Source organism: Janthinobacterium sp. Mn2066 (assembly GCF_049319705.1).
Taxonomy (GTDB): Bacteria; Pseudomonadota; Gammaproteobacteria; order Burkholderiales; family Burkholderiaceae_D; genus Janthinobacterium.
In genome coordinates, this window is sequence record NZ_JBMOUF010000017.1 from 57672 (window position 1) to 101126 (window position 43455).

At 59.4% G+C, this 43455-nt stretch carries 43 protein-coding genes and 1 pseudogene (1 of these 44 cut by a window edge); 17 read left to right on the forward strand and 27 right to left on the reverse strand.

Annotated features, from left to right (window positions below):
- A protein-coding gene (locus tag ACL9RI_RS25735; RefSeq protein WP_422729315.1) for an MFS transporter crosses the window boundary here: on the forward strand, window positions 1–176 show its end. 1009 nt of this gene lie to the left of the window's left edge; the window shows 176 of its 1185 coding nt (coding positions 1010–1185); its start codon lies off the left edge, out of view; it ends in the stop codon at window positions 174–176.
- On the opposite strand, the gene ACL9RI_RS25740 is transcribed toward ACL9RI_RS25735, so the two are convergent.
- From ACL9RI_RS25740 to ACL9RI_RS25750, 3 genes are all read right to left on the reverse strand, one after another.
- On the reverse strand, window positions 150–683 hold the full coding sequence (locus ACL9RI_RS25740; RefSeq protein ID WP_422729316.1) for a DinB family protein: 534 nt from the start codon (window positions 681–683) through the stop codon (window positions 150–152). The two genes, ACL9RI_RS25735 and ACL9RI_RS25740, sit on opposite strands and share 27 nt — an antisense overlap.
- A 21-nt stretch (window positions 684–704) precedes the next feature.
- Window positions 705–1304 (reverse strand): MarC family protein, encoded by a 600-nt coding sequence (locus tag ACL9RI_RS25745; RefSeq protein WP_422729317.1) that lies wholly within the window; start codon window positions 1302–1304, stop codon window positions 705–707.
- Between the two features lie 91 nt (window positions 1305–1395).
- A complete protein-coding gene (locus ACL9RI_RS25750) occupies window positions 1396–2202 on the reverse strand; it encodes an AraC family transcriptional regulator (RefSeq protein ID WP_422729318.1) in 807 nt (268 codons plus the stop codon).
- A 96-nt stretch (window positions 2203–2298) separates the two neighbouring features.
- Here ACL9RI_RS25750 and ACL9RI_RS25755 point away from each other — a divergent pair, with 96 nt between their 5' ends.
- Window positions 2299–3213, forward strand: coding sequence for a DMT family transporter (locus ACL9RI_RS25755; protein WP_422729319.1), 915 nt, complete (start codon window positions 2299–2301; stop codon window positions 3211–3213).
- Between the two features lie 380 nt (window positions 3214–3593).
- The gene (locus ACL9RI_RS25760) at window positions 3594–5297 is read left to right on the forward strand and encodes a methyl-accepting chemotaxis protein (protein ID WP_422729320.1); all 1704 of its coding nucleotides are present in this window, start codon (window positions 3594–3596) and stop codon (window positions 5295–5297) included.
- Between the two features lie 9 nt (window positions 5298–5306).
- On the opposite strand, the gene ACL9RI_RS25765 is transcribed toward ACL9RI_RS25760, so the two are convergent.
- Window positions 5307–6467 carry an AI-2E family transporter gene (locus ACL9RI_RS25765; RefSeq protein WP_422729321.1) on the reverse strand — a complete coding sequence of 387 codons (1161 nt, stop codon included), beginning with the start codon at window positions 6465–6467 and terminating at the stop codon, window positions 5307–5309.
- A 146-nt stretch (window positions 6468–6613) separates the two neighbouring features.
- Window positions 6614–7501: an AraC family transcriptional regulator N-terminal domain-containing protein gene (locus tag ACL9RI_RS25770; protein WP_422729322.1), complete on the reverse strand. Its 888-nt coding sequence runs from the start codon at window positions 7499–7501 to the stop codon at window positions 6614–6616.
- 172 nt (window positions 7502–7673) lie between these two features.
- On the opposite strand from ACL9RI_RS25770, the gene ACL9RI_RS25775 reads away from it, so the two are divergent.
- Window positions 7674–8435 (forward strand): SDR family NAD(P)-dependent oxidoreductase, encoded by a 762-nt coding sequence (locus ACL9RI_RS25775; protein WP_422729323.1) that lies wholly within the window; start codon window positions 7674–7676, stop codon window positions 8433–8435.
- 4 nt (window positions 8436–8439) lie between these two features.
- On the opposite strand, the gene ACL9RI_RS25780 is transcribed toward ACL9RI_RS25775, so the two are convergent.
- Window positions 8440–9018 carry a DUF1993 domain-containing protein gene (locus ACL9RI_RS25780; protein WP_422729324.1) on the reverse strand — a complete coding sequence of 193 codons (579 nt, stop codon included), beginning with the start codon at window positions 9016–9018 and terminating at the stop codon, window positions 8440–8442.
- Window positions 9019–9099: 81 nt separating this feature from the next.
- A complete protein-coding gene (locus ACL9RI_RS25785; RefSeq protein WP_422729325.1) occupies window positions 9100–9849 on the reverse strand; it encodes an SDR family NAD(P)-dependent oxidoreductase in 750 nt (249 codons plus the stop codon).
- Between the two features lie 211 nt (window positions 9850–10060).
- Here ACL9RI_RS25785 and ACL9RI_RS25790 point away from each other — a divergent pair, with 211 nt between their 5' ends.
- From ACL9RI_RS25790 to ACL9RI_RS25805, 4 genes are all read left to right on the forward strand, one after another.
- Window positions 10061–10984, forward strand: a complete 924-nt coding sequence (locus ACL9RI_RS25790; protein ID WP_422729326.1) for a LysR family transcriptional regulator — start codon at window positions 10061–10063, stop codon at window positions 10982–10984.
- 183 nt (window positions 10985–11167) lie between these two features.
- The gene (locus tag ACL9RI_RS25795; RefSeq protein WP_422729327.1) at window positions 11168–12625 is read left to right on the forward strand and encodes an aldehyde dehydrogenase family protein; all 1458 of its coding nucleotides are present in this window, start codon (window positions 11168–11170) and stop codon (window positions 12623–12625) included.
- Window positions 12625–13089 carry a nuclear transport factor 2 family protein gene (locus ACL9RI_RS25800; RefSeq protein ID WP_422729328.1) on the forward strand — a complete coding sequence of 155 codons (465 nt, stop codon included), beginning with the start codon at window positions 12625–12627 and terminating at the stop codon, window positions 13087–13089. The genes ACL9RI_RS25795 and ACL9RI_RS25800 overlap by 1 nt, the downstream gene beginning before the upstream one ends.
- A 72-nt stretch (window positions 13090–13161) precedes the next feature.
- Complete coding sequence (locus tag ACL9RI_RS25805) at window positions 13162–14157, forward strand: AraC family transcriptional regulator ligand-binding domain-containing protein (RefSeq protein ID WP_422729329.1); 996 nt, start codon at window positions 13162–13164, stop codon at window positions 14155–14157.
- 7 nt (window positions 14158–14164) lie between these two features.
- On the opposite strand, the gene ACL9RI_RS25810 is transcribed toward ACL9RI_RS25805, so the two are convergent.
- The 7 genes and pseudogenes from ACL9RI_RS25810 to dnaA form a co-directional block, all read right to left on the reverse strand.
- Complete coding sequence (locus tag ACL9RI_RS25810; RefSeq protein ID WP_422729330.1) at window positions 14165–14809, reverse strand: NADPH-dependent F420 reductase; 645 nt, start codon at window positions 14807–14809, stop codon at window positions 14165–14167.
- Window positions 14810–14941: 132 nt separating this feature from the next.
- Window positions 14942–15388 (reverse strand): Rrf2 family transcriptional regulator, encoded by a 447-nt coding sequence (locus tag ACL9RI_RS25815; protein WP_422729331.1) that lies wholly within the window; start codon window positions 15386–15388, stop codon window positions 14942–14944.
- A 288-nt stretch (window positions 15389–15676) separates the two neighbouring features.
- Window positions 15677–16381: pseudogene (locus ACL9RI_RS25820) on the reverse strand (IS481 family transposase); the annotation flags it as partial.
- Window positions 16382–16550: 169 nt separating this feature from the next.
- The gene (locus ACL9RI_RS25825) at window positions 16551–17411 is read right to left on the reverse strand and encodes a DUF6216 family protein (RefSeq protein WP_422729332.1); all 861 of its coding nucleotides are present in this window, start codon (window positions 17409–17411) and stop codon (window positions 16551–16553) included.
- A gap of 122 nt (window positions 17412–17533) precedes the next feature.
- Window positions 17534–20032 (reverse strand): DNA topoisomerase (ATP-hydrolyzing) subunit B, encoded by a 2499-nt coding sequence (gene gyrB / locus ACL9RI_RS25830; protein WP_422729333.1) that lies wholly within the window; start codon window positions 20030–20032, stop codon window positions 17534–17536.
- A 163-nt stretch (window positions 20033–20195) separates the two neighbouring features.
- Window positions 20196–21302 carry a DNA polymerase III subunit beta gene (gene dnaN, locus ACL9RI_RS25835; protein ID WP_131378250.1) on the reverse strand — a complete coding sequence of 369 codons (1107 nt, stop codon included), beginning with the start codon at window positions 21300–21302 and terminating at the stop codon, window positions 20196–20198.
- A 161-nt stretch (window positions 21303–21463) separates the two neighbouring features.
- Window positions 21464–22861, reverse strand: a complete 1398-nt coding sequence (gene dnaA, locus ACL9RI_RS25840; protein ID WP_422729334.1) for a chromosomal replication initiator protein DnaA — start codon at window positions 22859–22861, stop codon at window positions 21464–21466.
- Between the two features lie 530 nt (window positions 22862–23391).
- On the opposite strand from dnaA, the gene rpmH reads away from it, so the two are divergent.
- The 5 genes from rpmH to mnmE all read left to right on the forward strand — a co-directional run bounded on the left by rpmH (window position 23392) and on the right by mnmE (window position 27454).
- Window positions 23392–23526, forward strand: coding sequence for a 50S ribosomal protein L34 (gene rpmH / locus ACL9RI_RS25845; protein ID WP_010401996.1), 135 nt, complete (start codon window positions 23392–23394; stop codon window positions 23524–23526).
- Window positions 23527–23549: 23 nt separating this feature from the next.
- On the forward strand, window positions 23550–23990 hold the full coding sequence (gene rnpA / locus ACL9RI_RS25850; protein ID WP_300751877.1) for a ribonuclease P protein component: 441 nt from the start codon (window positions 23550–23552) through the stop codon (window positions 23988–23990).
- A complete protein-coding gene (gene yidD / locus ACL9RI_RS25855) occupies window positions 23987–24247 on the forward strand; it encodes a membrane protein insertion efficiency factor YidD (protein WP_183741380.1) in 261 nt (86 codons plus the stop codon). Before rnpA ends, yidD begins: the two co-directional genes overlap by 4 nt.
- An 11-nt stretch (window positions 24248–24258) precedes the next feature.
- Window positions 24259–25992, forward strand: coding sequence for a membrane protein insertase YidC (yidC, locus tag ACL9RI_RS25860; protein WP_422729335.1), 1734 nt, complete (start codon window positions 24259–24261; stop codon window positions 25990–25992).
- Window positions 25993–26074: 82 nt separating this feature from the next.
- A complete protein-coding gene (gene mnmE / locus ACL9RI_RS25865) occupies window positions 26075–27454 on the forward strand; it encodes a tRNA uridine-5-carboxymethylaminomethyl(34) synthesis GTPase MnmE (protein WP_422729336.1) in 1380 nt (459 codons plus the stop codon).
- Window positions 27455–27472: 18 nt separating this feature from the next.
- Here the strand turns inward: mnmE and ACL9RI_RS25870 are convergent, their stop codons facing one another.
- On the reverse strand, window positions 27473–28423 hold the full coding sequence (locus ACL9RI_RS25870) for an AraC family transcriptional regulator (protein WP_422729337.1): 951 nt from the start codon (window positions 28421–28423) through the stop codon (window positions 27473–27475).
- 76 nt (window positions 28424–28499) lie between these two features.
- Between ACL9RI_RS25870 and ACL9RI_RS25875 the strand changes: the two genes are divergently transcribed.
- The 3 genes from ACL9RI_RS25875 (at window position 28500) to ACL9RI_RS25885 (ending at window position 30591) form a co-directional block, all read left to right on the forward strand.
- On the forward strand, window positions 28500–29318 hold the full coding sequence (locus tag ACL9RI_RS25875; RefSeq protein ID WP_422729338.1) for an SDR family oxidoreductase: 819 nt from the start codon (window positions 28500–28502) through the stop codon (window positions 29316–29318).
- Between the two features lie 5 nt (window positions 29319–29323).
- Window positions 29324–30301, forward strand: a complete 978-nt coding sequence (locus ACL9RI_RS25880) for a patatin-like phospholipase family protein (RefSeq protein ID WP_422729339.1) — start codon at window positions 29324–29326, stop codon at window positions 30299–30301.
- 77 nt (window positions 30302–30378) lie between these two features.
- Window positions 30379–30591 carry a hypothetical protein gene (locus ACL9RI_RS25885; RefSeq protein ID WP_422729340.1) on the forward strand — a complete coding sequence of 71 codons (213 nt, stop codon included), beginning with the start codon at window positions 30379–30381 and terminating at the stop codon, window positions 30589–30591.
- Here the strand turns inward: ACL9RI_RS25885 and ACL9RI_RS25890 are convergent.
- On the reverse strand, window positions 30588–31208 hold the full coding sequence (locus ACL9RI_RS25890) for an Hpt domain-containing protein (protein ID WP_422729341.1): 621 nt from the start codon (window positions 31206–31208) through the stop codon (window positions 30588–30590). The genes ACL9RI_RS25885 and ACL9RI_RS25890 overlap by 4 nt on opposite strands.
- A gap of 107 nt (window positions 31209–31315) precedes the next feature.
- Complete coding sequence (locus ACL9RI_RS25895) at window positions 31316–32284, reverse strand: CAP domain-containing protein (protein ID WP_422729342.1); 969 nt, start codon at window positions 32282–32284, stop codon at window positions 31316–31318.
- A 301-nt stretch (window positions 32285–32585) separates the two neighbouring features.
- Between ACL9RI_RS25895 and pssA the strand changes: the two genes are divergently transcribed.
- Window positions 32586–33326, forward strand: a complete 741-nt coding sequence (pssA, locus tag ACL9RI_RS25900) for a CDP-diacylglycerol--serine O-phosphatidyltransferase (protein ID WP_422729355.1) — start codon at window positions 32586–32588, stop codon at window positions 33324–33326.
- Window positions 33327–33451: 125 nt separating this feature from the next.
- On the opposite strand, the gene ACL9RI_RS25905 is transcribed toward pssA, so the two are convergent.
- The 10 genes from ACL9RI_RS25905 to ACL9RI_RS25950 form a co-directional block, all read right to left on the reverse strand.
- A complete protein-coding gene (locus ACL9RI_RS25905; RefSeq protein ID WP_422729343.1) occupies window positions 33452–34378 on the reverse strand; it encodes an aldo/keto reductase in 927 nt (308 codons plus the stop codon).
- Window positions 34379–34542: 164 nt separating this feature from the next.
- Window positions 34543–35688: a D-alanyl-D-alanine carboxypeptidase family protein gene (locus ACL9RI_RS25910; RefSeq protein WP_422729344.1), complete on the reverse strand. Its 1146-nt coding sequence runs from the start codon at window positions 35686–35688 to the stop codon at window positions 34543–34545.
- Between the two features lie 113 nt (window positions 35689–35801).
- A complete protein-coding gene (locus ACL9RI_RS25915; RefSeq protein ID WP_422729345.1) occupies window positions 35802–36455 on the reverse strand; it encodes an alpha/beta hydrolase in 654 nt (217 codons plus the stop codon).
- Between the two features lie 73 nt (window positions 36456–36528).
- A complete protein-coding gene (locus ACL9RI_RS25920) occupies window positions 36529–36846 on the reverse strand; it encodes a (2Fe-2S) ferredoxin domain-containing protein (protein ID WP_422729346.1) in 318 nt (105 codons plus the stop codon).
- Between the two features lie 40 nt (window positions 36847–36886).
- The gene (locus tag ACL9RI_RS25925; protein ID WP_422729347.1) at window positions 36887–38074 is read right to left on the reverse strand and encodes a VanZ family protein; all 1188 of its coding nucleotides are present in this window, start codon (window positions 38072–38074) and stop codon (window positions 36887–36889) included.
- The gene (locus ACL9RI_RS25930; RefSeq protein ID WP_422729348.1) at window positions 38071–38688 is read right to left on the reverse strand and encodes an ABC-type transport auxiliary lipoprotein family protein; all 618 of its coding nucleotides are present in this window, start codon (window positions 38686–38688) and stop codon (window positions 38071–38073) included. The genes ACL9RI_RS25925 and ACL9RI_RS25930 overlap by 4 nt, the downstream gene beginning before the upstream one ends.
- Window positions 38689–38698: 10 nt before the next feature.
- Complete coding sequence (locus ACL9RI_RS25935; protein WP_422729349.1) at window positions 38699–39658, reverse strand: MlaD family protein; 960 nt, start codon at window positions 39656–39658, stop codon at window positions 38699–38701.
- A complete protein-coding gene (locus tag ACL9RI_RS25940; RefSeq protein ID WP_422729350.1) occupies window positions 39658–40548 on the reverse strand; it encodes an ABC transporter ATP-binding protein in 891 nt (296 codons plus the stop codon). Before ACL9RI_RS25940 ends, ACL9RI_RS25935 begins: the two co-directional genes overlap by 1 nt.
- The gene (locus ACL9RI_RS25945) at window positions 40545–41681 is read right to left on the reverse strand and encodes an MlaE family ABC transporter permease (RefSeq protein WP_422729351.1); all 1137 of its coding nucleotides are present in this window, start codon (window positions 41679–41681) and stop codon (window positions 40545–40547) included. Before ACL9RI_RS25945 ends, ACL9RI_RS25940 begins: the two co-directional genes overlap by 4 nt.
- A 69-nt stretch (window positions 41682–41750) precedes the next feature.
- Window positions 41751–43250 (reverse strand): DUF4080 domain-containing protein, encoded by a 1500-nt coding sequence (locus tag ACL9RI_RS25950; RefSeq protein ID WP_422729352.1) that lies wholly within the window; start codon window positions 43248–43250, stop codon window positions 41751–41753.
- Window positions 43251–43455 lie beyond the last annotated feature (205 nt).

The window sequence follows — 43455 nt, forward strand, 5'->3', positions numbered from 1 at the left end:
TCAACCTGGGCGTGACGGTGGGCGCGCTAGCCGGCGGCCTGGCGATTGCCCGCTATGGCATGCAGGGGGCGATCGCCAGCGGCGTGCTGTTTGCCGCGCTGGCGCTGGGGGTGATCGTGTTCAAGGCCTGGCGCTACCGCGTGCCAAGCTTACAGATGGTTGGGAATGCGGAATAGCAGGTCGGTGTCGCCCAGGTCCATGCCCGCTTGCGACAGCAGGGTACTGGCCTGGCCCCGGTGATGGGTCTGGTGATTAAAGAAATGCATCAGCAGGCCAAAGAACTGGCGCCGGTTCGGTCCCTTGCTGTTGCGGTAGTCCAGCAAATGATCCAGGTCCACTTCCGTGATGGAGGCGGTCCAGTCGACGATCTGCTGGTCCAGCCAGTGCCGGTGGGCTTGCATGGCGGCAAAGTCATCGAACAGGGGCTGGGTCAGCGAGGTGGGTGGGGTGAGGGCGCGGATGGGGTCCAGCAGCGGGAAACCGGCCGGGTGGGCGGCGAAGCGTTGCAGCCATAGCGTGTCGCCCGCCATCACATGGTTCAGGGTGCCCAGCAGGGAACCAAAGAAGGCGCCCCGCTCGCGCTGCAATTCGCCGGGCGGCAAGCTGGCCGCCGCCGCGTAGACCTTGGCGTTCATCCACTGGTTGTAATCGGCCATCAGGCAGAGGTGGGCGCAACGGCTCATGGTCTGGCTCCCTGGACCAGGCTAGACGGATTTCAGGAAGGCGCGTATGCCGGCCAACAACATTTCGATGGCCATCGCCGTCAGGATCAAGCCCATCAGGCGTTCGAAGGCCGTCATCACGCGTGGCCCCAATGCCCGCTGCAGGCGTTCGGCGCACAGGAAGACGGCCAGCCAGACCAGGGCTACGGCCGTCAAGCCTGCTACGTGGGCGACCACTTCGCTCACTTCATGCGAGGAAAACAGCAGCACGGTAGCCAGCGCGGACGGGCCCGCCAGCGCGGGAATGGCCAGCGGCACGATGAACGGTTCGCCCGCCATGTCGTGGTCGCTATTGCCATTGCTCGGTTGCGGGAACACCATGCGCATGGCGATCAGGAACAGGATCACGCCGCCGCCGATGCGCAGCGCGATTTCCGACAATTGCATGGCTTTCAGGAAGTGGCGGCCGAAGAACATAAACAGCAGCAAGATGCCGAAGGCGATCATGCATTCGCGCACCACGACTTTCCAGCGGCGTTCGACAGGAACACGTTTCAGGGCGTTGACGAAAAGGGAAACGTTGCCAAAGGGATCAGTAACGAGCAAAAGCAAAATAAAGGTCTGGAAGAAATTCTGTGTCATGTTGGTGCCGAAAGAAGGGGGAAACCGTCACCGGATGGGTGCGGTTCGTCAGGCTTGCGATGATATCAAGCGCGTCGGCAATCGCCCATGTTTATTGATGCATAGCAGCATTTTTTTTGGCGATGGAGGCGGTCGGCTGGTAAAACGCCGTCGGCGTGGTGCCAAAATGTTTTTTGAACATGGCGGCAAACGCGCTCTGGCTGGTGTAGCCATTGTCCAGCGCCACGTCGATCACCTTGCCGCCGCGCGCCAGCTGCTCCAGCGCCCGCAGCAGCCTGGCTTGCTGGCGCCAGTGGCCGAAGCGCATGCCCGTTTGTTTCTGGAATAAGCGGTGCAGGCTGCGCGTGGTGATGCCCAGCTGGCTGGCCCAGTCCTCTACCGTCGCATGTTCGCCCGGCTTGTCCAGCAACTGGCTGCACACGCTGCGCAGGCGCGGATCGGCGGGCACCGGCAAATACAGGGGCAGCACGGGCAGGCTGTCGAGTTCATGCAACAGCAGTTGCAGCAGATGCCAGTCGCGGCCCCCTTCGGCAAAGTCCGGCGCGATATCGATGGCCGCCAGGATCAGCTGGCGCAGCAGGGGGCTGACCTCCAGCACGCAGCTATGGCGCGGCAACAGCGGCGAATGGGCGCAATCGACGAACACCGTGCGCATCCTGACCTCGCCGCTCATGCGGATCTGGTGTTCCACGCCCGCCTGCAGCCATACGCCGCGCGTGGGCGGCACCACCCAGCGCCCATCCTGCGTCTCGATGGTCATCACGCCATCGGTGGCGTAGATCAATTGCGCATGCGTATGCCGGTGCACGGAAATCACGTGACCGTGCGGGTAATCAACAGCCAGCGCCATGGCGCGCGTGTTGACGGGGATCAGGACTTGATAATCAGCAATTTGCACGATATGTCACTTTTGCGATAGATGCAGACATCTTAGCGCGAGAAGGCGGACCACGGTTGCGGCATGATGGTTTTCCATTATTCCTGGAGCCTGACAATGCCTGTCCGTGCATATATATACCCCTTTCTTGCCATGTTGCTGTGGGCCGGCAACGTGATCGTCTCCAAGCTGGCCGCTTCCAGCATCGCCCCCACCGCCATCACCTTTTACCGGCTGGTGCTGGTGCTACTGATAATGACGCCGTTTATCGTCCGCCCGCTATGGCGCAATCGCACCGTGCTGCGGCGCCACTGGTGGCAGCTGGCCGTGTGCGGCCTGATGTCGATGGCGCTGTTCCAGAGCTTGTCCTACCGGGCGGCCGACAGCACCACCGCCACCAATATGGCCATCGTCACGGCGCTGGCGCCGTTGATGACGGCTATCCTCAGCGTGCTGCTGCTGGGCGAGCGCCTGACAGTCGGCATGGCGGCCGGCGGCGTATTGTCGTTTGGCGGCTTGCTGTACCTGGTCGGACGCGGCGATGTGCTGGCGCTGCTGCACCAGGGCGTGCATGCGGGCGATGCACTGATGCTGCTGGCGACCCTGATCTTTGCCCTGTACGGCGTCTTGCTGCGCCGCTGGCGTTTATCCGTGCCGCCCTGGCAAATGATTTATTGCCAGGCGCTGGCCGCCCTGCTGTGCATGCTGCCGTTTTTCCTGCTGCTGCCAGCGGGCCGGGCTGCGCTCGACGCCACCACCTTGCCGCTGATCGGCTACGCGGGCATCGGCTCGTCCATCGTGTTATCGTTTTTGTGGATACAGGGGGTGAAATGGCTGGGACCCAACCGTTGCAGCATCTACGTCAATCTGTTGCCCATCCTGACGGCATTGCTGGCGATCGTCTGGCTACATGAAAGCATGCACGGCTATCACCTGGTCGGCGGCGGCATCTCCCTGCTGGGCGTGCTGCTGGCGCAAACGGTGCAGCGGCCCCTGTTTGCGCGGCGTGCGGACGTGTCGGGAATTGCTTGAGTGTCCGGCCATGTAGCTGAGGAAAGCCTGTTTTGATTTCAATAGCATAAATGGCGTTCCGCTACGACCCCGGAACGTCATTCTGCTTAAAAAACATCAGCTTCCGGTGACAAAGTGTGAAAATTGATTGTGGATATTGCTACTGATAATTTTTCCCTGTATCTTGAAATCAGGAAATAAAAACCGGGTCAACCTCTACCCCGTTACCCTGAATTTTTTCTCCTTATCGATCTGAGCGGGCCGCCTTCCCCCCTGCTGCCGCAGACGCTCCATCGACCGAATTTGTCCTGAACAAGTCATTCACATCCTCGTCTATTGGACGTTTCTTTGTTGCCGGAGAAACGCGGGGATGGTTGCGCCCTTACACTAGGAAAAATTGCATGTTCTCCAGAATCACAATAAAGATGCGCCTGATCGTCACCATGACCGTGCTGGGGCTGTTGATCGCTGTCCTGGGCGCCATGAGCATCATCAGCCTGAAGTCGGCCAATGCCAGCTTGAACGAGGTGTACACCAACCAGCTTGCTTCCACCCAAGCGATCGGCGAATCGCAAATTGCGCTGGGCCGTGCCCGCTTCACGATAGACCGGGTGGTATTGCACCCGGATGGCAGCGACGTCAAGGATACCCTGGGCCGCGCAACGCAATTCATCGCAGACTCGAACAAGGCATGGAAAGTGTATCTTGCCTTGCCGCAAAGCCCGGCAGAAAAGCGCTTGTCCGACGATATGGACAAAAAACGTCTCGATTACCTCAACAATGGCTTGCTGGTGCTGGACAAGGCTTTGCGTGAAGGCAAGGCCGAAGAGGCAGACCGCATGATGATGACCGGCCTCTCGTCGCTCTACCGTACACTGAACGACGCGGCCGAAGCCTTGACCCAGTTCCAGGTCACATCAACCGCCCAGATGTATGCGGACAGCCAGTCCCGCTACCGTACCCAGGTGGGCCTGGCGATTGCCGGCATCGTGGCGGGCCTGTTGATCATCGTGATTTCCAGCGTGCTCTTGCTGCGCGCCATTTTCGGCCCGCTGGAGCAAGCCCTGCGCCATTTCGGCGCGATTGCCGAAGGCAACCTGGCCAATACCATCGTCATCACGCGCCGCGATGAAATGGGACAATTACTGGACGGTTTGCACCAGATGCAGGACCGTTTGTCGAACACGGTGCGCGGCGTGCGCGATGGCAGCGGCGCGATTGCCACCGCCAGCAATGAAATTGCCTCGGGCAACCTCGATTTGTCCAGCCGCACGGAACAGCAAGCGTCTAGCCTGGAAGAAACAGCCTCGTCGCTGGAAGAGCTGACCTCGACCGTCAAGCAGAATTCCGACAATGCGCGCCAGGCCAATCAGCTGGCCGTGTCGGCGTCGGATGTGGCCGTCAAGGGCGGCGCACTGGTGGCGCAGGTGGTCACCACCATGGGCAGCATCAGCGCCTCGTCGAAAAAGATTGCCGACATTATCGGCGTGATCGATGGCATCGCCTTCCAGACGAATATCCTGGCCTTGAACGCGGCGGTGGAAGCGGCGCGCGCCGGCGAGCAGGGGCGCGGCTTTGCCGTAGTGGCCACCGAAGTGCGCAACCTGGCGCACCGCTCGGCCAGCGCAGCCAAGGATATCAAGCTGCTCATCGAAGCGTCGGTGCAGAACGTGGATGCCGGTAGCGAGCTGGTCACTCAGACGGGCAGCACGATGGAAGAAATCGTCGCCAGCATCCGCCGCGTGACGGACATCATGGCCGAGATCAGCGCTGCGGGCCGCGAGCAGGAAATGGGCATCGGCCAGATCAACCAGGCCGTGGCGGAAATGGATACCGTGACGCAGCAGAATGCGGCGCTGGTGGAAGAAGCGGCCGCTGCGTCCGCCGCGATGCAGGAACAGGCGGCGGCGCTGTCGGCCATGGTCAGCATCTTTAAAGTTGATGCTGGACATGGCGGGCGGCCTGCGGTGCGCACATCGCCCGCGCCGTCAGCGCCGCCAGCGGCCAGGCGCGCGCCGCTGCCAAGTCCGGCCAGGAAACTGGCCGTCAGGCCGCGTGCTGCCAAACAGGTGGCCGACAGCAGCGGCGAGTGGGAAGAGTTTTAATGCATTAAATTAAAGATCCAGCGTGGCGGCGCCAGGCGCATCCTGCAGCGCCGCCGCTTTTTCCGCTGCTTTTTCCGCTTCCCTGGCGCGTTTTTCTGCCGCCGCCTGTTCTGCTTTCTCCATCGCATCATGACGCAGTTGCAAGGCCGCCCGGGCGCGCACGAAGACAATCTTGATCGCTGCCATTACCGGCACCGACAGGAAGATGCCGACCACGCCGCCGAGCTGGTCGCCGGCCAGCAAGCCGACGATCACCATCAGCGGACTCACTTCCACGCCTTCGCTCATCAAATACGGATTGACCACATAATCCTGGAACAGACGGTAGGCGGCGATAAAGCCGATCAGCCAGAACACATGGTCGAAACCGCTGAAGCCGGCCACGACCACGGCCAGGATGGCGGCCGCCAGCGGACCGGCAAACGGGATGAATTCCAGCAAGGCGGCGGCGCCGGCCAGCAGCAGGCTGTACGGTACGCCCATCAGCGAAAACGCCACGCTGTAGGAAATGAAGGTGGCGATCGACAGCAGCAGCAAGGCGCGCACATAGCGCGACAGCAAGATGTCGAGGTCTTCGATGATGGCGCCCCATAATTTCTTGTTGGGGCGGTTCAGCAACGACAGCAGGCCGTCGCGCATGTCCGGGCCTTCCTTGATCAGCAAAAAGCTCAGCACGGGCACCAGCACCAGATAGATCAGGTTGCTGGCCGCATGCATCACCGTCAAGCCCAGCTCCTTGGCCAGGGGCATGGCTTGTCCCGTGCCACTGCTCAATTGTTCCTGGATAAACGCCAGCAAACGGGCGCGCAAAGGTTCCATGAATTCCGGCAGGGGGATACGCTCGGCAAAATTGCTGCCTTTGAGCAAGGTCGGCAGCTGTGCGCTGAGTTTGCTTGCTTCTTCCTCGATACGCGTGCCGAAAATGGAACCCAGTATCGCCACCAGCAAGATAACGACCAGAAACACGATCCCGATGGCCGCCGTGCGCGGCAAGCGCTTCGGTCCATACCGTTCCAGCAGCTCGACCAGCGGATACACGAGATAGCTGAAGAAAATCGCAAACACCACCACGATCAGGGTTGATGCAACACGGTAAGTCAGGTACAGCAGCAGGGCGACCAGGAAAGCCGTCCATACCATCTTGGCGACACGCAAGTTAAAACCGAACATAAAAGTTCCTTAGGCAGAATGGCTACGCAAGCGTGGCTGAGCTTGAAGTGAGGGGCGGGCAGGGCAGGGATCGGGCACCGCCGCACGATCGGAAATCATACCGCAGAATAATAAAATGCCATGCTCTTATGCGGTATGGAAATTATTTACCTGGATACCTGTGCCGGTTCGCGGCTCGGTGGCGTGCCAAACATGCGTGTGTATTCACGGCTGAATTGCGACGGGCTTTCATAACCGACCTGGTAGGCGGCCTGCGAGGCGTTGGCCGCGCGCGTGACGAGCAGCCGCCGCGCCTGCAGCAGGCGCAGCTGTTTTTGATATTGCAGCGGCGTCACCGAGGTGATGGTCTTGAAATGCGCGTGGAACGAGGAGGGACTCATGCCGGCCAGCGCCGCCAGCCGCTCGATGCCGATCGGCTGGTCAAATTCCTTGCGCATGACGTGGATGGCTTCGGCGATGCGCAGGGTGTTGCTGTTGGGCGCCACCAGCCGGCGCAATTGTTCGCCTTGCGGCCCGCACAGCAGCCAGTAATACAGTTCGCGCAGCAGCGACGAAGCCAGCACGGGAATGGCGCGCGGCTGTTCCAGCAGCTGCATCAGCCGCAAGGCGCAATCGGCCGCTTGACCAGAAAAATTGCCGATAAAGATACCCAGGCTGCTGGGCGCATGGACTGGCGGCGCTTGATCGAGTTGCCGCACGACATCTTGCAGCAGCGCCACGTCGATATCGAGTATCAAGGCCAGGAAGGGTCTATCGGCACTGCCTTGCGTCACCCTGCCGATAATAGGCAAGTCCACGCTGACCACCAGGTATTCCATGGGGCCGTAATCGAAGACGGTATCGCCGAGCATCACCTGCTTGGCGCCTTGCACCGTCATGCACAAGTTCGGCGTGTAGAGCGTATAGCTGGGCAAGGTATGCTGGCCGATGCGCATCAGTTTCAAGGACGCGATAGCGGTTTCATGGAAGCCGCCCGTCTCCGCATGGGTATCGGTATAGCGGGTGATGGCGGCGGCGAGCGGGGAGGAAGACATGGCGGCTGTGCGTGAACAGTTGACTGTTTTTTGAGCACCCATCGTAACGTGCTGCAGCGCCAGCCCGCAAGCGGTTTGGAGTTTCAGGCAAGTTATTCAGAGTTTTGCAGATTCCTGCCCGCGGCGATAAAACGCACACTGGTTTCCTCGATTTCTCTTTCAGGAAACTATCATGTCACACACTGCCAACATTGCCCTGATTACCGGCGCCAGCCGTGGCCTGGGCCGCAATACTGCGATGCACCTCGCCAAAAAAGGCGTCGATATCATCCTGACCTACCATGCAAACCGTGGCGAGGCCGACGCCGCAGCCGCTGAAATCAGCGCACTGGGCCGCCGCGCCGCCGTGTTGCAGCTCGATAGCGGCGACGTTGCCAGCTTCGCCCGCTTTGCCGCAGAAACCCGGGCCGTCTTGGCCGGCTGGGGCTGCGACCGCTTCGATTACCTGGTCAACAACGCCGGCACGGGCGTATGGGCGCCATTTGCCGAGACCAGCGAGGCCGATTTCGACCACCTGATGAACATCCATTTCAAGGGCGTCTATTTCCTGACGCAAAAATTATTGCCATTGATCAGCGATGGCGGGCGCATCGTCAATGTATCGAGCGGCCTGGCCCGTTTCACCTTGCCCGGTTTTTCCGCTTACGCGGCGATGAAGGGCGCGGTCGAAGTGCTGACGCGCTACCAGGCCAAGGAGCTGGGTGCGCGCGGCATCCGCGTCAACACCGTGGCGCCAGGCGCGATCGAAACCGATTTTGCCGGCGGCAGCGTGCGCGACAATCCCGAAGTCAACCGCCACACGGCCTCGCAAACAGCCCTGGGCCGCGCCGGCTTGCCCGACGACATAGGCCCGATGATCGCCTCGCTGCTGTCGGACGATAACCGCTGGATCAATGGCCAGCGCATCGAGGTGTCGGGTGGGGCTTATCTGTAAGCATTTATTTTAAGGTGGCCGTGCCGGCGGGTTGCCAGCCAAAGAAGCTGGTCACTGGCGGGCTGACGTAGGACAGGCTATCGGAGCCGATATAGTCGCGTTTATTGAGCTGGCAGCCGTTGTGGCGCAGGATGTTGTGTGCCGTCGTGATGTGGAAAAAGAAGTTCGGCAGCAAGAATGTCAGCAGATAGACATCGCCGCGCATGACGCCGTTGATGCTGCGAAAGCGCAGTTCGTTGGTGCGGCTGGCGCTGCCTTCCAGTTGTGCTGGCGTGATGGTTTCCAGGAAAGCGACGGTCCTGGCCACGCGTTCCTGTAATTCTTCGAGCGTGGTTTCGGTATCGGCGAAGTTGGGGCCGGCGATCCCGGCCAGGCGGGCCGCGCCCCCCTTGGCATTGTCGCTGGCGCGTTGTACCTGGCCCGCCAGCGGCAGCATGTCCGGCGCCAGGCGCGCCTGCAGCAGCACCGAGACGGGAATATTCTTTTCAGCCGCATAGGCTGCCGCCTTGTCGAGGTAGCGGGACATGATGCCCAGGCCGCGGATCAAGACCGGGATGGAGGCATCGTACATGGAGAGGGACATGATGGTTCCTGTTATCTTGCTTGTTGAGAAAGTGCCGGCGGTCGAGCACCTGCACCGTCAGGCGCAAGTGCTTGATGACACTTAGACTTGGGCCATGCCGCCGTCCACCGGCAGGTCGATACCGGCGATGAAGCTGCTTTCATCGGACGCCAGGAACAGGGCGGCCGCCGCGATTTCCTGCGCTTGGCCCATGCGGCCCAGTGGCACCTGGGTAGCGAAGAAGGCGCGCACCTGGTCGGCGCCTTCCTTGGTCTCCGCCTGGCTGTCGATCATCGGCGTGTCGACCGGCCCTGGGCTCAGGGTGTTGACGCGGATGCCGCGCTCTTTCAGTTCCATGGTCCAGGTGCGCACGAAGGAACGTACGGCCGCCTTGGTGGCGCTGTAGGTGGCGTAGCCAGGGAAACCCTTGCTCGATACGATAGACGAGACCACGATGATGGCGCCGCCCTTGCCCATCAGTGGCAAGGCTTTTTGCACGGTGTAGAACACGCCCTTGGCATTGATGTTGAAGGTCTTGTCGAAGTGCGTTTCGTTCGCGTCAAGGGTGGACTTGGGTTCCACGATGCCGGAGTTCGCCACCACGATGTCCAGCTGGCCTTTTTCGGCCTGGATGGTAGCGTACAGGCGGTCCAGGTCGGGCAGGCTGGTGACGTCGCCTTGCACGGCGGTCACGTTGCTGCCGATCAGTGCGACTGCCTTGTCCAGCTCCGACTGGCGGCGGCCCGTGATGTAGACGTAGGCGCCTTCCTGGACGAAACGTTGCGCCGTTGCCAGGCCGATGCCGCTGCTGCCGCCCGTGATGACGGCGACTTTACCTTGAAGATTACTCATGTCGATACTCCCTTAATGGTCAGGTGAAGGGCTTGCTTGCGAGGGCCAGGTTTGCCTTGCATCCAAGCTAGCCATGAAGCAAGTATCGGGGCGGGGCCAGCCGCCGATAAGACCATCCAGCCGTATAATGCCTATGCATCAGAGGCATGAATGCATATGGTAGTGGCAGTAGCTATAGCTAAAGGAGCATCAATTGGATCGTCTGTTACTCATGCAATGTTTTGTACGGGCGGTGGAAACGGGCAGCTTTTCGGCCGTGGCGCGCGAGCTGGGCACGGGGCAACCGAATGTGAGCCGCAACATTGCGGCGCTGGAACAGCATCTCGGTACGCGGCTGCTGCACCGTTCCACCCGCAAGCTGACGATGACGGCGGAAGGCGAGCGCTACTATGCGGAAGTGCGGCAGGTGCTCGATGCGATCGCCGAAGCCGAGTCCAATGCCAGGGGGGAAGACAAACCGGGCGGCTTGCTGAGAGTGAGTTGCCCCACTTCCCTGGGCCGCACCCAGCTGCTGCCGTGGGTGGTAACATTTCTGGAACAGCATCCCGGGATGGAAGTCGACGTGCAGATCAGCGACCGCTTCATCGATATGGTGGAAGACGGTATCGACCTGGCCATCCGCATCGGCACCTTGAAGGACAGCAACCTGCGCGCCCGGCGTATCGGCGCGTCCGAGCGCGTGTGTGTCGCCAGCATTGCTTACCTGCAAAAAAATCCGGCGCCGAAGTTGCCGGCAGACCTGGCGCAGCATAACTGCATCGCGTATACCCTGTTTTCCGCCGGCGCCTCCTGGCTGTTCAGCGATGGCGAGGTGCCGATCAAGGGCAGCCTGAAGTCCAACACGCTCGATGGCGTGTACCAGGCCGTGATCGATGGCCTGGGCATCGGTTATGGTCCCCTGTGGATGTTCGAGGACGCCGTGCGCCGTGGTGACGTGCAGCTGCTGCTGACGGACTTCAGTCCGCCGCCGGTGCCGATCCAGATCGTCTATTCTGCCGCCAGGCTGCTGCCGCGCAGGGCCAGCCTTTTCATGGATTTTTTTTCTGAAGCATTCAAAAACCAGCCATCGCTGAATGAGGGCGCCTTGCAGAAGTTGCTGGCTAGCCAGGGGGACGCCGACAGCTTTACCGCTTGATGTGGGGAGATAAAAAGCAGCAATGCAGTTTGGCACTATGCGATGTAACTTTGGCGCGATCCGATTGGCGCGTGGCGTAAAGCAGCTTTACTCTTGACCTGTCCACCGTCAGTGGGCCGCAAGAAGGGTTCACTTTACGGGGCTATCGTCCCTTTGCTGCCCCTCATTCCATAAAGGTTAGCCATGAACACATCTGTTGCAAAAGATACGATCCAGACCATCACCACCCATTATATCGACGGCGCTTTCGTCGAGTCGCACGGCCGTGAAGTCGTCGACATCATCCGCCCCACCGACCGCGCCGTCATCGGCCGCGCCACCCTGGCCGACGAGGAAGATACGCGGCGCGCCATCGCCGCCGCCCGGCGCGCCTTCCCCGGCTACAGCCAGTCCAGCAAGGAAGAGCGCGTGCGCATCCTGCGCCGCCTGCATGCCGCCACCTCGGCGCGCGTGGACGACCTGACCGCCGCCATGGTGGAAGAATATGGCGGCGTGGTGCAGTTTTCCCGCTTGATCGTGGAAGCCGGCATCAACGCTTTCCAGGCAGCCGAAATCGCCCTGCAAGACATGCCGCTGGAAAGCAGCTGGGGCACCACCAAAGTCACCCAGGAAGCGGTCGGCGTCGCCGGTTTGATTACCGCCTGGAATGCCAACGCCCTGTTCATTTGCCTGAAACTGGCCTCGGCCGTGGCCGCCGGTTGTACCGTCGTCGTCAAGCCCAGCGAATTGTGCTCGCTGCAAACCCGCGTCTTGCTCGAAGCGCTGCACGCAGCCGATTTGCCCAGGGGCTTGCTCAACGTGGTAATCGGCCGGGGCGACGTGGTCGGTGCGGAACTGGTGCGCCACCCGGACGTGGACAAGATCTCGTTTACGGGGTCGGTGGCAGTTGGCCAGCACATCATGCGCGAAGGCGCGGCCACCATGAAGCGCGTCACCCTGGAACTGGGCGGCAAGTCGCCTACCATCGTGCTGGACGACGCCGAGCTGGGCCAGGCGATCCCGTCGGCCCTGATCATGGCTTTCCTGAACAGCGGCCAGGCGTGCGCCGCCGGCACGCGTTTGCTGGTGCCGCGCCGCCGCCTGGAAGAAGTCAGACAAGTCACGAAAGAAGTGATGCGCGCGTTTGCCGTCGGCAACCCGGCCGACCCGAAGACGGCGATCGGGCCGATGGTGTCGCTCAACCAGTATGAGCGCGTGCAGTCATATATCCGCAAGGGTATCGAAGAAGGCGCCGAAGTGCTGGTCGGCGGCCTTGGCCATCCGCAAGGTTTTGAAGCCGGTTATTTCGTGAAACCGACCGTCTTCGTCAACGTACAAAACGAGATGACGATCGCCCAGGAAGAAATCTTCGGCCCCGTGCTGGCCATCATTGCCTACGACACGGACGAAGACGCGATCCGGATCGCCAACGATTCCAATTACGGCTTGCATGCCGCCGTGATCGGCACCGACTTGCCGCGCGCACGCCGCGCGGCCACACAATTGCGCGCCGGCCGCGTTGTCATCAATAATATGGCGGACGATCCGCAAGCGCCCTGGGGCGGATTCAAACACTCCGGTGTCGGCCGCGAATATGGCCGCTACGGCATTGAAGCTTACCTTGAACCACGCGCCATCCTCGAAGCCAAAGGAGCATTCTAATGAGCAAACATATCACCATATCCCCCGCAGAAGCGGCAGATCGCCTGGCCATCCGTGAACTGGTCGAAGCCTACGCCTATTGCGCCGACCGCCGCGATGCCGAAGGCCAGATGGCCCTGTTCACGGAAGACACCCATTTCGTGGTGTTCATGAACGCCAAGGACCCGACGCCATCGATGGACTTGCACACGCGCCAGGACCTGGCCCCCGTGTTTGCGGCATTGAACCAGTACGACGCCACCACCCACTTCATCGGCCAGAGCACGATCTTGACCTTGACGGGCGACAAGGCCACCGGCGTGGCCTATTGCCTGGCGCACCATGTGACGGTGGCCGACGGCAAGCGCCGCCTGATGATCGCCTCGATCCGCTACCACGACAGCTTCGTGAAAGCGGATGGCGTCTGGCTGTTCTCGGAGCGCCAGTTATTAGTTGACTGGGTGGATGAGCGCCCCCTCGCCTAATCCGGATGGTCAGCAGCATCATGTTACTGTAGCTGCTGCTGGCCTTTTTCTACTATTTTTTTGATCCCTGCGATGGCTGACCGCGTCCCCATCCCCATGGTGCTGTTCGAGCATCTTGCGCACACCGGCCTTGATGTCGATGCCGTCCTGCGCCTGGCAAAACTGCCGCGCTCGCGCTTTAATGTTGCCAGGCCGGAAGGCACGACGGCCGAATTTTTCGCCTTGTGGCGTGCCGTCGAACAAACCGCCGCCGACCCCGGCCTGGGCTTGCAGCTGGGGCATGCTGCGCTGACCGATGAAGAAAACGTGGCCTCGCTGGCCGCCCTGCATTCGAATACCCTGGGTGAAGGCTTGGAGCGCCTGGCCCGCTACAAGCGCCTGGTGTGTCCGGAAAAAGTCTGGCTTGATATTGCGCAAGGCGAAGCACGTTTGCGCTTTCAATGGCTGCTGGCCCATGAAGAGCCGCCAGCGCTGTTGACTGACCTGATCTTTGCCGGCATCGTCAAAGTCGCCCAGCAAGGCACGAATACCGCCGTCAAGCCGCGCCGCATCGAACTGACCCGTGCGCCCGCGCACGAAGCCATGCTGCAGCAGCATTTCGGCTGCGAAATCTGCTTCGACGCCCCGCACGACGTGATGGTCTTCGACGAAGCCGCGCTGGCGCTGCCCATGGTCAAGCGCAATGCCCAATTCCTGGCGATTTTATTGCCGGGGCTCGATCTTGCGTTATCGAACAATGACGCCAGCCGCACCCTGGTCGATGACGTGCGCGACGCGCTGGTCGAAGCGATGGCTGGCGAACGTCCTGCCATCTCAAAAATCGCCAAGGCGCTCGGCATGAGCGTGCGCACCCTGCAGCGCCGCCTGGGCGAACTGGGCACCACCCACCAGGACTTGCTCGACCAAGTGCGTCACCAATCGGCCCGCCGCTTGCTGAAAGCCACCAGCCTGGGCATAGGCGAAGTAGCCTTTTTGCTGGGCTACGAGGAAGTCAACTCGTTCACCCGGGCGTTTCACCTGTGGGAAGGCGTGACGCCGGCGGGGTGGCGAGCGAACGCCGCAGCGTGAGCTGCCCTTAAATCCAGATGAAATTATGCGCGGACAAGGCGCCAAACGGCAGCGATGCCAATCGGCCTCCCGCGTCCAAGGTGCCCAGGTCCACCGGGAAGAAACCCGTACTTTCGATCAATTGCCGCACTGCCGACTTGGCCGCTGCGTCATCGCCGCAATAAAACAGCACGCGCTGGCCGCCGTTCGCTTCCGCTTCTGCGTAGGCATTCGCGTCGAGATGGTTGTATGCCTTGACCACGCGCGCGCCAGGCAGCAATTGGCTGATCAACTCACTGGAATGCTGCGCTCCAAGATCGATCGCCTTGATGCCATAAGCGGCCAGCGGATTGGCCGGGTCTTTGGCGTCCGGCGAATCGGGGTCCAGGAACTCGACTGGATTGATGCCATCGATCACGATACGTCCATTCCAGGCCGGCAAGTGCGCCAAAGCCTGCCTGGCATCGGCCCAGCGCACGGCGAGAAAGACGATATCCGCACTGGCCGCTTCTTCGACCGTCCCCGCCGTGATGGAAGGCCCCAGTTCCTGGACCAGCGAGACCAGCGATTGCGGACCGCGGCGGTTGGCGATGGTAGCGGCAATACCGTTTTTGGCGAGAAGACGGGCAATGCTGGAACCCAGGGCGCCTGCGCCAATGATACCTATACTCATGATGTACTCCTGTGGATGTAAGGGGCTGGAAAGAAGAGCCGCCAGCGCCCCTGCAGGCTGGCGGTTCTTTGCATGTGTCGTTCGCATATTAATAGTGTGTTTGCGACACATCGACATTTATAAATAAAAAAATCACCAAATCAATGGGATGGAAAATTTCCCCAGGCGCGACACTTCCAGCGCAATATCCGCGACGGTGGTTTTTGCCAATTCATCCTCCAGCGCGCCACGCGCACGAGCCAGTGCAGGCTGCAGCGCATCGAGAATATTGCCGCCGACAGCGCAGCTTTCACACGGAGGCGTGCGGTGCACGGAAAACAGCTCCGTATCCTCGACAGCCGCATACACGTCCAGCAACCTGATCTCTGCCGCTGGCTTCGCCAGCATGGCGCCACCCCCAGCCCCCAGCTGCGAGCGCGTCAACCCTGCATCGTTCAGGCGCGACAGCAAGCCACGGATAACCACGGCACCCGTGTTCGCGGAATACGCAAGGTCTTCCGAGCGCATTGGCTTGTCGCCACTCACGGCTAGCGCAGCGAGGACATGGACGGCAACGGCGAAGCGGGTACTGGTAGGCATGGTGAGATGATTGGTTTGTGTGTCGGTGACTTTATTACAGATTAATCGTCATGTCAATTCTTGTTGGGTCTGTGTGTTAGCTGTGATACTGGTTGATCCATCAATGGCCCTTGGGTATGCTCAAGAACCTGTTTAGCATTTTTAAGTCCAACTATGCGACAGCTGCTCCACGCCACGTGACTGTCCAATCGGCGACTAACCAGACGGAATCGGCGGATTCGGACTGAAAACGGACTCGTCATAAAACAGCAGTTCGCAACACCCCCGCATACGCCAGTTGATTCAACTCACCCCATTGCGTAGCGTCGATTCAAGCTCATCCTGGACGTGAACGGGTCTGGTTGACAATCTATTTAATGCGGCCATTGAAGCGTTCAACCATGCCGTTGGTCTGCGGATGGCGTGGCGGGATCAAGCGATGCTCGATCGCCAGGCGCTTGCACAGTACGTCAAATGCGTGCTTGCCGGTGGAAATCCGGTCGCCCGTTTCCGGATCTTTTTGCTTGCTGGTAAAGCGGTCGGTGAGCAGCTTGACGATGGCGACGAACAGATAACGGCGTTCGGTTTCGTCTGGCATCTGAGGCAAGTACTTGATATCCATATGTAAAAAGCCGGGCTCGTAGTCCTTGAAAGACTTCTTGGTGACCGGCTTGTCGCCTTCCTGCGCGGCCAGTGCGAGCAGGCTGGAGACGTCATGGCGGCGCAGGCCAAGCAGAATTGATGAACTCGCGGGGGACGCTCAACAAGTCAACAATGGGAAATAACAGCGTGCGGCGCAACTCCATGACGACCAACTCTTGCTCTTGTGTCAGCGTGGTGTGTATCGTATTGGGAAGATGTGAAGCATCAGCCGCTGTCCCGGTCCTGCCTCTTGCGAATGGTCTGGTGGCTGACGTTGTATATCCTGGCCAATTTGGCTTGGGACAGCGTGGAGTTCTTGATTCCTTCCCGAATCAGGTGGGGGCGGGCGCGGCTATGCAATGCTTGGGTCATGTGAGGGCGGCTGCTTGAGGTTGTCCAACAGTTTACGTAGATGTATCTGGTTTTGAAGAGCGGCCAGCTACAAGAGGGGACATAATCATACGACTCTAAACACGTAGCGTTATTGTCTCAGGTCGGCCCACAGCAGGGAACTACACCCGATGAATAAATCTTTGGTTCCCTAGATTGAAAAATCTTCGGTTGGGGTATTTGTTATTTTTTTCAATCTGCTTTCCATGGCCAGGGATCTGAAAAAATTTAATATGAATTTGGCTGTAATTACAGTGAAGATAAGAAAAATCAAGGCAAAAATAGGAAAAAATATTTTTTGTTCTTCCACGGTCTGGTTGAGAAAGTCAATGTCAATCTTATTTTGTTCTTTTAGAAGTTTACAAATTATTTTTATATCTTTTTCCCCAAGAGAAGTTTTTAATTTTTCTTCTTCAGTTATGTTCTCGCAATCATCTTTATTGATTGTTTTATAATTTACAAGGTAAAAATAATCTATCCTTCTTGCGATATCTTTATTTATTAAAATCCATCTCCCACTTTCCTTCATATTTACTAATGCCTGATCAGTAAGGGCGGTAGCGGTTGAAAATATAAACATTATAAATAAGGAAAAAGATAAGATAGGTGGAATGATGAAAAGAAGTACTTTTTCAATTCCCGTTTTTCTTTCTAGATCAGGTTTTTCCAAGTTAAAAAAAGTTCCACATCTGGCAATGTCATCAATATCTTCATGATTTTTATTTGCCCATTGGATTAACGGTTTTATTTGTGAATGCAGGCGAATACGGATTCCTGTCGTGAATCGGAACTGCATTAAGGCGGAGCGGCCATCTAAGATTTCTTTTATTTCTGTATCCGTACACTCAGATTTGCCATGAGAAATTTTCCAGAGTCTTGACATTAGTGTATGAGTTGATCTTGTACGTAGCCAAACAAGTCCAAACAAGAAAATAAAAAGTAGAATAGCATAAAAGATGCCAACGTAATTTTTGAATTCTATCGTGCTAATAAAATTAATAAAGGATTCCATAATTTTTTTATTTGTTGTTTAAAATAAAATTCTATAGCTTTTTCATAAAATAAGAAATGTATTATGGCAATAAAAAAGCCAATCTTGAAAGATTGGCTTTTGATATAAATCAAGAACTATAGTTAAACGTCAATATTCCCCGCCCGCAGCGCATTGGTTTCAATAAAGTTACGCCGTGGCTCAACATCATCGCCCATCAAGGTGGTGAAGATCTGATCCGCAGCAATCGCATCCTCGATCTGCACTTTCAGCAAGCGGCGCACTGTCGGGTCCATGGTGGTTTCCCACAGTTGGTCCGGGTTCATTTCGCCCAGTCCTTTGTAGCGCTGTTTGGTGACGGTGCGTTCGGCTTCGTCGCGCAGCCATTGGATGGCCTGGTGGAAGTCGGTGACGGCGATTTCCTTGATGCGCTCGCCTTCGCCGCGGCGCACGAATGCGCCTGGGCCGATCAGGCCCTGGAAGGTGGAGGCGCCGCTGGCCAGGACGGCGTAGTCGGGGCCTTGTACGAAGTCGGCGTCGATGGAGCTGACTTTGACGTTGCCGTGATGCATGCGTTCGATGCGCAGCACGTGTTTTTCCGACAGCTCGTCGGAGCGTACGTGCACTGTCACGGCCGTGTCGTTGATGGCCGCTTGCAGGGCTTGCGCCGAGGTGTCGGCCAGTTCCAGCGTGGACAGGTCCAGCTGCACGCCGGTCATGATGGCGGTCAGGGCGGCGCGGTCGATCACGCGGGTCAGGCGCGTCATGATGCTGTTCGACAAGTTGAACTTGCGTACCAGTTCGGCCAGGGTGTCGCCGGACAGGCCGTCAGCGCCTTCTTTTGGCACCAGCACGGCCGTGTTCAGGGCCACCGTCATCATGTAGGTGGCTTCTTCGGCGTCATCTTTCAGATAGCGCTCGTCGCGGCCGGCCTTGACCTTGTACAGCGGCGGTTGCGCGATGTAGATGTGGCCGCGCTCGACCAGTTGCGGCATCTGGCGGTAGAACAGGGTCAGCAGCAGGGTGCGGATGTGGGCGCCGTCGACGTCCGCATCGGTCATGATGATGATGCGGTGGTAACGCAGTTTTTCGACGTTGAATTCGTCCGGCCCGATCGAGGTGCCCAGGGTGGCGATCAGGGTGGTGATCTGCTCCGAGGACAGCATTTTTTCGAAACGGGCTTTTTCCACGTTCAGCACCTTGCCGCGCAGCGGCAGAATCGCCTGGAACTTGCGGTCGCGCCCCTGTTTTGCCGAGCCACCTGCCGAGTCACCCTCGACGATGTACAGTTCGCACAGGGCGGGGTCTTTTTCCTGGCAATCGGCCAGCTTTGCCGACAGGCCCAGGCCGTCCATGATGCCTTTGCGGCGGGTCAGGTCGCGCGCCTTGCGGGCCGCTTCGCGCGCGCGCGCCGCTTCGACGATCTTGCCGCAAATGATTTTGGCGTCGTTCGGTTTTTCTTGCAGGTAATCTGCCAGGGTCTTGGCGACGATCTCTTCGACCGGGCCGCGCACTTCGGACGAGACCAGCTTGTCTTTCGTCTGCGACGAGAATTTCGGTTCCGGCACTTTCACCGACAAGACGCAGGTCAAGCCTTCGCGCATGTCGTCGCCGTTGATTTCCACTTTCGCCTTCTTGGCAAATTCGTGTTCGTCGATGTATTTGTTGATCACGCGCGTCATCGCTGCGCGCAGGCCCGTCAAGTGGGTGCCGCCGTCGCGTTGCGGGATGTTATTGGTGAAGCACAAGACTTGTTCATTGTAGGCATCGTTCCACTGCATCGACACGTCGACCGTGATATTGGTGCCCTGGTCCGACTGGCGCTCGCCGGTGGCCTGGAAAATGGTCGGGTGCAAGACCGATTTGGCCTTGTTGATGTATTCCACGAAACCACGGGTGCCGCCTTCGAAGGCGAATACTTCTTCCTTGCCCGTGCGCTGGTCGGACAACTTGATGTTCACGCCATTGTTCAGGAAGGACAGTTCGCGGATGCGCTTGGCCAGGATTTCGTAGTGGAATTCCACGTGGGTAAAAATTTCTTCGTCGGCCCAGAAGTGCACGTCGGTGCCGCGCTTGTCGGTGTCGCCGATGACCTGGATAGGCGAAACGGCCACGCCATCGCGCATTTCGACGATGCGGTTTTGCGGCACGCCACGCACGAATTCCATGTAATGGACTTTGCCGTCGCGGCGGATGGTCAGTTTCAGCAGTTTCGACAGGCCGTTGACGCATGATACGCCCACGCCGTGCAAGCCGCCCGATACTTTATACGAGTTCTGGTCGAACTTGCCGCCTGCGTGCAGTTCGGTCATGACGATCTCGGCAGCGCTGCGTTTCGGCTCGTGCTTGTCGTCCATTTTCAGGCCGGTCGGCACGCCGCGGCCATTGTCGGTAATCGAGATCGAATTATCCGCGTGGATGGTGACGTGGATTTCCGTGCAGTGGCCGGCCAGCGATTCATCGATCGAGTTGTCCAGCACCTCGAACACCAGATGGTGCAAGCCGGTGCCGTCCGAGGTGTCGCCAATATACATGCCGGGGCGTTTGCGTACGGCTTCCAGGCCTTCCAGGATCTGGATGGAGGAGGCGCCGTATTCTTCCGTTTTGGCCTGGATCGGGGTGTCTTGTGGATTCTCGGACATGGACTGCTTTCTCAATTAACTGGTACTGTTCCGGGGTCAGAGCCTTCGGGTCTGACCCCAGCTTTTCATTGGGTTTCTTGATTGCGTGATATTGCATTTAAGCCAACGGCAACTGCTGAGGTCAGACGGGGACGCCGAGTCCCGGCGGGTCTGACCCCTTTGATTAAATGCGCATCGGCATGACGACATATTTAAAGTCGGCATTGTCCGGGATGGAAATCAAGGCGGACGAATTCGAGTCGCCCAGCGCGATGTTGACATATTCGCACTTCAGGTTGTTCAGCACGTCCAGCAAATAGGTCACGTTGAAGCCGATGTCGACGGCATCGCCGCCGTAGTCGATTTCCAGTTCCTCGACCGCTTCTTCCTGGTCGGCGTTGGTCGAGCTGATCTTCATGCTGCCCGGGGTGATGATGCAGCGCACGCCCTTGAACTTGTCGCTGGTCATGATGGCGGCGCGTTGCAGCGAGCGCAGCAGTTCATCGCGGCCGATCGTGAAGTCGTTTTTATAACCCTTTGGAATCACGCGCGTGTAGTCAGGGAACTTGCCTTCCACCAGTTTCGAGATCAGCTCGATGTCGGCAAAGGTCAGCTTGACCTGGTTGGCGGCGATGTCCAGTTGTACTGGTTCATCGTTTTCTTCCAGCAGGCGCTGCAGTTCGATGATGGTCTTGCGCGGAATAATGACTTCCTGGCGCGCAAAAGTTTGCTCGGTCGCCACTTGGCAGAAGGCCAGGCGGTGGCCGTCGGTCGCCACGGCGATCACGTTATTGCCATCGAGAACCAGCAGCAAGCCGTTCAGGTAATAGCGGATGTCTTGCTGCGCCATCGAGAAATGCACCATGTTGAACAGGTGTTTCAGGGTTTTTTGGGGCAGGGTGACGGTCGCGTTATAGCTTTCCGCTTGTTGCACGGTTGGAAACTCTTCCGCCGCCAGGGTTTGCAGCGCGAAACGCGACTTGCCCGTTTGCACGGTCAGGCGCTTGTTCAGCAGGGTCATCGTGACGTCGCCCGATTCCGGCAGCGCGCGCAGGATGTCGAGCAGCTTGCGTGCGGCCACGGTGGTGCCCGTCACATCGGCGCCCGAACCGATTTCCGCGTGCGTGGTGATCTGCACTTCGGTGTCGGTGGACAGGAAGGAGACATTTTCACCGTCTTTGCGGATGAGGATATTGGCCAGAATCGGCATAGTGTGCCGACGCTCGACAATACCGCTCACGATCTGCAGTGGCCGGAGAAGGGTATCTCGGGTGGTTTTGACCAATTGCATATTTATCCTCAATCTATAGGTTTAACAATACTTAGTTTAACGTATTTATTTAACAATGTTGCTCTGGAAGCTGCTCTGCAAAGTCCGACGGATCAGCCGCGGACCCTCTTCCAGATAATAAGGGTAAAGCACGATTTGAGCCAGTGTTGCGGCTGCGTGCTCTAGCCTTTTAAAGTTTGCTCAAGAACGTGCAATTCGTGGTTGCATTCCGGATTTTTTGTGCGGTCCAGCGCGATCTTGCGCACCGCGTGCAACACGGTGGTGTGGTCGCGGCCGCCGAACAGTTCGCCGATCTCCGGCAAGCTCTTTTGCGTCAATTCCTTGGCCAGGTACATGGCGATCTGGCGCGGACGGGCAATATTGGCCGGACGGCGCTTCGAATACATGTCGGCCACCTTGATATTGAAGAAGTCGGCCACCGTTTTCTGGATGTTTTCCACGGAAATCTGGCGATTCTGTACCGACAGCAAGTCCTTCAGGGCTTCCTTGACGATATCGATGGTGATGTCTTTGCCATGAAAACGCGAGTAGGCGAGGATCTTGCGCAGCGCGCCTTCCAGTTCGCGCACGTTCGAGCGCAAGTGCTTGGCGACAAAGAACGCCACGTCGTCGGAGAAGGTCACGCCTTCCTGCTTGGCTTTTTTCAACAGGATCGCCACGCGCATTTCCAGTTCCGGCGGTTCGATGGCCACCGTCAGGCCCGAGTCGAAGCGCGAAATCAAACGGTCATCCATGCCGGTGATTTCTTTCGGATAGGTATCCGAGGTGATGATGATCTGTTTCTTGGCAGCAATCAGTGCTTCAAACGCATAAAAGAACTCTTCCTGCGTGCGGCTCTTGCCGCCGAAGAATTGAATATCATCGATCAACAGCATGTCGAGCGAGTGATAGTAGTGCTTGAAGTCGTCGAAACCCTTGCGTTGGTAAGCGGTCACTACGTCGCGAACGTACTGTTCTGCGTGGATGTAGCGGATCTTCGCGCCCGGATTGTCGGCCATCACCTGGTTGCCGATGGCATGGATCAAGTGGGTCTTGCCGAGGCCCACGCCGCCGTAGAAGAACAGCGGGTTATACGACACGCCGGGATTGTTCGCCACCTGGATCGCGGCGGCGCGCGCCAATTGGTTGGCCTTGCCGGTGACGAAGCTGTCGAAGGTCAAATCAGTGTTGATGCGGCTTTGCTCGCGGCGCGGCGCGGCGCCGATACTCAGTTCCGGCACGCTCGGCGGCGCTTCCACGGCGCTGCGCGCACTGGGCGCGCCGCCATTCGGATCGCTGGCCGGGGTGCTGGCGGCAACTGGTTTTTTAGGCAATGCCAGGCGCGGATCGAGCACGAACTGCACGTCCGTGGGCGCTTCAAAGTATTGCACCGCCAATGCGGTGATGCGGCTGGCGAACTGGGTCTTGACCCAATCGAGCTTGAATCGATTGGGCGCAGCAATGCGCAGCTTGCCCTCTTCGTAATCGAGAGGGATAAGCGGTTTTATCCACGCACTGAATTGTTGCGGTGTCAGCTCCAGTTCCAACTGCGCGGAACAGGCCTGCCAGAAATTATCCATGAATCGTCTATGTGAAAAGGTGTGGGAGGGCGTATCGATTCTGCCCTGCGGTCACCGTGTTGCAAGGCCGGCGTCGCGCGAGGGCTCGCCACACGTAACGCGCTATTCTACTCCCGACCGTCAAAGTTATCCACAGGCGCGACGCTTATTTTTATGTGGGGTGCGTGGCGGCATGTGCATAAGACGCGACTTATCCTCACTGTTTTTCGCCGCCATCGAGTGCTGATGCGGCATAGCGCCCTATGATGCCAAGTGGAAAATCCCTGGCGATCACGGCAATCCTTGACAACAGGGGGCCATATGCTGAATAATTCAGGGTTCCCCGCCCGTATTCCGTGTTTATTCATTTGGAACGACAATATGGACTAAGCGTGGATTAACGACGCAGTAGCAGATTTGCTACGCGTTTCAGCGGGCGATGAGATTGGCCAGCTTGTGCCTTGGCATAAGTGCGCGATTGTCATTGGCACCAAAAACTGACGGGACGTCAGACCCGATTTTGCATTTTTTTTGTTTTTAGCGAGACCAACATGAAACGTACTTACCAACCTTCCGTCGTTCGCCGTAAGCGTACGCACGGCTTCCGCGCTCGTATGGCTACCCGTGGTGGCCGTGATGTGCTCAACGCACGTCGCGCAAAAGGCCGCAAACGTCTGGCCGTCTAGGCTTGTCGTTGACAGCTGATCGCGTGGCTAGCTGTACTCCAGTCGGCAATTTTCGCGAAGGTTCACACGACTTCGCGCGCTTTCGGCGTATCGTTAAAACGGATGAATTTTCATCCGTTTTTCGTTTGCGCCCTTCGCAAAAAACAGCGCATTTTGTGCTGTACACCCGACATAATCAATTGCCGCATGCGCGGCTGGGCGTCGTTGTGGCCAAGCGTTTCGCGCCCCGCGCGGCGACCCGCAACACGATCAAGCGCGTGACGCGCGAGCTGTTTCGCAACAGCGCGCTGCCGCCGGTCGACTGTGTGGTGCGCCTGTCGCGCGCCGTCAACAGCAAGGATGGTCCGGCCACCACGGCCAGGCTGAAGGCCGAACTGCGCGATGAACTGAGCCGCTTGTTTGCGGCGCAAGTCGCCGCCCAGGCCCGCTCGTCCGCTGCGGCGCCACCACCGTCCGTGCCATGAAAACCCTGCTGCTGTTCTTGCTGCGTGCTTATCAGTTACTGATCAGCCCCGTGCTGGGACAGAATTGCCGTTTCTATCCTAGCTGTTCGCACTATGCGATGGAAGCGTTGCGCGTGCACGGCGCCGCCAAGGGCAGCCTGCTGGCTGCCAAACGCGTCTGCCGCTGCCACCCCTGGAATGAAGGGGGCGTCGATCCGGTACCACCGGCCGATGGCAAACAATCTTCAACGACCGCTTGCGGTTGCAACCACTCCTGACAAATACCCTAATGGATATCAATAAACGTACCATCCTGTGGATCGTGTTTTCCGTCTCGCTGGTAATTCTCTGGAACGAATGGATGATCTCGAACGGCAAGCCGTCGATGTTCTCCTCGAACACGGAACAAACCGCGAAGGCCCCCGTTTCCCCAGCCGCGACCGTTTTGCCGGCGACCGGCGGTGTGACCACAGGCGCGCCTGGCGATAGCGCTGATCCCGCCGCTTTCAAGAGCGAGCGCATTACCATCACCACCGATGTCATCAAGGTCGATATCGACACGCTGGGTGCCCAGGTCAAGCGTCTGGAATTGCTGAAATTCAAGGGCGCGGGCAATCCGGGCTGGTTCGGCGGCTGCTTCGGCCTGTTCAAGGCTTGCCAGCCTGACGCCGGCAAGGAAAATGAAGTGCTGTTCGACGAAGGCGCGAACCATACGTATGTGGCGCAATCGGGTCTGATTGGCGGTCCTTTCCCTACGCATAACACCGGTTTCACGGTATTGCCTGGCGTGCGCACCCTGGGTGACGGCAAGCAGATTCAACTGGTGATGGAAGCCGTGCAAGGCGGCGTCAAGCTGACCAAGACGTTTACCTTTACCCGCGGCGATTATGTGATCGATGTGCGCGATAGTGTATCGAACGTGGGCACCACGCCAGTTTCGCCACAGTTGTACATGCAACTGGTTCATGACGGCAACAAGCCGGTGGGCGACTCGTTCTTCAACAGCAGCTACACGGGCCCGACCCTGTACACGCCGCAAGACAAGTACCAGAAGCTGACGTTCGAGAAAATCGAAAAAGCCACCCTGGAAGATGAGAAAAAAGGCACGGACGCGGCCATGAAGGGCTTGCATCCGCAAAAAGCGGACGGCGGCTGGTTTGCTATTTCGCAACACTTCTTTGTCTCGGCGTTTATCCCGCCAGCAAATATCGCACGCGATATCTTCACCAAGAAACTGTCGACCAACCTGTACGCGATAGGCAACGTGGTGTCCCTGCCGACCCTGGCGCCTGGCGCCTCGGCTGCGCTGGACAGCAAGCTGTACTCCGGTCCGCAAATCGCCCACCTGCTCGAGCCTGTCTCGCCTGGCCTGGAACTGGTCAAGGATTATGGCTGGCTGACCATCATCGCCAAGCCGATCTTCTGGGTCATGGAACACATCCATAGCGTGCTGGGTAACTGGGGCTGGACGATCATCGCCTTCACCATCCTGATCAAGCTGGCCTTCTTCCCGCTGTCGGCTGCCGGCTACCGCAGCATGGCCAAGATGAAACTGGTCACGCCGAAGATGCAGGCGATCCGCGAGCGCTATAAAGGCGATCCGCAAAAGATGAACCAGGCCACGATGGAGCTGTACAAGACTGAAAAGATCAATCCGCTGGGCGGCTGCCTGCCGATTCTGATCCAGATGCCGGTCTTTATCGCCCTGTACTGGGTGCTGAACGCGTCGGTGGAAATCCGAGGCGCGCCATGGATCGGCTGGATCACCGACCTGGCACAGCATGACCCATGGTGCATCCTGCCAGTGCTGTACGCGATCTCGATGTTTATCACGACCAAGCTGAACCCGGCTCCGGCCGATCCGATGCAGGCGAAGATGATGCTGTTCATGCCGCTGGCATTCTCGGTGATGTTCTTCTTCTTCCCATCGGGCCTGGTACTGTACTGGGTCGTCAATAACGTCCTGTCGATCGGCCAGCAATGGGTGATCACCAAGAAATACGCGCCAGCCGCCGCCAAGTAAGCACGGCCCGCGAACCGAAAGCCCGCCTCGCGCGGGCTTTTTTTGCGCCTGCTTTTGCCCTGAAATAATCTACAATATCCCCATGAAACTCGACTCTTCCCCTATCGCCGCCATCGCCACCGCTCCCGGACGCGGCGGCATCGGCGTGGTACGCGCCTCCGGCAAAAATCTCGCTCCCCTGATGACAGCCCTGTTCGGGACCCAGGCCTTGAAACCGCGCCACGCCAGCTACCTGCCGTTTACGCAGGCCGATGGCAGCCTGATCGACCAGGGCATCGCCATCCACTTCAAGGGACCGAACTCGTACACGGGCGAAGACGTGCTGGAATTGCAGGGCCATGGCGGCCCGGTGGTGCTGCAATTGCTGCTGGCGCGGGTGCTGGAAGCGGGCAAGGACAGCGGCTTGCGCCTGGCCGAGCCCGGCGAATTCACGCGCCGTGCTTTTCTGAACGACAAGCTGGATCTGGCGCAAGCCGAGGCGGTGGCCGACCTGATCGATGCGTCGACCGAAGCGGCGGCAAAATCGGCCTCGCAATCGCTGTCGGGCGCTTTTTCCAAGACCATCCACGAACTGGTGGAGCAAGTGACGGGCTTGCGCATGCTGGTCGAAGCCACGCTGGATTTCCCGGAAGAAGAAATCGACTTCCTGGAAAAATCGAATGCGCGTGGCCAATTAAAAGCCGTGATCGAGGCCTTGAATAAAGTGTTCAGCCAGGCGGCGCAAGGCGCGCTGCTGCGCGAAGGCTTGAACGTGGTGCTGGCCGGCCAGCCCAATGTGGGTAAATCGTCGTTGCTGAACGCGCTGGCCGGCGCCGACGTGGCGATCGTCACGCCGATCGCCGGCACCACGCGCGACAAGGTCAGCGAAACCATCCAGATCGAAGGCATACCGCTCAACATCATCGACACGGCCGGCATTCGCAATGCCGGCGAGAACATCGACGCCGTCGAGCGCATCGGCATCGAGCGTACCTGGGGCGAGATCGGCAAGGCGGACGTGATCCTGCACTTGCTCGACGCCGACCAGGGCCCGACCCTGGCCGATGAAACCATCGTCGCCGCCTTCCCCGAAGGCGTGCCCGTGGTGCGCGTATGGAACAAGATCGATTTATCCGGCCACAAGCCCAGCGTGGATGTGTTGCCGGACGCCACCCACGTGTATCTGTCGGCGCACGACCATCTGGGCATCGACCTGTTGCGCGCCGAACTGCTGCGCATCGCCGGCTGGCAACAGACGGGCGAATCGCTGTATCTGGCGCGCGAACGCCATCTGATCGCCTTGAAATCTGCCGGCAAGCATTTGAATATCGCTGCCGAACACGCGGCCCAGGACGACCAGTCGCTGGACCTGTTCGCCGAAGAACTGCGCCTGGCGCAGGTGCAACTGTCGAGCATCACCGGTGAATTCTCGCCCGACGATTTGCTGGGCGTGATTTTCAGCCGTTTCTGTATCGGTAAATAAGACGGATCCGGTTTCTGCTTATTGCGCGGCCGTCGCAGCGCGGCTGCTGCGCGCAAAAGCGCTCGGCGACAGGCCAACCGAGCGGCTGAAGGCCGTGCTAAAGGCACTGGCCGATTGATAACCGATCGCATGCGCCACTTCCCCCAGGGACAGGCCATCGTGCCATAACATGTCCTTGGCCAGGGCCATGCGCCACCGCAGCACGTATTCCATGGGGGGAATACCCAGCACCTGCATGAAGCGCGCGGCAAACGCGGCACGCGACATGCCGGCCTGGCCGGCGAGGTCTTCCACCGTCCAGCGCCTGGCCACATCGGCATGCACCAGGCGCAGCGCCACCGCCATGCGCGTATCGCTCAGGCCGGCAAGCAGGCCGGACATTGCCTCTCGCCCTGCCGGCGGTTGCCAGCGCAGCGCTTCAATCAGCATCACTTCCACCAGGCGCATCAGGATGGCGTCGGCACCCGGCCGTTGCGACTGCGTTTCCGTGCCGATGGCGCGCACGATCCAGGCCAGGTGGTCTGCGCCGCTATCGGCAGCCTTGATATGGATCACGGACGGCAGCAAACTCACCAGCAGCGGAGCGCTGGTGGGATCGAATAGAAAGTAGCCGCCCAGCATGCGGATGGCAGGCGCGTCTTGCTGGTTGCCATGGTGCACTTCCCCGGTCGGACTCGCTTCCGCGATGCGCGTAACCGGCCGTTCCAGGGCGGCCAGGTCGCTGCCCATGCGAAAGCCCGGCGTGGCGGGCAACAGGATGTAATCGCCAGGCTCCATCAGGAATGGTGCGCTGGCGTCGAGCTGCATCCAGCAGGAACCCTCCAGCATCAGGCAGAAACTGGGCTGGCCATAGTTTGGGTATTGCACCGCCCAGCTGCCTGAGCCGCTGACGAATTTCGACAGGACGGTGCGTGGCCGCAAGAGGCCAACGATGGCAGCTAGAGGGTCACTATTTAGATGATCGCGCATGATTCAAAGACTACCCGCTATGGATCGTCTTGGTCAAGCACCTTATCATGAATCTTACTTTTTAAAGGAGATGCACATGAAAACGGTATTGATCACAGGTTGTTCCTCGGGTTACGGCAAGGCGACGGCCGAGCACTTTCTGGCGCAGGGCTGGAATGTCATCGCCACCATGCGCAAGCCCGATCCCGCCTTGCTGCAGGGGCCGGCCGAGCGCCTTTGCGTGGTCCCGCTCGATATTATGGATGAAGACAGCATAAGCGGCGCCATACGCCTGGGCCAGGCGGCCTTTGGCAAGATCGACGTGCTGGTCAACAATGCCGGCATCGGCCTGTTTTCGGCATTTGAAGCCACGCCGGCCGCGACCATCCGCGAAGTGTTTGAAACAAACACTTTCGGCGTGATGGCCATGACGCAAGCCGTGATACCGGGCATGCGCGCAGCGGGCGAAGGCATGATCATCAATGTGACGTCGAGCGTGTGTTTTGCCGGCATGCCGCTGGTCGCCCCGTATGCGGCCAGCAAATTTGCCATCGAAGGTTTTACGGAGTCGCTGTTTTATGAACTCGATTGCGTCGGCTTGCGCGTCAAACTGGTCGAGCCTGGCTATGGTCCGAATACGCGCTTCACGGCCAACGCAGGCGAGCGCATGAATGGCCTGGTATCCCCGGCCTACGCCGCTTACGCAGGACAATTGATGGCGCAATGGGCGAGTCCCGGCGCCATTACCGAAGCGCAAGACGTTGCCGAGACCATCTTTACCGCCGCCAACGACCAGTCCGATCAATTGCGCTTTGCGGCGGGCGCCGACAGTCTCCATCTGGCCCATGCGCGCTGGAATAGCACGGACGAGCAATTCCTGTCCGGAATGCGCGCCATGATGCGGATGAAAAAATGACTCCCGTGAAAGCCCTCCCGTGGCTGCCATGGTGCGTCTGCGCCTGCCTGCTGCTGGCCGGCCTGCTGATGGCTGGCTGCGTCAGCCAGCGGCACGATACGGTGACCGGCGTGGCGGAAGTACGCAGCCTGGCGCAGGTGCGCGGCGATGCCATCCTTCGTCCACGTCATGCCGGCGCGCGTCCCGTGCTGGGCCTGGCGCTGGGCGGCGGCGGGCTGCGCGGTTATGCGCATGTCGGCGTGCTGCTGGCCCTGGAAGAAGCGGGTGTCGAGGTCGGACCGATTGCCGGCACATCGGCTGGCGCCGTGATCGGCGCCGCCTATGCCAGTGGCCGCAGTGCCGCCGATATCCGCCAGCTTGCACTGCAGGCGGATATCGGAAGCCTGACTGACTGGCGGCTGAGCACGGTGTCTTTCATGCGTGGCGACGCCCTGGAGCGGTGGGCCGCCGCAATGGCGGGCAATACGGCGATCGAAGCCATGCCGCGCCGCTTCGGCGCCGTGGCCGCGCTGATCGAGAGTGGTGAAGCGGTCTTGATTGAAACCGGCGACCCGGGCCTGGCGATACGCGCATCGGCCGCGGTGCCTGGCGCAATGCCCGCCGTTCCTTCAGCGCGCGGTCCACTGGTCGATGGGGGCATTTCCAGCCTGGTGCCGGTGCGCTTTGCCCGTGCGATGGGGGCGGAGGTGGTTATCGGCGTGGATATTTATTGCCAAAGTCCGCGCCAGCAGGGGAGTTCATTCCTGACGGCGTTTGCCAAGGTTGCGCATACCCAGACTTGTCTCGTGAGCCGTCCGGAAATGCTGGAAGCCGATGTGCTGATCGCCCCCAGCGTGAGCGTGACCGACATGCACGACGCTGCCCAGCGTACGCAAGCCATCATGGCGGGTTATCAGGCGGCAAAGAACGCCATGCCACGGATCCTCGCACTGCTGGATCAGGAGCCTCTACATAAGTTTTCCTTGCAGACAAGCGCCCATTGAGAATTGTCATATACGGCAAACAGCGCTGGCGTAATCTTGCTGAGCGGCCTTGAAGTGCCGCTAGGAAAGGAAGCGCCATGGAGAGCACACAGCCGGAAGTCGTGGAAGGCGAGCGGGACATGACAGCAAGCCTGTCATTGCCTTCTGCGCCGGAACTGATCGCGGTCTTGCCGCCCAAGGGCGCGTGTTGGTATTGCGATAAGCCACTCGATGCGGTGCGCCGTTTTTGCGGCAGGAATTGCAGCGCGGCGTATGCGGAAGAAGCGCAATACCAGGCTTGGAAGGCTTAGCGGCAGCGCAACAGCGCCGCCAGGGCGGCGTCGAAATCGAATTCATGCGCGGCCGCCGCCACTTCCTGATACACGTTGACGCCCAGGCTGGCGGCCAGCAGGGTGGCGGAATTTTCCAGGATATCGATGGCTGCGCCGTCGCCTTCGCGCAAATGGCTGGCCAGGCGCGCCAGCAGCAGCTGGATGGCGGGGGCGGCCGGATCGGGCGCCATGTCTTGCGCCGCGATATGTTTTTCCTCTGGCGTGCCCAGCAGGTTGCTGACTGCCTTCAATAATTGATCCTGCGCCAGTTCCAGTTGCTGCATCTGCTGTTGCAAATCAGGCGCCTGGGCGCGCAGCGATGCTTCCAGGGCCAGCGACAGCGCATGGACGCGGTGGGCGCCTATCATGCCGGCAGCGCCTTTCAGGCTATGGGTTTTCAGCCGGGCCGAGGCATAGTTGCCAGCCTTGAATTCGCTGCGGATCTGGCAGGGCGTGGCGCCATGGTCGTGCAGGAAGCGGCGCAGGATTTTCAGGTACAGGATGCGGTCGCCCATAATGCGGCCCAGTCCGGTCTCGATATCGAGAACCGGAGCCGTGGCGGCCTCGTCATCGCAAGTGGCGTTTTGTTTCAGCATGGCTGATCTGCAGGGTAAAGCCCGAACCTTGTCGATTACGTGAAAAGCGGGAACAGCAATTCTACATCCGGATATCCTTGAGGCCGTGTTCGTTTGATGTCTTCACGTCAGCGGGTAGTAAATGACCAGGTACGCACGACCGCTGCGCCATTGACGGTGCCGGTGAAGCTGACATCATAGGTACTGGCCGCCGACAGCGTGGACAGGGGAATGATGGAAGCGGCCGAGGCCGGCGTATTCGTGTCAGTGGCTTTTTTCAGCAGCAGCACCGTCAAATCGCTGCTGGCGCCACGCTGGCGCACGGTGAAGCTGGTGACGTTGAGGGTGTCGTAGATGTTCGCATGGATGCTGATCGGGTAGCCGACGATATCCTGGTTCGGTACGGGATCGGGCGATTCGTTGTCGCTGGAGAAACTGGTCGCCACCTTGGTCTGGCCATTGAACGGGTAGGTGACGACTTGTCCATTCGACAATCCTGGGCCATAACCGTTGTTGGCGGCAAAATCGGTGGTGAAATAGGCGTAGCCGCTGGTGCTGACGGCGGCGCCCGCGCCGGCTTCCTTGAAGATCGGTTCAAAGATGACGAAGCGGTGATAAATGGCGGTGATCAATTCTTCGGCCAGGTAAAAGCCCGAGGTATTCGCGGCGCCGGCGATGACTTCGCCGTAGGCATAGGAATTGGATGTGTTGATCACATAGCCGGCATTGCTCAGCCGGTCTGCCAGCTTGACGCCGGTGAAACCGGGTTTGCCGGCAACCTGCTCGTGCGATACCGTGTTATTGGCTTTCAGATAATCGGAGTGCCCCTGCGCCGCCCGGTCGATCAGGCTGTTGCGCGACAGGCTGGCCAGGCCGATCTGGCCGCGCCGGTAATTGATCCAGTTATAGCCGTCCGTGGCGATGTTGTTGGTCGCGACCGGTGCCCCCGGTTCCTGCGTCAATTGCGACGCCGGCGTGGATGGCGATAGCGCCGTGTTGTTACTCGTATCGCTGCCCCCGCCGCCGCAGGCACTGAGCAATGCTGCGGTCAAGAGGGCGGGGATCCATGGTTTCCAACGCTGGGATGAGGCGATCAAGCTGGCTCCTGTGTCAAAAGGTAAGGCTGATAGTCGAGCTGAATATGAACGGATACTGGCAAGGCGGCAACCTTGTGAATCGATTCTAAGGCATTTTTATGTGCTGTAGAGCATCATTGCAAAGATATCTCATTGCTGTGTGCGGCTGTCCACATCTGCGGTGCCGCACGCGCGCAGGGTAGAATGAGCATAGTGCATCGTTTGCGTTTCCGCTGCTTTTATACTGATTTTTTTGATTGTCCATAATTTGAACACCTTGCCCAAGTCGCGCCTTCACCGCGCCAAATACGCCTTGCCCAGCATGGTGACTTTGCTTTCGATAGCATGTGGCTTTGCCAGCATCGTTATTTCCGTCGATAACGCCGGTGTGGGCGACCCCGCCGAGTACCGCCTGGCGGCCGTGCTGCTGGTGCTGGCCGGGGTGTTTGACGCGCTCGATGGCTTTGTGGCGCGCGCCACCGGCACCAGTTCGCAGTTCGGCGTGCAGCTTGACTCGATCGCCGACGTGATGAATTTCGGTTGTGCGCCAGCGGTCTTGTTGTATTGCTATGGTTTTGTGCAGATGGGCGTGCATGATCCGTTGCTGCTGCGTTTTGGCGGCATGGCCAGCTTTTTCTTCGTGGCCTGCGGCGCCATGCGCCTGGCGCGTTTCAATGTGAACGTGGGCCGTACCGACCCGCTGTATTTTGTCGGCATGCCGATTACGGCCGGCGCTGCCTGCGTGGCCGCCGTGGTGGTGGCGTGGCCGGCGCCGATCGATGCACAGCTGCACAGCTATCTGCTGATGCTGTTGCTGGTGGGCGTGGGCAGCCTGATGGTGTCGACCTTGCGTTTCCCCAGCTCCAAGCAAAAGAAAAGCCTGGCCGCCTTGCTGGTGCTGATCCTGGCAATCGCCGCGCTGGTGTGGCTGAAAACCAGTTTCTTTGCCTTCTTCTTCGCCGTCTACATCGTCGCCACGCTGGTGTTGAACCTGGCGTGGTACCTGGGGTGGCGCGGTATTGCCTTGCCCCAGGTATTCAACGATCCCGACGAGATGGATTAGAACGCCTATAAACCTGCTGCGCGTCGTGATTTGCGGCCTGCGATGCTCACTGTGCATGCGCACAGCTGCGCTTCTTAGCCACAACTGACTTCCGCTCGCTACGGTTTTATTAGGCGTTCAGACTGTTACGCCACCTCGTGCCCACGCGCGGCGCGCAGGATGGTGAACCATTCGTTGCGGCTGAGCGTGAATTGCGTGCCTTCCACGGCCACGCCCACCGCTTCGATGCGGCCGGTGCCCGTCAGTGGCAGCGGGCGCGATGGCAGTTGCATGATCCACGCAAACACCACGCTGGCAAACGGACGCTGATGCGCGTCGGCGATGGCCTTGATGACATTGCGCAGGTTTTCCACGTTCGCATCGCCACCCTGGAACAAACGGCCACCGGCCAGCGGCGACCAGATCATCGGCGACACATTCAGGTCTTGCAAGCCATCGAAGGTTTCATCGAACAGCGGCGCCACGTGCAGCGGCGAAAACTCGACCTGGTTCGTCACCAGCGGGAAGCGCCGGTTCAGGCTCTCGAACTGGTGGCGGCTGAAATTCGACACGCCGAAATGCAGCACCTTGCCCGCGTTCTTCAATTGCGTGAACGCGCCGGCGATTTCATCGAAGTTCATCAGCGGATCAGGACGGTGGATCAGCAGCAAGTCCAGGCGGTCCGTGCGCAGCTGGCGCAAGGATTGCTCGACCGACGCGGTGATGTGCGCCGCGCTGGTGTCGTAATGCTGGATCTCATGGCTGGGGTGGTGCTGCGACAGCAGCTTGATGCCGCATTTGCTGACCAGCTCCATCTTGTCGCGCAAGCCCGGCTGCAAGGCCAGCGCTTCGCCAAACAGGCCTTCGGCGCTGTAGTCGCCATAGATGTCGGCATGGTCGAAGCTGGTCACGCCCAGGGCCAGGCATTGCTCGATAAACGCCAGGCGTTGCTGCGCCGTCATGTTCCATTCGCCGATGCGCCACATGCCGGCGACGATGCGCGACAATTCGGGACCAGTGGGACTGAGGCGGCTGCGTGGCGACTGCAAGCTGGCGGGTAGTACTTGGCTCATGGAAGGCTTTCTGATGAAGGCGGGTGGATAATCCTGATGATTATAGCCAGCAATTGAGCAATGAGTGCAGGAGATGGTAGCGCTTCCACTTGCTATCCTGGCCGCGAAAAAAAATGCCCGCAGCATGGCGGGCATTTTTCATGGGGACGATGGCGGGCTGGCGATTATTTCAGCCACAGGCGCATCGAATCCCAGGCGCGGCCAAAGATGGTGGCCTGGTTGATCGGTTCCAGCGCCACCACTGGCAGTTCCAGCAGCACTTTATCGTCGACCATCATTTTCAGTTTGCCGACCGGTGCATTCTCGGCCAATGGCGCCACCAGCGGATCTTTGCGTTCCAGCACTGGTTTCATCTTGGCGGCAACGCCTTTCGGTACGGTCACCAGCACGTCGCGCGCGAAACCGATTTTCACGGTGCCTTTCGAGCCTTTCCACACTTCCGGCGTGGCCACGGCCTGGCCTTTCGAGTACAGCTTGACCGTATCGAAGTTCTGGAAGCCCCAGTTCAGCAGCTTCTGGCTTTCCTGCGTACGGGCCTGGTCGGAGGTGGTGCCCAGCACCACGGAAATCAGGCGGCGCTCGCCCGAACCGCCAGGGCGGCGGGCCGAGGCGATCATGCAAAAGCCGGCCGCTTCCGTGTGGCCCGTTTTCATGCCGTCAACGGTAGGATCGAGCCACAGCAGGCGGTTGCGGTTAGGCTGGGTGATCTTGTTGTAGGTAAAGCTCTTGATGGAATCGATTTTATAGAATTCCGGGTAGTCGAGGATCACGCGCGAGGCCAGCACGGACAAGTCTTGTGCCGTGGAATAGTTCTCAGGGCTAGGCAAGCCGTGTGGGTTGCCAAAATGGGTGTTTTTCAAGCCCATGCGTTGCGCTTCGCGGTTCATCAGCACCACGAACGTGCCTTCATCGCCGGCGACGGCTTCGGCCAGCGCCACGGCGGCGTCGTTACCCGATTGAATCATCAAACCATGCAGCAAGTCATCGATGGAGACTGGCGTGGCAGGATCGATGAACATTTTCGAGCTGCTGGAATCGACTTTCCACGCGTGCACGGAGACATTCACTTTTTGATCGAGCGTCAGTTTCTTTTCACGCAGGGCGGCAAACGTCAGGTATGCCGTCATGATCTTCGTCAGGGACGCCGGTTCGATGCGGGCATTCGGATCTTGCGAAGCAATGATCTGGCCACTGGTGGCGTCGAGCAGCAGCCAGGACTTGGCGGCGATGGTCGGGGCCGGAATGGTTTGCGCAAAGGCGGAAGATAGGAAAAGTACACTGGAGGCCAGTGCCGCTAAGAGTTTTTTCATGGAGGCTGGTCTGCGAAAAAGATGAAGGCTGAGGACCATGTCGCTTATGCTGACACGGTCGCGTGGAAAAAACGGACTAATTATAGCCGTGGAAATGGTAGTAAGCCCACACTTCAGTGCTCGTCTTGCGCCGATACCGGTTTATCGCCATGCCACAGCGCGATCACCAGATTCTTGATGTGATTGAGCTTGCGGTGGAAAAAGTGGTCGGCGCCCGGAATCACGATCACGGGAATGTCTTGCGGCCGCGCCCAGTCGAACACGGCGGACAAGGGAATTGTCTCGTCGAGCTCGCCGTGGATCAAAATGGTGTCGGCAGGAATGTCGGCCATGGCCCATTTGCCGGCCGCGCTGCCGATCAGCGCCAGGCGCTCGGCCGGGGTACCGGCGGCGCTCAGGCGTTCCTGCAGTTTCGACTGCACGAAGGTGCCAAACGAGAAGCCGGACAAGGCTACTGGCAAGCCGGGGTACAGCTTGAGCATGTGTTCGTATAGCAGTTGCATATCGTCGGTTTCGCCTGCGCCATGGTCGTGCACGCCTTCCGAAGCGCCGACGCCGCGAAAGTTGATGCGCGCCACCACATAACCGAGGGCGACAAAGGCGCGCGCCAGGGTTTGCGTGACCTTGTTATCCATCGTGCCGCCATACAGCGGATGCGGATGGGCAACCAGTGCGATGCCGCGCGGGGTGTCTGCCGGGAAATCGAGCAAGCCTTCCATGCTGCCTGCATGGCCGGCAAGGGTAAATTTTTCCGAGTTTCTGTTCATGATGCTCATACTGGTGACGTAGGCTTAAATTAAAGTTAAAGCGTGAGATGAATAAAGATTAAATCAACACTGCTTAAATTTTGAGGCGGTCGACGACTTTGCCGCCCACCAGGTGGGTGTCGATGATTTCATCGATATCGCTGTTGTCGACATAGGTGTACCAGGTCGCTTCCGGGTAGATGACCAGCACCGGTCCCTCTTCGCAGCGGTCCAGGCAGCCAGCCTGGTTGATGCGGATCTTGCCCGCGCCATTCATGTTCAAGTCCTTGATGCGACGCTTGCAATGTTTTTGCGCGCTTTCCGCGCCATGGTCGCCGCAGCTGTTGCGGCCGTCTTCACGTTTGTTCATGCAGAAAAAAACGTGGCGTTCAAAATACGATGCTTCGCTCATACAGTTCTCCTGCGATATTCTCAATGCGCCATCATAACGCTTATGGAGGGTCGCCGCGACGTTGGCGCTGTACATCTTCTTGCCGATTCAGCCTGTGCGAAGGCAGGCACAGGAACCACAAGGTGACGAATGGCCACAGCAAGGCCAGGAATTGCGCCGCGCCATTAAAGTTCAGGAACTTGCCTTGCACCCAGCCTTGCAAGGTGGACATGAAATAAGGATTGATCGGCGTGATATTCACCATGACCAGGCTCAGCAGTAATGTGGCGGTCGCCACCCGGCGCTGCGCCACATGGGGGGCGAAGGCCAGGCCGCCCAGCATGATCAGGCCGATCAAAAAGCCGCCCTGGGCGCCTGGCGTAATCCACACAAAAGCGTTTTGGGGCGAAAACAGCAGGGCGCTGGCCATGGAGCGCACCACCAGCGCGCCGCCTATCAATAGCAGCATCATGGTGGCGCGCGGTGCGCCACGGCGCAGCAGGCATAGCAAAGTCAGCACGGCGCCCGTCATGCCGCAAGCCGTGATGATGGTTTCTGATAGCCAATACTGTTCTACCGTCAAGATGGTATCGGGCCGCAGGTAGGCGGCCAGGTCGATGTCGCTACCCACCAGTGTCGACAGCCAGTCCGACAAAATCGGCAGCAATTGTCCCAGGCCGAACAGATAGCCTTGCGGATAGATTTGCGCCAGCGGCCATAGCGCGACCAGTATCAAGCCCTGGCTGGCGTGCTGGGCAAACCAGCGCTGGCGCAAGCGTAGCAAGCGGCTTTGATCGAGCAGCTTGCGGGCCGACAGCGCGCCGATGATGGCGCCCGCGCAGCAGCCGGCCGAATTGGTATAGAAATCCAGGTTCGATGACACGCGGCTGGGCAGGTAGCTTTGCACGGTTTCCATGCTGCCGGAAATGAACACGCCGCACAGGCTGGCGATCAGGATGGCCAGCCAGCCCGTGACCCGCGGAAACAGGGAATACACGATCAGCGCGCCCAGCGGCACGTAGCCGACGATATTGATGCCCACGTCGAAACCGGTCCAGTAGCGTGGCATGGCCGTGTTTTCCAGGAAGGTGAACGGCGACAGGCCCGTGCTGCGCCAGCCCGTAAACGGAAACCAGCTGGCATACACGATCAGGAAAACATAGGCGAGCAGCGCTGCGCGCGCCAGCGGCGAGTGTCTCAGGGGCGGCAGCGCTGCTGGCTGACTGTCGGCGGTTTCCGGGACAGTCATTCTTTCGGTATGTTCAGCGTGCCCAGCCAGGTGAGCAGGTCGGCGGCGATGGCGTCCGAGGCGGACGCCAGCGCTTGCGCGCCCCCTTGCGCATCGGCGCTGCGGGCGTCGCTGCTGCGGCTGAAGGTTTTCTGGTCGATCAGGCGGTGGCCGCGGAACAGCGAGGCGCGCAGCGAAACATGGCCGCTGCTTTGCGTCTGGGTATCGAAGTTTTGCGAAAAATCATCGACGTCGATGCGCAGCAGCGGTACGCCGCCGGCCGCATCGGTGGTCGACAGCACTTTGACGCCGCCCTGGGCGACACGTGTCTTCAGGCGCTGGCTCAGCAGTTGCAGCGGCGGCGTATTCCAGCGGTTGTAGGCATACGGCCGCGATTGCTGCGCATCGGCGTACAGCAAACGGTAATACATGCGCTGGCTGTCGAGCCAGGATGGGCCATTCGCGTCGGCAATCACCAGCACCGGCAGCGGCGCCGCCGTTTGTTGTGCCGCAGTCATGCCGGCACCGGCCGGGCCGAAATCATAGAAAGTGGGCACCGGGCCGCGGCTGGCGCAACCGCCCAGCAACAAGGCAGTGGCCAGGGTCAATACGGTGATTGGACGAGAGATGGACATGGGGTTCTCCTTATTTGCCTGGCGCCGAAAAGCCGGGTTCGCCCGGACCGGGCGGAATGTCGGGGGCGCCAAACAAGATGCTTTGCGGCTGTTCGTTGAGCGTGCTCATGGTGGTTTTCAGGGCGCGCATCGAGGAACGTGCTTCGCCGCTCAGGTCGATGACTTGCGGCAGTACTTCCAGTGCCACGCCGTTGGCCACCGTTTCCACCGAGTTGCCCACCTTGTCGACCGTGCCATTGACCTTGTCCAGCACGCCGCCTGGCGCCTGGATATCGTTGCCCAGTTTTTTCCAGGTTTGCGTCAGGTCAGACACGTTCTTGCTGGCCGTGCTGACGGCCGTCAGGGTTTGCCGCGTCTGTTCCGTCAATTGCGGCAATTGCACCAGGGTCGGCTGCAGCTGCTGGGGAATCGCGCCAAACGCCTTGGCCGCCTTGCTCACTTCCGTGAAGGCGCCCAGCATGGCCGCCTGGTTGTCCGGGCTTAGCAGGTTGTTGACCTTGTTGGTAATCTGTTCCGCCTGGTCGAGGATGCGCTTGCCGCGCTTTTCCAGCTGGTCGAGCAAGCCCGCGCGCAGCGGGATCAGGGTCGGCTGTTCCTTGCTGGTCCCCAGCAATTTGGAACCCACATGCTCATCGTCAAGTTGAATATAAGCAATCCCCGTGACGCCCTGGTAGCCCAGGCTGGCAAAGGTGGTGGTGGTCACCGGCGTATCGGGCGCAACGCTGATATGCACCAGGATTTGGCCCGCTTTTTGCGTATCGAAATCGATGGCGTCCACCTTGCCCACTTCCAGGCCACGGTAGCGCACGGTAGCTTGCGGGTTCAGGCCCGGCACTGACAAGGTGGTGGCCAGCAAGTAGGGCACCCGTTCCACGCGGTCGCGGTTGAACCAGACGCCGAACAGGATGGCGGCGATCAGCAGGGTGAGCGTGAAAAAGCCCGTCATCAGGGCATGTGATCTGTTTTCCATTACTTCTCCGCTTTCTTGTCTATGCCGGCGTGTTCGCCTGGCGCTGCAGCGTTGTCATTTCCATTATTCTTTTCATCGAGCGCTTCCAGCGCGCGCTTGCCGCGGTCGCCAAGGAAAAATTGCTTGATGAATGGGTGATCGAACTGGATCACCTCGCGCGTGGGGCCGATCGTGATCACGTGTTTTGCCGCCAGCACGGCGATGCGCGTGGACAGGGCGAACAGGGTGTCGAGGTCATGCGTGACCATCACCACCGTCAGGCCCAGTTCGCGGTGCAGCGACTGGATCAGGCTGACGAAACTTTCCGACAGATCCGGGTCCAGGCCAGCCGTTGGTTCATCGAGAAACAGCAGCTTCGGTTCCAGCGCCAGGGCGCGCGCCAGCGCCACGCGCTTGATCATGCCGCCCGACAAGTCCGACGGCATCTTGGCCGCATGCTCCGGGCCCAGGCCCACCATATTCATCTTGAGCAACACGGCGTCGCGTATCAGCGCTTCCGGCAGCACGCGCAATTCGCGCATGGGCTGGGCGACATTGTCGAACACGGTCAGGGCCGAATACAGCGCGCCTTGCTGGAACAACATACCCCAGTGGTTGCGCAATTGCTGCAATTGTTCCGAGCTGGCTTGATTGATATCTTCGCCAAACACTTTGACGCAGCCGCGCGCCGGATGTTCCAGGCCCAGCATCTGGCGCAGCAAGACCGTCTTGCCCGTGCCGGAGCCGCCCACGATGGAGAGGATTTCACCGCGTTCGATTTCCAGGTTCAAGTCCTGGTGCACCACCGTGCGGCCGAACTTGGTCCACAGATTGGTGATTTCCACCACGGGCGCGTCGCCGTGCAGATTGAACTGGCCTTCCCTGGCCGGGCTGCAAAGATTGTCTGTCATCGGTAGCCCACTCCATTGAAGACGATGGCAAACACGGCGTCCGCCAGGATCACCACGGTAATGGCCGTGACGACGGCGGTGGTGGTGCCGCGTCCCAGGCTTTCCGTATTGGCCTTGATGCGCAGGCCAAAGTGGCAGGAAATCAGGGCGATCAGGATGCCGAAGACAACGCCCTTGCCCAGGCCGATCATGTAGTTGGCCAGCGGAACGGCATCGGGCAGTTTCTGGACGAAATAACGTGCTGATAAATTCAGTTCCGTCTTGGCTGCCACCATGCCGCCGATCAGTGCGGCCGTATCGGTCCAGATTACCAGCAGGGGCATGGAGATGGCCAGCGCCAATACTTTCGGCATGATCAGGCGGAAACCGTGCGAAATGCCCATCACCAGCATGGCATCGAGCTCTTCCGTGACACGCATCACGCCCAACTGCGCCGTGATCGATGAACCGGAACGGCCGGCCACCAGGATCGCCGCCAATAACGGCCCCAGTTCGCGGATCACGCTCATGCCCAGCAGGTTGACCAGATAGATATCGCCGCCAAAGGCGCGCAATTGCTGTGCAGACAGATACGACAGCACCACGCCGATCAGAAAGCCGACCAGCGCCGTGATGCCCAGCGCCTGGAAGCCGGCATGGTAGATATTGGCGGAAATTTCACGCCAGGGGCCGCGCAGCGGGTGGCGGATAAAGCGCGCCGTATCCTGCGTCACCTGGCCCACCAGGGCAATAAAGCCCTTCAAATGCTCGAAAAACAGCAGGATGGCCATGCCCAGCTTCATCACCGGCGTCAGCCGGTTGGCGCGGGAGGCCGGCATTTCCAGCGTCCCGGTTTCCTCGATGCGCTTGAAAAATTCTTCCTGCGCAGGCGCCAGGGTCAGCTGGGCGGGACGCGCCTTGCCCCAGGCATTCCAGAAATACTGGGCGCCGATATGGTCCATGCTCGCAATTTGCGACAAGTCCCAGCTGACATTCTTGTCACCAAGCAAAGGCTTGAGCTGGGCTTCGATGGCCTTGATGGCATTGTCGTGCGCCAGCGCATGCACCTGCCAGGTGCCGCTGGCAGTCACAAGAGCTCCCTGTTGGGAGCTGGTCTGGGAGAGAGTCAGTATCGGCGATTGGACAGTGGGCATCGCACCAGTTTAAGGGAGATTGGCCCAGACCGCCACCGATGTTCATTTTGCTATGTTTACCAGCACACCTTAGGCGGCAAGATGGCGCGCCTGGCGCTGCGGCAACGTGACCTCCGGGCGCGTCTTGGGCGCGTGGCTGTGGGCATGCGCCTGGGCGCCGCCCGCATAATCGCTGGCCAGCAAGGCATTTGCTTCAGCTGCGCTCAGGCCGCGCGTTTGCAGCCATTGCGCCACCAGCTTGGCCAGCCGCTCCATGGCGATGCGGTGGGTGGCGTCCGTGTGCGCGTACAGCCAGTTTGAGAAATCCATGAAGTTCTCGAAGGGCGCATCGCCCAGCATCCACTGCACCGTATTGGCGAAACGGCCCGAGTTGGCGACCAGGTCCCAATAGCGGGCGAAACGCACCAGGCGCTGCATGCTCATGAAGTCCAGCTGCTTGTTGGCCAGGATGGTATAGGGCGGATGCGGGTCGTACACCATGCCGAATTGCTCGGTATGGCGAATAATCGGTGTACCGCGCAGGCGTTTCAGGATGCCGAACTGGATTTCATGCGGATTCAGGGCCACCAGTTTATTAAAGCCGGCGGCGAAACTGGCTTCATCTTCGCCTGGCAGGCCGGCGATCAAGTCCACGTGCAAGTGGGCGTTCGATTTTTCGCATAGCCAGCGGATATTGTCGGCTGCCTTTTGATTGTCTTGCTTGCGGCTCACCAGCGATTGCACGTCCGGGTTAAAACTCTGGATGCCGATTTCGAATTGCAGCGCACCGGGCGGGAACTTGCTGATTCCCTCCTTCAGTGCATCGGGCAGATGGTCGGGCACCAGTTCGAAGTGGGCGTAGATCGGGTCGTCCGGGTTGGCGGCGATCTTGTCTAAAAAGAACTGCATGATCTTCAGGCTGGTCTTGATATTCAGATTGAAGGTGCGGTCGACGAATTTGAACAAACGGGCGCCGCGCGCATGTAGCGATTCCATTTCGGCCAGGAAATTGTCCAGCGCAAACGGCCAGGCTGTCTTGTCCAGCGCCGACAGGCAGAACTCGCATTTAAAAGGGCAACCGCGCGAAGCTTCCACGTAGATGGTGCGATGTTTGATATCGTCTTCCGTATATAAAGAGTAGGGCAGTTGCAGTTCGGCCAGCGGCGCCTGCACGCCCGCATGGATTTTCATCAATGGTTTCGGGCCGTTCAGGATTTCGCCGCACAGCTTGGGGAAAGTCACGTCGCCCCAGCCCGTGATCAGGTAGTCGGCCAGCTTCACGATCTCCTGTTCGCCTGGCTCATGCGACACTTCCGGTCCGCCCAGCACGATGATGACCTCCGGCGCCACGCGCTTGAGCATGGCGACCAGCTTGGTGGTTTCTTCCACGTTCCATATATAGACACCGAAACCGATGATGCGCGGCTTGTTCGCCAGGATGCGCTCGACCAGTTCCGTGGTCTTGGTGCCGATCACGAATTCCTGCAGCCGCGTCTGTGCCTGCAGCGGTCCCATATTGGCCAGCAGATAGCGCAGCCCCAGCGAAGCATGGGTATAACGGGCGTTCAGGGTAGAGAGCAGGATGGTCATGACGGGCGCAGATCAGGGAAAACCGTCATTTTACGCGGCTATGGAAGAAAAGCTTGCGTAACCGTCCGGACTTGGCTATAGTTCGCCCCCTCGCAGAACGACGCATGCAAATGCTGAATGAAGCGGGTAAAAAAGAAGGTTGACGAAATGTGCGAAACGCTTCATACTCTTCCTTCTTCGCAGCTGACAAACACAACGCTTTGTC

Excerpts from the sequence above, each read along its gene's own strand:
- ACL9RI_RS25765 (WP_422729321.1), bottom strand. The coding sequence starts at position 6,467 with ATGTTCGGTTTTAACTTGCGTGTCGCCAAGATGGTATGGACGGCTTTC.
- ACL9RI_RS25780 (WP_422729324.1), bottom strand. The coding sequence starts at position 9,018 with ATGTCCCTCTCCATGTACGATGCCTCCATCCCGGTCTTGATCCGCGGC.
- ACL9RI_RS25925 (WP_422729347.1), bottom strand. The coding sequence starts at position 38,074 with ATGACTGTCCCGGAAACCGCCGACAGTCAGCCAGCAGCGCTGCCGCCC.
- ACL9RI_RS25795 (WP_422729327.1), top strand. The coding sequence starts at position 11,168 with ATGAACACATCTGTTGCAAAAGATACGATCCAGACCATCACCACCCAT.
- ACL9RI_RS25930 (WP_422729348.1), bottom strand. The coding sequence starts at position 38,688 with ATGTCCATCTCTCGTCCAATCACCGTATTGACCCTGGCCACTGCCTTG.
- ACL9RI_RS25775 (WP_422729323.1), top strand. The coding sequence starts at position 7,674 with ATGTCACACACTGCCAACATTGCCCTGATTACCGGCGCCAGCCGTGGC.
- ACL9RI_RS25785 (WP_422729325.1), bottom strand. The coding sequence starts at position 9,849 with ATGAGTAATCTTCAAGGTAAAGTCGCCGTCATCACGGGCGGCAGCAGC.
- ACL9RI_RS25875 (WP_422729338.1), top strand. The coding sequence starts at position 28,500 with ATGAAAACGGTATTGATCACAGGTTGTTCCTCGGGTTACGGCAAGGCG.
- ACL9RI_RS25805 (WP_422729329.1), top strand. The coding sequence starts at position 13,162 with ATGGCTGACCGCGTCCCCATCCCCATGGTGCTGTTCGAGCATCTTGCG.
- ACL9RI_RS25915 (WP_422729345.1), bottom strand. The coding sequence starts at position 36,455 with ATGAACAGAAACTCGGAAAAATTTACCCTTGCCGGCCATGCAGGCAGC.
- yidC (WP_422729335.1), top strand. The coding sequence starts at position 24,259 with ATGGATATCAATAAACGTACCATCCTGTGGATCGTGTTTTCCGTCTCG.
- ACL9RI_RS25825 (WP_422729332.1), bottom strand. The coding sequence starts at position 17,411 with ATGGAATCCTTTATTAATTTTATTAGCACGATAGAATTCAAAAATTAC.
- ACL9RI_RS25870 (WP_422729337.1), bottom strand. The coding sequence starts at position 28,423 with ATGCGCGATCATCTAAATAGTGACCCTCTAGCTGCCATCGTTGGCCTC.
- ACL9RI_RS25920 (WP_422729346.1), bottom strand. The coding sequence starts at position 36,846 with ATGAGCGAAGCATCGTATTTTGAACGCCACGTTTTTTTCTGCATGAAC.
- ACL9RI_RS25770 (WP_422729322.1), bottom strand. The coding sequence starts at position 7,501 with ATGTCTTCCTCCCCGCTCGCCGCCGCCATCACCCGCTATACCGATACC.
- rpmH (WP_010401996.1), top strand. The coding sequence starts at position 23,392 with ATGAAACGTACTTACCAACCTTCCGTCGTTCGCCGTAAGCGTACGCAC.
- ACL9RI_RS25815 (WP_422729331.1), bottom strand. The coding sequence starts at position 15,388 with ATGCCTACCAGTACCCGCTTCGCCGTTGCCGTCCATGTCCTCGCTGCG.
- dnaA (WP_422729334.1), bottom strand. The coding sequence starts at position 22,861 with ATGGATAATTTCTGGCAGGCCTGTTCCGCGCAGTTGGAACTGGAGCTG.
- ACL9RI_RS25810 (WP_422729330.1), bottom strand. The coding sequence starts at position 14,809 with ATGAGTATAGGTATCATTGGCGCAGGCGCCCTGGGTTCCAGCATTGCC.
- ACL9RI_RS25740 (WP_422729316.1), bottom strand. The coding sequence starts at position 683 with ATGAGCCGTTGCGCCCACCTCTGCCTGATGGCCGATTACAACCAGTGG.
- ACL9RI_RS25885 (WP_422729340.1), top strand. The coding sequence starts at position 30,379 with ATGGAGAGCACACAGCCGGAAGTCGTGGAAGGCGAGCGGGACATGACA.
- ACL9RI_RS25745 (WP_422729317.1), bottom strand. The coding sequence starts at position 1,304 with ATGACACAGAATTTCTTCCAGACCTTTATTTTGCTTTTGCTCGTTACT.
- ACL9RI_RS25950 (WP_422729352.1), bottom strand. The coding sequence starts at position 43,250 with ATGACCATCCTGCTCTCTACCCTGAACGCCCGTTATACCCATGCTTCG.
- ACL9RI_RS25945 (WP_422729351.1), bottom strand. The coding sequence starts at position 41,681 with ATGCCCACTGTCCAATCGCCGATACTGACTCTCTCCCAGACCAGCTCC.
- gyrB (WP_422729333.1), bottom strand. The coding sequence starts at position 20,032 with ATGTCCGAGAATCCACAAGACACCCCGATCCAGGCCAAAACGGAAGAA.
- ACL9RI_RS25910 (WP_422729344.1), bottom strand. The coding sequence starts at position 35,688 with ATGAAAAAACTCTTAGCGGCACTGGCCTCCAGTGTACTTTTCCTATCT.
- ACL9RI_RS25940 (WP_422729350.1), bottom strand. The coding sequence starts at position 40,548 with ATGACAGACAATCTTTGCAGCCCGGCCAGGGAAGGCCAGTTCAATCTG.
- pssA (WP_422729355.1), top strand. The coding sequence starts at position 32,586 with ATGGTGACTTTGCTTTCGATAGCATGTGGCTTTGCCAGCATCGTTATT.
- ACL9RI_RS25755 (WP_422729319.1), top strand. The coding sequence starts at position 2,299 with ATGCCTGTCCGTGCATATATATACCCCTTTCTTGCCATGTTGCTGTGG.
- ACL9RI_RS25935 (WP_422729349.1), bottom strand. The coding sequence starts at position 39,658 with ATGGAAAACAGATCACATGCCCTGATGACGGGCTTTTTCACGCTCACC.
- ACL9RI_RS25760 (WP_422729320.1), top strand. The coding sequence starts at position 3,594 with ATGTTCTCCAGAATCACAATAAAGATGCGCCTGATCGTCACCATGACC.
- ACL9RI_RS25905 (WP_422729343.1), bottom strand. The coding sequence starts at position 34,378 with ATGAGCCAAGTACTACCCGCCAGCTTGCAGTCGCCACGCAGCCGCCTC.
- ACL9RI_RS25790 (WP_422729326.1), top strand. The coding sequence starts at position 10,061 with ATGCAATGTTTTGTACGGGCGGTGGAAACGGGCAGCTTTTCGGCCGTG.
- yidD (WP_183741380.1), top strand. The coding sequence starts at position 23,987 with ATGAAAACCCTGCTGCTGTTCTTGCTGCGTGCTTATCAGTTACTGATC.
- dnaN (WP_131378250.1), bottom strand. The coding sequence starts at position 21,302 with ATGCAATTGGTCAAAACCACCCGAGATACCCTTCTCCGGCCACTGCAG.
- mnmE (WP_422729336.1), top strand. The coding sequence starts at position 26,075 with ATGAAACTCGACTCTTCCCCTATCGCCGCCATCGCCACCGCTCCCGGA.
- ACL9RI_RS25890 (WP_422729341.1), bottom strand. The coding sequence starts at position 31,208 with ATGCTGAAACAAAACGCCACTTGCGATGACGAGGCCGCCACGGCTCCG.
- ACL9RI_RS25800 (WP_422729328.1), top strand. The coding sequence starts at position 12,625 with ATGAGCAAACATATCACCATATCCCCCGCAGAAGCGGCAGATCGCCTG.